Source organism: Bacillus sp. FSL R7-0646 (assembly GCF_037969865.1).
Taxonomy (GTDB): domain Bacteria; phylum Bacillota; class Bacilli; order Bacillales; family Bacillaceae; genus Bacillus; species Bacillus licheniformis.
In genome coordinates this window covers 617501-675171 of record NZ_CP150217.1, presented here as the reverse complement: position 1 = coordinate 675171, position 57671 = coordinate 617501, and the positions used below count along the sequence as shown (strand labels likewise).

The window sequence follows — 57671 nt, the reverse complement described above, 5'->3', positions numbered from 1 at the left end:
TGTTGATGATCCCGTTTGTTTTTTCCCAGGCTTTGCTCACTTTTTTCGTATCCATATCATACGAATAGATCGTTCTCACCCTTGCTTCGCTCCCCGTTTCATCTTCAAGCAGCTTCGCATCTTTTGCTTCAGCGAGAAAGTAAAGCTTTTTCCCGTCTTTCGAGAATTGCGGCTGTGCTGAATCGACCAATGAAAATGCCTGCTGATCTGAAATGATCGCTTTGTATTTTTTCGTTTCGGCATCCATCGCATAAATCGCCTTCTGATCATCAGCCGATTCTGTAAAGACAATCGTTTTTCCATCCGGCGAAATTGCCACGTCATTGATAAATTTTGCTATCGTTCTCACCTTTTGCCGATCTTTCACACCCGCCATGGAAATGTTCATATTCGTCGGTTCGGGCGGCACGCCTTTGTTGTTCGCATCATCTGTTTTTTGATAGTCTTCCTTCAATGAATAATGCAGCATAACGAATTGATTGTCAGCTTTGTTGTACTGATAGTAGCTGACAGTTTCGTCCTTGTTTTTCAACGATGGATAGATGACATGAAACGCCTTTTGTTTTAAATCAAAGGAAGCAAGGTGAAAATTCCTCTCCTCCGCAAGGTTGTATCTCATGAACAGCTTCGAACCGTCCGCCGATAAACTGAGCCCGTCGACATATTCATCTCCTGAATATAGGGTTGTTTTTTTGCCCGACTGTAAATCCAGCCTGATCAAATGCTTCACATTGCTGTTATCGGTGTTTGTATAGTAAAGAATTCGTTTTTTCCGGTCTAATGCCATAGCCGGATAATCCGTCATCTTTTCTTCATACAGCTTATTTTGATTTTCATAGTAAGCGGTCATCAGCTTCTGATCGGTTATCGATACAAGCAGGTCTGAACCGCCGCTCTTTGCCGGCTCCGCTTTTTCCGGGACGAAATAGCGGACGGCCGCAAATGCGCCTGCGGCTAAAATGACTGCCGCCAACAAAACAACTGAAACTTTTTTCATATTCGACCCCGCCAATTGAAAGAAGCAAGAAAACGATTTTTCTTGCTTCATTTCTCCTATTTTTTATATGTATAATGTCCGGCTACCTTTCCTTTGCTTGTCGGAAATCCCAAAGCTCTAAAAGCTTTCGGGCTTACATCCAAAACAGCGCCCGGCATTCTGCCGACATCATATTTATAGACTGTAATGACTTTGTGCGGTTTTGCTTTTGAATAGGCTCTTATTTTTGTGCCTTTTCTCGGAACATCGAAGCCCATCTTTGTGGCGCAGTCCCAATGGCCGAGCCTCTTGCCGTCAGCGCCGATTTTGCCCACTCCGTTGTACCAAGTGATATAGCCGCTGACTTTTTTCGTTTTAGCACTCGCTTCACCGGCAAAATTAAAAGCCAATAGCAAGCTGCCTGCCAAAACAAAAACAGAAAAAAGTATCTTCTTCATATAAAAATATCCTCCGTGAATGGGATTTTTTTCTGACATTCAAATTATACCTTTTTTCATAGAAATGGTATTTTACAGTTTGTTTACGTTTAAAATGCAATTGTTACGCCCTGTTTTCTGCCAATCTATTTTGAATAGATGACACCTTTGCCCGGATCGTTCGTATATAAAAGCGAAACCGAAATGAATAGGATGATCACAGTGAAAAAATCGAAACTGATCTCTTTATCCGCGGCTGCGATGCTTTTAGCCGTTCCCTTATCAGGATGTTCATCATCCGCTTCAGACCGTTCACAGGAGGTCGCAGATGACCAATCCATTCAAAAATACGATCTCGTATGGTTTGATTACGTGAATGACAGCGAATCCGACAAAGCACCATTACTGAAAGCAGCATACGTGAAAGATGGAAAAGAAAAGACGGAGACTTTCAAAAAATATGTGGAAAATGTAGAAAATGTCGAACAGCCTTATATTAAAATCCGCGATCAGGAAGCCTTCATCTTTCGTCCCCCATACATTAAATATGATCAGGAGCCGCTTGAGGGCGTCGTCAAAGACAAAGTTGAACAAAAAAGCAGTGATGAACAATGAAGAAAAAAAGCGCTCCTCTTATTTTGATCATGGCGCTGTCCCTCTTGCTGCCTTTTGCTCAAGCAGAGGCAGCAGGCAGCAAAGGAGCATCCGGGGTGAAGGCTTCGAGTTCCTCGGCTAATAACAGCGCTCTAAAAACACGTGCGGGTTCAGTCAACCAGAGTATGCGCAGTTATATGAAACAGTCTGCGAGCCGACGATACTTAAACAAGAACAGTCAGTTCAACACCATTCAGCGGACACTGCCTCCCGATGCCCTGTACAAAGGAAGCATCAAGCGGACACTCAATCAAAATCCTGCTGGATCAGCCTTTTTGAATTACTACTTTCCATATTGGATGATCTTCCACGTAGGCGGATATACAGCGGAACAAAAAAACATCCTCCGTACCGCAGGAATCAAAGAAAAAGCGCTCTCTGAACGAAAAGAAAAAAGATATTGGCTGTTGATTGAAGATCAAAACGGAAAGAAACATGCCGTCCTCGTCTCGAAAAAACAATATGACAGCATTCAAAAAGGGGACCGAATTGAAGTGCGCCGCAAACAGATCACCAAAAAATAGCTGAAACAAGCGCCGGTCATCATCATGATGCCGGCTTTTCTCATCATGTCAAACAAGGGCTTGCATTGATGGAGACCGTCTGTTAAAATTCATTTCATAGCTAATAATTCTGAAAATAAAAAGGCAGGCGTCACGATTGAATAGATCCCCCCATCTTCGACAGGAAGAACACGACACCCTCAGCAAGCTGAAGCGCATGCCGATCGAATCCTTGAATCTTGAAGCCATTTCGGTCGCCACCAACCTTTACCGGTCGGCGCAAAAGCTCCGCGTCAAAATGGAGACCGAGGTCCTTTCCTCATATCAATTGTCTTGGACGGCTTTTTCGATTCTTTACGATCTATGGGTATGGGGCAGGCTTGAAACGAGAAAACTCGCCGAACTGTCAGGAATTTCAACAGCCACTGCGAGCAATGTCATTAAAACGCTTGAGAAAAAGAACTTTTGCGTCAAAAGCGCGGATCCGAGAGACCGCAGACACGTTTACGCCGAGATCACACCGGAAGGAAAAGCCGCGATTGAAGAGCTTTATCCGGCGTTCCACAAAGGGGAAACAATGCTGATCAAGGGCATGACAAAAGAGGAGCAGAATACATTGATCGAGCTCCTTCGAAAAGTGAATGACAATCTTCATAAACCATAAGCAACGACGGGAACGAGTAGCGGACTGTCTCCCTGTTCCAGAGAGCCGGCGGCTGGTGCGAGCCGGTACAAAGGCAGACGTGAATTACCTCCCTGAGCTTTCTTTGTGAACCTTCAAGTAGCAAAGAACGGGAAGCCGTTACCGGAAATTGAGCGGAAGATGAAGGTCTTCAATCAGGGTGGTACCGCGTGCATTTGAGCCACGTCCCTTATCGGGATGAGGTTCTTTTTTTATACAAAAAAAGGAGGAGTTATCATGCAGCAACAACAATTTGATCAACTGACAACTGCCGAAAAGCGGGAAGTCGAAAGGCAGCTTCACTTATATATGGACGGAGCGGAGGAGGTCATTCCCCCGGAGGAACTGCGGGCAAAGCTGGCCAAATCGATTTTGACCGGCGAACCGCTGAAAATTAAGCTCGGCCTCGATCCGTCTGCGCCTGACGTACATTTGGGCCACACCGTCGTCTTGAATAAGCTTCGTCAGTTTCAGGAAAACGGACATATCGTCCAGCTCCTGATCGGCGATTTCACGGGGAAAATCGGTGATCCAACAGGAAAATCCGCCGCCAGGAAACAGCTGACGGACGAAGAGGTCCGCCGCAATGCCGAAACATACTTTCAACAGTTTGGAAAAGTGCTTGATCAGAACAAGGTCGAGCTTCACTACAACTCAAAATGGCTTAAACGATTAACCTTGGAAGACGTCATTGAGCTCGCGGGCAAAATTACCGTCGCCCGTTTAATGGAACGCGATGATTTTGAAGAAAGAATCGCCATGCAAAAGCCGATTTCGCTTCATGAGTTCTTTTACCCGTTGATGCAGGGGTATGATTCAGTCGTTCTGGACAGCGACATCGAACTGGGCGGAACGGATCAGCATTTTAACGTGCTCATGGGCAGACACTTTCAGGAAAAGTACGGAAAAGAAAAACAGGTCGTCATTCTCATGCCGCTGCTTGAAGGGCTTGACGGCATTGAAAAAATGTCTAAATCAAAGAACAATTACATCGGCATCGATGAAGACCCTCATGAAATGTTCGGGAAAACGATGTCTCTGCCGGACAGTTTGATGAAAAAGTATATCCATCTTGCGACCGACTTGGAGGCGGAAGAAAAAAAACGTCTTGTCAAGGATTTGGAAACGGGGGCCGTTCATCCGAGAGACGCGAAGATGCTTCTCGGGAAAACCATTGTCAACATGTATCATGGAAGCAAGGCGGCAGAAGCGGCCGAACAGCAGTTTAAGAAAGTTTTTCAGCAAAACAGCGCGCCGGACAATATAACAGCCGTACACTGGCAAGGTGGCGGAACGGTGCCGGTCACCGATTTATTGGTGACGCTCGAACTCCTTCCTTCCAAAAGTGAAGCCCGCCGCATGATCCAAAACGGCGGCGTTAAAATCAACGGCGCCAAAGCGGAATCGATTCATGCGGACATTGCACTCGAACACGGCATGATCATCCAAGTCGGCAAACGAAAATTTGTCAAATTGCAAATGCACCAATAAACAAACAGCCTAATCATCCTTTTAAAGGGATCGATTAGGCTGTTTTTCTTGAAAAACGCAGGCGATAGACTCTGCAACAGGACTGTATCCAACCGCCTGATAGATTCGAAGTCGGGTTGCTGAGATCGGTTGTATAACCAGCAAAACGCATATCTGAACGGTCTCCCTCTCCGGCCAGCCGAACGCCTTGATCTTGATCTTGTTCTTGGTTTTGCTTCCCTCTCCGATTGCAGATAAGGCCGCCAGCGGCGGCCTGTCATTTTATGATTCTCGGGTTGCTTTTCATTTTCCTTCTCTTATACAGCAATAGCGCTGCCATCCTTCATTCAGCAGCTCAAACGTCAGCTCGTTTGTGTTGTGCACGATCAAATCGGCTCCGCGCAGCGATGTCTCATCACCGACTCCCACCGCGAACATCCCTGCGGATTTGATCGCGGCGATCCCGGCTTCAGCATCTTCGATTGCTGCACATTCAGACGGAGGCACACCGAGCAGTGCAGCGGCCGTCAAAAAGATTTCGGGGTCGGGCTTTCCGTGAGCAAGTGCGGCCGGATCAACGACACCCTGAAATTCGTCCATGACACCGAGCCGCTGCAAAATAGCAGGCGCGTTTCGGCTTGACGAAGCTAACGCAATGCTTATATGTTCTCTTTTCAATTCGGCAAAAAGCACGGAGATTCCCGGCAGCAGGTCGTGCGGAGTCAAGTTTTGGATCAGCTGTTGGTAGTATTGATTTTTCCGGCGCATGATCTCTTGTTTCTCCGCCTCCTGAAACTTTCCGGCCGCGCCGCCGTGAATCAAAATCTTATCAAGCGACTGCTCTCTGTTGATGCCTTTCAGCCGTTCATTAAAGCTCCGGTCAATCTCAATGCCGATTTGTTCTGCAGTATGTTTCCATGCGAGATAATGATACTCGGCCGTATCCGTGATCACGCCGTCCAAGTCAAAAATGACCGCTTTCATGATGTGTAATCCTTTGCCCGGCTGATCATCATGAAAGCTTCATAAGGCTCCATGTCGATACTGCCGCTTATATTAAGCCGCTCTCGGGCGTAGTTTGACAACAGCACATCCCATCTGTCCTCAAGCAATTCCGGCGAAGCATGAAACAGCGCCTTTTCTTCTGATAAATTCACGGCGACTAACAGCTTTTCGCCCCGATATTCGCGGATATACGCAAAGATTCGCGGATCTTCCTCGAGCAGCAGCCGATAGTCTCCGTACACGATGACTTTATTTTGTTTGCGCAGCCCGATGAGCTTCTGATAATAATAGAAAATCGAATCTTCATCGGCAAGCGACTCTTTCACATTGATTTCTTGATAGCGGGGATTTACCGCCAGCCAAGGCTCTCCATCCGTAAAGCCCGCGTATTTCCCGTCATCCCATTGCATCGGCGTTCTCGCATGATCCCGCCCTTTTTTCGCCACGGCTTTTCGAAAGTCTTCCTCTGTCATCGTTTTGTTTTCAATGACAAGTTCGCGGTATGCGTTTTTGATTTCGAGATCATCATACATTTCGAGCGGCATCTCGCTGTTTGTCATGCCGATTTCTTCACCTTGATAAATGAACGGGGTTCCCTTCATGCCGTGCAGAACTGTTGCAAATGCTTTGGCGCATTGTTTGCGGAGCTCGCGGTCATTGCCCCAGCGGGATATGACCCTCGGCTGATCATGATTTTCGAAATAAAGCGTATTCCAGCCGACATTCATTAAAGCGGTCTGCCACCTCGTCATCGTCTTTTTTAAAGCGATCGGGTCAAACGGCTTCATCTGCCATTTCCCATTCGGAGAATGCTGTTTGGTATCAATATCCATATGTTCAAATGTAAAAATCATGTTCAGCTCATGTCTGCTTGGATCCGTGTATTTTTTCGCTTCTTCAACATCTGAGCCGTTTGCTTCGCCGACCGTCATACAGTCGTAACGGGACAGCACTTCCCGGTTCATCTCTTGTATAAATTCGTGCAGACGGGGGCCGTTCGAATGATAGCGGCCGACGACATATGGACGGCTGTCATCTGTTTCATAATCGGGAAAGTCGACGAATTTGGAGATGGAACCGATCACGTCCATCCGCCAGCCGTCCACGCCTCTGTCCATCCAAAATGTCATCAAATCGTATACTTCGCGGCGAACCGCTTCATTCTCCCAGTTTAAGTCAGGCTGCTTTTTCGAAAAGTAGTGAAGATAATACTGTCCTGTCCGCTCATCGAGCGTCCATGCCGGCCCTGAAAAGATCGATCCCCAATTGTTCGGCTCTGAACCGTCCGCCTTTGGATCCTTCCAAAAATAATAATCACGGTAAGGATTGTCCTTTGACTTGCGGCTTTCGGCAAACCAGGCATGTTCATCAGACGTGTGATTCACGACAAGATCCATAATGATTTTCATTCCGCGTTTATGCACTTCATCAATCAATTGAAACATATCATCGTTCGTCCCGAACTTTTCGTATATGCTTCTATAGTCGCTGATGTCGTAGCCGTTGTCATCCTGCGGGGAATCAAACACAGGACACAGCCATATGACATCGGCTCCAAGGCTTTTGATGTAATCGAGCTTTTGAATCACCCCCTGCAAATCACCGAAGCCGTCTCCGTTGGAATCATAAAAACTCCGCGGGTAAATTTGATACACGACTGCCTCTTTCCACCATTGGCTCATCGGGCCATCCTCCTTTCATACCGTCCGTTCAGTGCGATCTGTTCTCCATAAACTGTCATAGAAAGCGGTTCTCCTTTTAAAAGACTGAAAACGACGCTGTTTTCCTCTACCTGCACATTGATTAGCCGGTCTCGATAATTGATGTTGAACGAATAACCGTCCCATTCCTTCGGCAGAAACGGAGCAAAAGACAGCTTCTCATCCTGAGTGCGCATGCCGGCAAATCCTTGCACGATGGCGAGCCAGCTTCCGGTCATCGAAGTGATATGAAGCCCTTCCTCGGTGTCATGATTGTAATTATCCAGATCAAGCCTCGCTGTACGCTTATACAGTTCGAGCGCTTTCTTTTCCATTTTGAGCTCAGCCGCCAGCACCGCATGGACAGATGGCGAAAGGCTCGATTCATGAACTGTCATCGGTTCATAAAATTCAAAGTTGCGACGTTTTTCTTCCATTGTAAATCGGTGATTAAAGAAATAAATGCCTTGCAGAACATCAGCCTGCTTAATAAAACTGGAGCGGAGAATTTTATCCCATGACCAGTTCTGATAGAGCGGACGGTCACCCGGTTCAAGCTCATCCGCTGCCTGAAGCTCTTTATCCAGGAAAGTATCATGCTGAATAAAAACATTTAATTCCTCACTGTATGGATAGTACATTCGCTCGATGATATCCTTCCATTTCTCGATTTCGGCTTCCCGTACATCAAGCCGGCGGCGTTTTTCCTCCGGGAGGATAGCGAGGTTTTCGAGCGTGTACTCAAGCGTCCATGACGCAATCAAGTTCGTATACCAGTTGTTGTTGACATTGTTTTCATATTCATTCGGCCCTGTGACGCCGTGGATCATGTATTTATTGTTTCGTTTTGAGAAGTGGACGCGGTCCGCCCAAAATCTGCTGATTTCGACGAGAACGTCTATCCCGTATTCTTTCATGTAGTCCCGGTCGCCTGTATAATTGACATAATTGTAGATCGCATAACAGATCGCGCCGTTGCGGTGAATTTCTTCGAAGGTGATCTCCCATTCATTGTGGCATTCATCGCCTGTGAAGGTGACCATCGGATAAAGGGCTCCTTTCAGCCCCAGTTTGGCGGCATTCCGTTTTGCTGCCTCCAAATGATGATAGCGGTACAAAAGCAGATTCTTCGTCACCTCCGGCTCTGCCGTCGCCAAATACATCGGAACGGCGTACGCCTCAGTATCCCAATAGGCGGCTCCTCCGTATTTCTCGCCGGTAAATCCTTTCGGCCCGATGTTTAAGCGTGAATCGGCTCCGTAGTATGTCGAGAAGAGCTGAAAGAGGTTGTACCGGATGCCCTGCTGAAGCTCATCATCCCCTTTAATTTCAATGTCCGCTTTTGCCCACCTTTCCATCCAATGTTCGGTATGCCTCCGCTTCGCTTCTTCATATCCCTGCCGAAGAACATTCGCCAAAAGCGCCCTGCCCTGTACTAAAAGCTCTGCTTCTTCAAAATCCCGGGACGTTGTGACAATGATCAATTTCTTTAAAGAAGCCTTTGTTCCCGGTCCCACTTCGTAACAGTAGCGGTTTTCCGCGTACATTGCATCCGTTTGAAAATGCTCGCTGACATATCCTTCCGTCACATTGCACATAGAAGCAGCCACCGTAAAACGCGGGGTTCCAAACGGATTCTCAATCGTTTTCGTCACAAGATGGCCGCGATGAGATTCGGCGCCTTTCGCTTCTTCCTGCCAAAACCGCTCTTCGAAATTGGCATCCTCATTTGCGACATTTCCATCAAGATAAGGAACAAGCGTGATGACCGCTTCATCGTTCAGGCATTCCGCTTCATAATGGATCGCGCACAGTTGCGGGACATCGAGGCTAAGAAAGCGCTCGGACGAAATTTTGACAGCCTTTTGATTCACACGGACGACAGCGCTTCTCCGCAAGATGCCTTCTTTCATATTAAGCTCCAATTCAAACGATTCGATGTCGTTTTGGCTGAGGTCGACTTTTTCGTCGTCTACATATACATCAATTCCGATGAAATTCATCGCATTGATCACTTTCCCGAAATATTCGGGATAGCCGTTTTTCCACCAGCCGACACGCGTTTTGTCAGGGAACCAAACCCCTGCGATATATGTGCCTTTGAGACTTTCGCCTGAATAGCTTTCTTCAAAATTCCCCCTGATTCCCATATATCCGTTCGCCAAGGATGTCAGACTTTCCTGAAGCCGTTTATGTTCCTTTTCAAATTTGTTTGTTTTGATTTTCCACTGGTCGATCTCAAATAGCCGCTGATTTGCCATGATTTCCTCCTGACTGTAGATTTTCGTTGTGATGGCGGTTCTTGAAGATGTGCCTGAAAATGAAAGAGACCATCAAAGCACTACCGCACGAATGGATGAGCAGCATCGCGATGAAGTCAAAGCTGATCATACCGAAAGCCATTGCGGCTCCTGCCGGAAGCGCCGATCCGCACACCGCCGCTGCGGCCGCTTCCTTAAACGACCTTATCCCGGTCATGTTGGATTTTTTGGAGATCCAGATGCCTCCCGCCAGAACGGCCGTTAAAAAAAGCGAGATGATGAAAACCGCCGAACAGGCCAGCATGATGATAAGCGGCTTATATTGGGCAAACCACATTGCACCGATAAAATCCCCCAAATGACCGGCATCCAGATCATTCAGCCCAGCCTTTGCCGGATAGCGAACGGAAAACCCCGCTCCGCTTTGATCACTGATGATCAGATGATCTGACTGAAAGATGAGCGCATTTTGATAGCCTTCCGCTTTTATCCGCCCGTTCTCACCGCTTGTTTTTAATTCATCCTTCAAATCGACGGCCAGCAGGGTTCTCCCTTTCTCCACACGGTACAGCTCGTCTTCGCCCTTCAATCTTCCGTTTGTCAATTGGTAGCCTTTTAATTGTTTGATGAATGCCGCGTCAGCCTCTTGAGCGACGTTCGGGATCAGATACCCGGCATTGAAGCGGTCCATTTTCATAAACGCAAGGGTCATAGGCGCCATTAAACAAGCAGTCAAAAACATAAACAGAAAAGAAATTTCGAGCCAGCTGAATGCATGTTTGCAGCGCATGACGCCCGCCGGTGATGCCGCTGCTTTAAGAAATCGGACGATCAGCTTTTCGTTTCGCATGTCGTTCATCGATTTATCCCTTCGTTCCGCCGGATGTCAAACCGGACACAAAGTTCTTTTGGAGAAAGAAGAACAAGATGCAAATCGGCAGAGCTGCAAGAATCGCCCCAGCTGCAAACAGCGCGACTTTTTGCTGCTGCGGATTGGAGATGAATGTCTGCAAACCGACGGCGATGGTCAGGCTTTCCGGCGACCGAAGCAGAAATTTCGCCAGCAGATAGTCGCCGAACGGCCCCATAAACGCCCACAGCGCCTGGACTGCAAGCATCGGTTTCACAAGCGGGAGAACGACCGAAGCAAAGATCCGCAGGTGCCCCGCTCCATCAATTCGCGCCGCTTCATCGATTTCTCTCGGCACTGTATCAAAGTAGCCCTTCATCAGCCATGTGTTCATCGGAATTCCGCCGCCGATATAGATTGCAGTTAAAAACCAATATTGGTCCAAAGCTCCGATCAGCATGGCCAGGACGTAAAAAGCGGTCAGCGCCGCCATCGTCGGCACCATTTGAATGATCAAAAAGAAAATGAGGCTCTTTTTTCGGCCCGCAAACCGGTAGCGGCTGTACGTATAGCCGGCAAGCGTCACAATCGTCACCTGGAACACCATGACAGACAGAGCGATCACAAGTGTATTCCCGTACCAATTGAGGTAAAGCGTCTCTTCAAACAGCCGCTTAAAGTGGTCCAATGTCCATGCGCCCGAAAAATCGAGTGTAAAAGCCGCTACATTCCCGACCCGGAATGCGGATGATGCTGTGATCAAAAGCGGATAAATAATCACGATGCTTAAAAACGCCAAAAATATATAGGTCAAAACCTTGTTCAGCATCCCGGTGAACCGCGTATTTTTAAAAAGCCCTCTCATCTACATGACCTCCTCATTGCCAAAGGCATTCGATTTCTTAAAAGCAATCAGGGAAACCCCGATGACAATGAAAGAAATGAGCAGTGTGACAGCAGCCGCCACGGAATACTGCGGCGACGTCCCCGTCGTCAGCTTATAGATCCAGGATATTAAGATGTCGGTTGACCCGGCTCCGGCCCCCGCACTCCCCGGACCGCCTTCATTAAATAAATAGATGATCGAGAAGTTATTGAAATTAAATGTATACTGGGTAATCATCACCGGTGCGGTCGCAAATAAAATCATCGGCAGCGTAATGTGTTTAAAGCGCTGAATAAATGTCGCGCCGTCAATCTTTGCCGCTTCATAAAGCTCTCCGGGAATCGCCTGAAGCACCCCCGTCACCATGACATAAATGTAGGGAAAACCGAGCCACGTCTGGATCATAATCAAAGCCGTCTTCGTCCAGAACGGATCGGTCTTCCATGCGACAGCCGGGATGTCGACGAACGGAAGCTGGTTCAAAAGCGGGATCACCTGGACGTTCATCGCGCCCGCCGAGTCGTTGAAAATGTTGGCGAAGCTCATAATCGTAATAAATGCCGGAACGGCCCACGGAAGCAGGAAGATGATCCGGAACATCCGCTTGCCTTTAATAAAGTTCTGATTGACGATCAGCGCCGTCACGATGCCGAGAACAATTTGCAGCGTCGTCGCACAGATCGTCCAGATGATCGTCCAGCCCAGCACATCGGCGAATGTTTGCCGATACGAGCCAAGGAAAAAGATATTCATGAAATTTTTAAAGCCGACCCAGTCGATGAGACTGTTTGGCGGAATATGATAAAAATCGTAGTTTGTAAACGCGATAAACAGAGTCACCAGCACCGGAAAAATAATCACAAACACCATCATGAGATATGCCGGCAGCGTAAATAAATACGGAAACCCTTTGTCACCTGCATTTCTGATCATGTCCCCAGCCGTCTCGCTGATTTTCAAACCCGCCGCCTTCATCGCGGCGGTCTTCCGGGCATCATACAGATTAAAGATGTAAAACATCAAGAAAACGAGCGTCAAAATCAATTGCAGCGTGCCCTCTATCAAGAGAAACAGCGAGTGGTCTTCTCCGGGGACAGTCCCCAGCGTCACGAGACCGATCAGCGCCTGATAACCGAAAATCGCTAACTCACAAATAAACAAGCCTGTGATGACTAGAAAAAGGATCCCCTTTGAAAACTGCCGGTTTGCAATCTGGCCAGCACCGGGAATTATCGATAACAGCGCTGCCTTCCGGCTCCGGTTTGCTAGTGTTTGGTCTTTGTTCATTTTTTTCGCCCTCTATTCTTCCGGACGCTAAAACCGCCGTTTTATTTCACATACTTTTCTTTAATGTTTTCTTTGATCACGCGCACGGCATCATCCGCTGATTGCTGAGCCGATTTTTTCCCTGCTGCCGCGTCAAATATCAAGCTTTCTGCACCTGTCCACACTTCGGCCATTTCCGGAATATTCGGAGTTGGAGTCGCCGTTTCGTATTGTGTGATGACCGCCGACGTCAGCTCGCTTTTTTGCTCCCCTGCTTTCTTTCGAGCAGCGAGGTTGGCCGGAACTTCGTTCGTATCTTCATAAAAGCGGTAAGCGTTTTCGTCATTTGCGGCATATTGAAGCCATTTCTCAGCAAGCTCCGGCTCTTTCGTATATTTTGAGGCGACCCAGCCTTTTCCGCCTGCAAACGGGGCATACTCTTTTCCGTTCGGCAATGTCGGGATTTTCGCTGCGCCGTAGTTCAAACCGGCTTCTTTATAATTGGAAGCCGACCAAGGACCTCCGATAACAGCCGCTGCTTTTCCGTCCATAAAGGTCTGCTGGATAAAATCGTCTGCGCTCGTATTGTCCTGCATGCCTTTCGGCCAATATTCACTAAACCATTTTTCGGCGTATTCCACCGCCTCTACGGCTCCCTTGTTGTTCAGACCGATGTCTCCGGAATCCGTGCCGTCAGCTCCGAATACATATCCGCCGTATCCGGCCATTAAACCGTATGACATGTAAAAGTCCGTCCATTTTGCAAGAAAGGCGGTCGATTTTCCTTTTTCCGAAGAAAAAGCGAACCTCTTGTCTTTTGTTAAATCCTCGAGCACGTTAAAAGTTTTTGGCGGCGTTTTTAACAGGTCTTTGTTGTAATAGAGTACGAGAGTTTCAATAACAAGCGGGATTCCATAGACTTTTCCGCCAACCGTCACCTGCTGCATTTCTTTGTCTCCGAAGCTTTTTGTGTCAGACGGTTTGACTTCCAGCAAATGACCTTGCTGTCCTAAGCCGCCGATACGGTCGTATGCCGCAAGCATGACATCGGGCGCATTGCCTGCCGGACCGTCAAGCGGAAGCGCTTCAAGCTGGTCGAACATCGGCTTTTCAACGATTTTGACTGTCACATCATTCTCTTTTTCAAAACCTTCCTTTATGCTTTCGACGTAAGGTTTATAGACCTCTTCTACAGACACGGTCAGCACTTTTTTCCCGCCGCTGCCTCCCGTTTCCTTTGAACTTGAACAGGCGGCAAGACCGAACAGCAGAACTGACGCCAGCAGCACTAAAATTCCTTTTTTTAAATGTTGCATCTTTTTTCCCCCTTCTATCTTGGAATCTGAGACAATTGTAATCCTCGACAGAAAGCGGTTACAATAGTTTTAAACCTGTTACCGGTAACAGAATTTAGACCGCCCCCAAAATGAAAAATCCGCCTGGCTGAATGTCGACCACATCATCATGCTGAAGCGCTTCTTCCGTCCACGCATCGTATATTCTTTTATCGCTTGCAATCTTCAAATCCCGCAATCTGACACGGCGCACCTCTCTGCCCTGGTGGAAGAAGTAGATCAGCTCTTTTCCTTCATGCGTTCGAGAAAAACTGACAAAATCGTTTTGGTCATCAACCAGCTTCCACTCAAGCGCGCCATAAGTCAATACATCATTCTCTTGTTTTCGCAAAGCGATCAGCCGTTTCATAAATGCGAGCATCTCTTGATTCTGTTTTTCCTCTTCCCAAACCATGCACTTCCGGCACAATGGATCATCGCCGCCGTCAAGCCCGACTTCCGTTCCGTAATAAATGCACGGCGAGCCTGTCTGAGCAAACATGAATGCCAAAAGAGAGCGCACCTTTTTGTCATCTCCTCCGCATCTTGTCAAAATCCGCTTCGTGTCATGACTGTCCAGCAAATTAAACATCACCTCATTGACCTGCTTCATCCCGCTCATTAAATGCGAATTGATGCGGCTGGCCATTTGCGAAGCTGAAATCGATCCGTCTGCAAAATAGTCAATCATCGGTTCTGTGAACGGGTAGTTCATGACCGAATGAAATTCGTCTCCTCTAAGCCACGGATCAGCCTGATGCCAGATTTCGCCCAATATAAAAATGTCGGGCTTTTCTGCCGTGACGGCTTGCCGGAATTTCTTCCAAAACGCATGATCAACTTCATTTGCCACATCCAAACGCCAGCCGTCGATATCAAATTCGCGGATCCAGTACAGCGCAATATCAAGCAAATAAGCCTGAACTTCCGGGTTGGCCGTATTGAGCTTCGGCATCTCGGGAGTAAACGCAAATGTATCATAGCTGCCTTCTTTAACAGGGAAAGAATGAATATGGAACCAGTCTTTATAGCGGGACGTTTCACCGTTTTTGACAACATCCTGCCACTCTTGCGAAGCGCTGCCAATGTGGTTAAAAACAGCATCAAGCATGATTTTCATTCCCCGCTCGTGAATCCGGCTGACCAGCGTGCGAAAGAGCTCCTCATCGCCAAAATGCGGATCGATGGAGCAATAGTCCAATGTGTCGTATTTATGGTTGGAAGGCGCGGCAAAGATCGGCGTCAAATAGATTCCGCCTACCCCCAAGTCTTCCAAATAGTCCAGCTTGTCCATGATCCCCTGCAAATCCCCTCCGAAAAAATCGTGCGCCTCAGGATCTTTGCTTCCCCATGGCAAAGCGTTTTCCGGAGACAAATCTTCCCGCCCGCTGGCAAAGCGCTCCGGAAAAATTTGATACCAGACGGTTGATTTGACCCAGTCAGGTGCATCAAACGTGTCTGCCTCATGAACAAACGGAAATTTAAAACAGTGTTTGCCTATATCCGCCGCTTTCCCGGCAAACGGACATGCACCATTGCTTCCGTAAAAAGTGTCTCGATCATCAGCGCCTGTCAGGATAAATCCGTATTGCAGACGCCTGAATGGAGGCGCCACTTCGGCAAACCAGTAATCATGGGTGCTTGTTGCGGCAATTTTCGCCATCGCAAGCTCGTTCGCTTTCCATGTGCCGCCGGTGTATTCGTAAGGATCGCCCCAAACCAAGCGGACGTGTTCGGCATCATCCTTTTTTGTACGGATCTTGATGTGCAATGTCCGTCCATTGTAAGAATAGGCATCAGAGCTGAAAGGCTGATGATGTATCGCTGCATATTCCATCATGTTTCCCCCTTTTGGTTGTCCGGCTGTGATAAACCGGCTTTTATTCTGAAATTATCATGACGGCGGTAACAGGAACAATCATTTTCAGCTTGTTAACGGTAACAGAATGAGACACCCTACAAAGTCGATTCGCGGACAATAAGCTCCGGCTCAAAAAATTGATTGCCTTGCGGCGCTCCGTCTTCATTGATTTTTTTCAGCAGGATTCTCGCGCAAGCCTCTCCCATTTCAACAACAGGCTGTCTGACGGTTGTCAGGCGAGGCGAAGCGATCCGGTCGAGAAACACCCCGTCATAGCCGGTGACCGCGACATCTTCCGGAATTCTTTTACCAAGCGATTGCACCGCGCGGATAACCCCGAGCGCGATTCGGTCCGAAGCGCAAACAACCGCTGCAGGTGCGTCAAAGGATGCAAGCACTTCCCGCGCGCGTGCTTCACTTTTTTTTGAACTGTTTTCCATCCGGAAAATCGCTGCTTTTTTCAGACTGCCTTCCATCGCCTTAAGGTAGCCTTTTTCCCTTGACCGTTCAAAGGGCTCATCCAAATCGATCCCAAAAAAGACGACATTGCGGACGCCCAGACCAATGACGTGACGTGTTGCCATATAGGTTCCTTTTTCATTGTTAACATCAATAAAATCGTAGCCCATTTCATTTTGCCCGAATACAACGACAGGCTTTTCAAAAACCTTGATGAGCCCTTCAAAATCGGCTTTTCTCAACCCCGTCGCAATAATGCCGTCGCACTGGCCGATATTGAGAGATTTCCTTGTGACAAGCTGCAAAGCATAATGATGACGGTCCAGCTCGCGGCTGATTCCCGTTAACAGATTCATATAATAAGGTTCTGTTGTATCCATTTCTTCCAGTATGAGCAGCTTGACGACCTGTGTTCTGTTTTGAACGAGCGCTCTTGCTGCATAGTTCGGTATATAATTGAGCTCCTTCATTGCGGAATGAACAAGCTTTTTCAATTCATCCGTCACAGTCTCAGGATGATTGATCACCCGCGATACCGTCATTTTCGACACATTTGCTTTCTTTGCTACATCAGATAACGTTGCCATTTCATCCCCGCCTTACCTATGCGATTCAAACTGTCAGCAAGTCCTTCCTGAGGGCTGATGACACTTTGTTAAAATTAATTATAAAATGTAATCAAAGAAATTTATAAGACGGGCAAAATAAAAAAACGGATTTCCTTCAGGAAATCCGTCCTCTCTGCTCTTCTATCTTTGAACATAAATTGAAACCGACCCGCCGTTTACGTGAAACTCTCCCCAGCCTTCCGAATTGATGACAACCGGCTCCGAACGGTTTCCGGTAATGTCATGCCATGTCTCACCGGCGTTTTGCCGGCCGACATACATTCGCTTTGCCCCACCGGGTCCGTCTGTTATTAATGCCGCCAAACCTGAATTTGCAACCGAGCTGTCGCCTTCCCTTGTCCAGCCGACAATGTCATGGTGGTCGAAATAATCATGCTGTGCTCCGTACGCATACTGTTTTCTCGCTTTTAAGATCGGTTCAATTTTGTGTTTCAAGGCAGGAATTTCGCGCTGGGAGTCTCCTTTCGTCCCGTACATATCCCCGTAGAAAACCTGAGGGTATCCAGATTCCCTTGTGAGAATAAAAGCGTAAGCAAGCGGCTTAAACCATGTTTGGACAGTCGACTCAAGCGATTGCCCCGGCTGTGTATCATGGTTATCGACAAATGTAACCGCTTTCAACGGATGCTTGGAAACGACCGTACCGTTCAGCAATTTCCTCATATCATAGCCGCCTCCCTGTGTCGATGCAGCATGGAACTGATAATGAAGCGGCACGTCAAACACTGAATGATTAAAATTTGTTTTGTTCAAATAGTTTTCCAGCGCGCCCAAGTCATTCTGCCAATATTCAGCTACCGTAAACATTTCCTTCCCCGTTTTTTCCCTGACATGATTAACCCAATCCCGCAAAAAAGAAAATTTAATGTGTTTGACAGCATCAAGACGGAAACCGTCCAATTGCAGTTCATTGGCATACCAAGTGCCCCATCTCTTAATTTCTGCTGCGACATCAGGATGGTCATAATCGATGTCGGCATACATCAAATAATCATAGTTGCCGTTTTCATTGGAAACTTCCCAATCCCAAGCCTTTCCTTGAAACTTATAGATGCGGTTCAGCTTTCGGGACTCGTCCCAATCGGTTCCGTCAAAATGGTACCAATGCCATTTAAAATCGCTGTATGTGCTGCCGCGCCCCGGAAAATGAAAATGTGTCCAGGCTTTAATTCGGTGTTCTCCTGAAATTACGCGGTTGCGGTCAGCGGGATCGACTTCAACCGCGGTTACATCTTCGGTCGCATCAGCGCCGCCTTTGTGGTTGATGACCACATCCCCGTAAACGTTAATGTCGCGGGAATGAAGACTTTTGATCGCAGATTGCAGCTCTCCTTTTGTGCCGTACTTTGTCCGAACCGTCCCTTTTTGATGAAACTCCCCTAAATCATAAAGGTCGTAAGCACCGTAGCCCACATCCGCTTGGCTCGTTCCCTTATATGCCGGGGGAATCCAGACGGCAGTAATACCGTGTTCAGCCAAATATGCCGAGTCGTTTTGTAAGCGCTTCCAATGTTGGCCGTCATTGGGCATGTACCATTCAAAATACTGCATCAGCGTCCCATTAAGATTTGCCGCCGCTGCTGCAGAATGAGGCAGCAAGAAGATGAGCGCAAATAACAGCGTCAGCAATCGGGCGTAAAGCCGTTTTTGTTGTTTCATGATTCTCCTCCCCTTTCAATGTGAAACATATGATATTGTATAAATATTCCGAATTTTTAACAAATACCATTTTCCCTATATTTTCTTCCAAAAGAAAAGCGCCGATATGGCGCTTTCTACTCATTTATTCAATAGCCTCTCTGCTTCTTCACTTCTTCAAGCTGAGATACAGTTACCAATTGATAGCCTTTTGCTTTCAGCTTTTTAATAATCTCTTCAGCAGCATCTGCGGACGTTGCATAAATATCGTGCATTAAGACGATTTTTCCGTCTCCCGCATGGCTCATGACATGATTGACAATCTTTTGCTTATTTTTGTACTTCCAATCTTCCGGATCAACATCCCACAATGAAACCTTCAGATTGGAAAGCGAGCGGACGGAATCATTGATCCCGCCGTATGGAGGACGCAAGTGTACAGGCAGGTGTCCGCTGATTTTTTCGATCATTTCTTGCGTGTCGTTAATCTCCTGATACGCTTTTTCATTTGACAGCCTTGTCAATAACGGATGGTCCCAGGAATGGTTGCCGACTTCGTTTCCTTCCTTCAGCATCCGTTTTATCGTTTCGGGATAATATTGCGCTCTGCTTCCAAGCACAAAGAAGGTCGCATGCCCTTCATGCTTCTGTAAAGCGTTTAATATTTTATTCGTTGTAGCGGGATTCGGACCGTCATCAAATGTGAGGGCAATCACTTTTTCATCGGGATTAATTTTCGCTTGCTTCGGAAGCGGAACAGGCTCCTGATCAGGTTTGGCCTGAAGACGATTCTTTTTCATATCCTGATATCGGTCTTTTAAAATATCTTTTACCCATTCTTTTTTTATTTTTACAGACTGTTCAAGACCGGTTTGTTTTTTCTCAAAATAAAATTCCACCTCGTTTTCAAGAAGCGCGAAGCGGCTGAAATGTTCTTCCTGAGGGCTCGTCCCTTCTTTTAATAAAGCCATGTCAGCAGACGGATTCCGATTTTTCAATTCCTGATAGGCAATGCTTGAAATCCTGTTCAGAAAATCTGAATTCTCTTCAAACAGATCTTGAAGGGACAGCAGCTTTTTCTGCTTTAAATCAGCGTTAAACGTCTTGACAAATGTTGTACCCGATACGCCGCCGGCCTCTATGTATTGATTCAGCACAACACTGGCCGTATCCTTTGTATAATAGACAACCTTATATTTAATGTTCAGTTCAAAAGGCCCGTCTTCATCCTGAGCCTGGGCCTTTGCGTTATCCTCTTTAAAACCGGCCAATTCTTGATTCACATAATCTTTTATTTGTTCATCGATTTCTTTTATGTGAAACACCGGATAATGGATGGCATACCTCTCTTGTTTGCTGTCATTGACCATGGATTCGACGCCGAGGCCGGATTGTCCGCGGTCTTTTTTTGGCTGAGGGGGCTCTTGGCTGTTGCTTGACACTTTATTGTAAGAGTACCCTGCCAAACCTATTAATATCGTTAAAAAAATCAACATTTTAACCCATCGAAATGATGGTTTGCCAGACATCGCTGCTCACTCTCCTGTTTCATGACTTGCTCTCTCTGTTTCTATTACAAATATTAGATCTAATGCCGGGGCTAATATAAAAGCGTCGACGGAAGCTTTATTTCCTGGTTTCCGGCTGCATACGGGGCGATATCATACTGCTGAAATACAATTGAAATTCCGCTGCTTGTATAATAGAATGCCGTATGTTCATCCAAACGGATATCGCTCTTTTTAAGATCAGAATAAAACTGTTCCGGATGTTCGTTGATATAGCTGAAAATATAGTTTTTTGCCTTTTCGATTTTCGCCTGATTGTTTAATACGTCAGTCAGCACGACTTGTTTATGCTTGTCAAAGTCAAAGTTGTAGGATGTTACGGTGTACATGCCGTGCGCACCGCCGGAGAACTGATAGTCATAGATTAAAAAGCTCAGTTTGCCTTCCTCGTTGTATTTGACTTTGTAGGACGTTTCATAAACGTTTTCTTCATCCTTATCCTTCTTTTCGGCATCATTAACGATTTTTTGAAATTCTTTATAGGAATTTTTTAAATGAAGTTTTACCGCATCGTTGGCCAGCTTGGCATCCTCTTCCTTCAAATCGCTGAATACCGGAAAAGAAAGCGAACTGATGTCTTTGTAATACTCCGTGTGAACCGCGGCTTTTCTATTTTGTGAAGCGTTTATTTGAGATGTTCCTTTATTGATGATAAATAGCAGCGATGCTGTGAGTACAAGGAATCCTAAAATAGCCATCGCTTTTTTCATAAGCATGCTCCTTTGTCAATCTTCTTTTAAACTCGTAACATATCATTTTCTTTTGTAACAAAAATGTAATATTAATATCATATTTGTAATGATACTCACTTTTAAATCTGCCGTCAACTTTTTTGGGTAAAAATTTCTTCTGACGGCAAAAATAAGACACTCTCGATTCCTGAGAGTGTCTTTAACTGGAGGATGAAGAAGACATGCGTCTTCACGCGTTTTTTGCGGAACTTTAAATGCAGAAAATCGCAGGCTGCGGTATACCGGAGTCTTCATTTCAGCCGTATTGTTTCAGCATGTCGGATAATGTCCGTTTCATCCTTTCAATTAATTTGGAAGGCTTCTGAATAACCGCTTCCCGGCCGAACGAAATGAAATAATCCGCAAAAAAATCGATATCCTTCGGCGCGATTTCGCCTTTCAGCACGCCGGACCCATCTTCTCTTACATGCAGTTCAAGGTGCGGCCATTTGAGTGAACCGTGCCGCTCTACTCCCTTTTTTGTCAGCTCGGCGGATAATTCCAATGTCTCCCTTGGCCGGGACAAAGCCGAAAAACGGTTCTTTAAATTGAGGCCGGACAAATCAATCGGTGCCTTATGTTCATCAAGCTCGGCCCGCTTGATCCGGTCGCACCTGAATATGCGGTAATCCTTTCTTAAAAAACAGTAAGCCGGGCAATACCACTTCCCTTGATTGGCATAGATTCCGATCGGCTGAATGCTCCTCTTGCTTGATGCGCCATTTGCTTCATACTCGATGATCAACACCTTTTGCTGAACCGCTGCCTCAAGCAGCACCTTTAAAACCGGAATGTCGTCTGTTTGCTCATAAGGCGTATAAAAAGCAACGCGGTCCTTCATACTGTCAATCGCATCCCGGATATCTCCTGAAAGGTTTAAATAAAATTTCTTTTTGATGGATGCGTACTGGGCATCAAACGGCAGGGATATATAATGCTTCAGTGCATCGATCGCAAAGAAGATTGAGATCGCTTCGTTCTCGCTGAAGGCGATGGGAGGAAGAATCCTTTCATTTAACACCTGATATCCTCCGTGGGGGCCGGTTTCAGAATAGAGGGGCACCCCCATTTCGCTGAGCTCTTGCAAATCCCTTAAAACCGTTCTCTTTGAAACCCCGAATTCCCGCGCCAGCTCCCCGACCGTAAATCGTTTTTTCCGGTTTACCATCATGATCATTTCATTCAATCGTTTCGCTTTAGACATGAATACCTCCAATTATTTTTTAACCACGACATTAGTTGTCACCATTATAATATACAATCTCCTTAGATCAACAAAAAAAGGAGATGTTCCCCCTATGAAAACGCGATTCACACCTTATATCCTGATGAATGGAAGAGCAAAGGAAGCGATTGATTATTACCGTGATGTACTCGATGCCGAAGTAAAGTTCAGTCAGACGATTGGTGAAGGCCCCGCAGATGAGGCAGCGAACTTTAAGGAAGACGAATTGGATTTCATCGCACATGCCGTTTTGACAATCGGCGACGCTGTCCTGATGATCGCCGACATTATTCCTGAACTGCCTTTCCAAAGCGGAAACCAATTGTCCATTTGCGTAACGGCAGCCGATGTTTCTTCGGCCAAGCGGCTTTTCGGCAAGCTGAGCGAGCGGGGCGAGGTCAAGCTTGAGCTGAAGGAAACTTATTTCAGTTCCGCATACGGCATTGTCACTGATCCGTTCGGCGTTGCCTTCCAAATTTTTGCCGCGCGTCCCGCATAAATGAACAATATATTTCAAACAGGCCGGGTTTTAATGAACCGGCCTGTTTTGCACTAGATCAGCTGCTAAAGGAATGAGCAGGGTTCCGGCTAAGAAAAAACAGCATTTACTCAGTTTGACCGCAGAACGTTTTAAGAAAACTGCGGTTTTTCAAATTTGCATGTCAACGGACATTTATGGAAACAACTCTGCTTTTTGGTATAATAAGGGTTGGCAGCAGTTCGGTTCTATATAAGGGCGGTCGGCTCATCCTCCATCTCTTGAAGAGAAAGGGGGTGAGCATGTGACAGTATCAGAGGCCTTGCAACTCATGGTGTCTTTCGGCATTCTCGTAGTGGCCATTCTGTCATCAAACGACAAAAAAAAGTAAGATCGCCCTTGATTCCCACACCAAGACGATCTTACTTTTTAATTGGGATCTAAAAATAGAGCCGACTCCTTTTTATGGAGCCTCTCTGTTGCTTCCGGGAGATGTTGCCGCATCTTCCGGTCTTTTTTAGTTTATGCATTCATATAAAGAGATTATTCTGTTTCATACACCTTGAATATATCATGATTTCCTTTATTTATCAATATGAACGCATTTATATGTATAAACACGTCCCGGTCAAATTCTATATGAGAAGACAAGATCAACAATCGTAACTTTGAGATAAAATTCTCCACTTCAAAGTTAAGAAAAGACTCTCTACAAAAGAAAGGCCACATCTTTTTTAACTCCCCGCTTAACATGTGATGAGAGGTTGACCAATATCCCGGCTGTCGTCAGCATGAACAATAACGAAGAACCTCCGTAGCTGACAAACGGAAGAGGAATTCCGGTAATGGGAAGAAGGCCGAAAACAGCGCCCAGGTTAAATAACGCTTGAATCATGATCTGGAAAGTAAGGCCGACCGCCAGCAGCTTTCCAAACGGATCATCGATTTGCACAGCGATCCGAACCCCTCTGAACATGATCAACAGGTAAGCCCAGATGATCACCGCCAGCCCGATACCGCCGAGTTCTTCAGTGATGACCGCCATGATAAAGTCCGTATGGGCTTCGGGAAGAAATCCCAGCTTTTGAACGCTGTTCCCCAATCCATTCCCCCATAACCCGCCCGAATCAATGGCAAGGTAGGAATTGATCAACTGGTAGCCGTCTCCGTTTTCATTTTGAAAAGGATCGCTGAACGATGTCAGCCTTTTTAACCGGTACGGCGCTGTTATTGCAAAATATGCGATGCCAGCCCCTGCCATTGTTCCGAGAAGCAGCAAGTGCCGCATTCTGAGGCCGGCGCACAACAGAACCGCTCCGCAGCTTAACAGGATGGAAACGGCGGTGCCCAAGTCAGGCTGTTTTAAAATCAAAAAAAACACAGCCGCCAAAATCAGCAGCGGCGGCATGACGCCCTTTCCGAAATCGGCGATGTATTTCTGCTTTTTTGCATACACATAGGCGAAATAAATAACCATCACAAGCTTCACAGCCTCAGACGGCTGAATCATGAGCGAACCGAATTGAATCCACCTTTGGGAATTGTTTTTCTCCATCCCGATTCCCGGCAGCAAAACGAGAATCAGCATTAAAAAAGAAAGCTTCACCAAAAACCGAATGAGTTTGCTGTAAGCTTTGTATGGGAAAATGGCGGCAGCCGAAAAAAAGGCCAAACCGATGAGCAGCCATTGCAGCTGCTTCATAAAAAAATAGCTGCCATCATGATACTTCATATATCCGAGGGGGTAGCCGGCGCTGTATACCATCAGCAAGCCAAACGCAGATAAAAACAGAACCGCGGCAATCAATACATAATCAAGTTTCTTTAGATGGGAAAGAATCATTTTGAGCAACTTCATCCCCAATCATTCCCAAACATGTAATGTTTAGATCTGATATTCACACTGAAAACGAGACCTAAAGCGATCATGTTGGTCAACAGCGCGCTGCCGCCATAGCTGATAAACGGAAGAGCGAGCCCCGTGATCGGCATTAACCCGATCGTCATCCCGATATTTTGGAACACTTGGAATACAATCAACCCTGCAACCCCCGCACATATATAAAGACCGAACAGACTGTTGGACGAAAGCGCAATCCTGATGATTCTGTAGATCATCAGAAAATACAGACAGACTAATGTTACGGCACCCAAAAAACCGAATTCCTCACCAATCACGGCGAAAATAAAATCAGTATGAGCCTCCGGAATTTTCCCTCCCTGAACTTGGATTCCTTGAGTAAAGCCGCTCCCTGACAGCTGGCCTGATCCGATCCCCAATAACGCCTGCGTCAGCTGGTATCCATATGTAGAGGCATGTTCATGAGGACTGAGCCAGCCATATATCCGGTCAAGCTGGTGAGGCTTAATAATCTTTGAAAATATCTCAAAGTAATGATTGTGCAAATACGTCAAAAAGGCAACCAATGCCATGAATCCAAGTGACAGGGACACGATCATCCTGCCCGAAATCCCCGAGACCAGCATCAACGTGAATGCGATCGATAAAATCACCAATGCGGACCCTAAATCTGGCTGAACCAATATAAAGAAAAACGGAATCACCGTGTACATCATGATTTTTCCCGTCGGAATGATGCTCTCGGCGAAGGAGAACCTTTTATGCTGAAATTGATTGAGTATCGAAGCCAGCAGAAGAATCAAAATGATCTTCATAAATTCTGAAGGCTGGATTTCGATGACCCCGAAGCTGATCCACCTTTGCGAACCGTTTTTGTAAGTTCCAAAAAAATGAACGAGAATCAGAAGAAAAACGGCTCCCACAAATAAACGAAGCGCCAATCGTTCAAGCAGCTCATAGTCGATGTAGGCCGTTCCCGCCATGACGCCAAACCCGACAAGATACCAAAAGACCTGCCGTTTGGCAAAATAAAAAGGGTCCTGTGTTTCATACTGGCCCGACCCGCTGTAAACGGCCAGCAGGCTGATGATAAACAAACAAAATAGAATGAGCAGCAGACTGATGTCAATGTTGATATGCTTTCTTTTCATCTTGAACATGCTCCATCATGATTTATATGACAGCTGGTTGAAAACGAAATGAACCGCTGCCGCATCATCGATATAGCCGATCGGAAAAATATAATCCGGTATGACATCAACAGAAACGATGAAATACAGCAAAGCGCCGCCCATCAGCAGCAATTCACGCGGCGTCCCCCGCCCCGAGGTAAATCTGCTGTACATGTCGTGCAGACGGGTCAGAAAAGGACCAATGCCGGCAACTTTCTCGATTTTAGATTCAAACTCAGCCAGAATGGTACGCTTTCCTTCCTCCGTCTGAGAATATTGTTCGCACTCATTCAATTTGTTTTTCAGTTCTTCCATGGTAAATGGCCGATCATAGACATTTGAGGTTTGCAAAACATCTTCAATTTCGGCAACTGACGAGTGAATATCCGGACGTTCGCTTTCCTGCGTCTTCTCCATCGCATAGCCGGCCGCTGTCATCAGCTCATCAAAAGAAACGCCGAAGCTTTCTGAAAACCTTTGCAAATGGTTCAGGTTTGCTTTTCTTTTGCCATTGATGATTCTTGAGATGGTCGCTTTATCGATTTGAGTGCGTTCGCTCAATTCTCTTAAAGATAATGATCGTTTTCGCAACTGCTCTTTCAGCAGCACTCCCAGCTGATTTTTCTTTTGTTCATCCACGAGCTTTTCTCCTCCCACGCTAAAAATGTATCAATCTATCAGCCCAAAGACCAAGTCGGTATAAATATATAGAATCGTTGTCAAAATGTCAACGAATAACCATAGCACTCTTATTTCATCTAGTGTTTTCTATCAAATAATCGTTGACAAATAAACAAAAAAAGTGAGCCAAAGCGCTCACTCGTTCTCCAATATCAATCTAAACCCGTTTTAACGCCAAATCCGACAAGCACCAGACCCGCAGCTTTTTGAAAGATCTTCTGGAATTTCACGCTTCTCAGCCATTTCTTTGCGAAATCGATCAAATATACGAGGATGAGGAACCAAAACACAGCAAGAAAAGTAAGGATTAAAGCGAGGATGATCAACTGCTGGTTGACGCTTTCTCTTAAGTTAATAAATTGAGGCATAATCGTGATATAGACCAAAACAGTTTTCGGATTCAGAATGTTGCTGAACAATCCTTGCATAAAAGAATCCTTATAATGCCGGCTTGATGCGTTTTCGTTTTTGTTCTTCTCGGCTTGTATCTCTTCCAAAGAAAACATTTTTTTCGCGAAAAAGCTTTTAATGCCTAAATATATTAAATAGGCCGCCCCCAAGTATTTGATCGTATTGAACAGAATCACCGATTTCGCAATCACCACCGCTAAGCCGAGAACGGCAATCAGCGTCCAGAAAGAAAGCCCCGTCGCCAAGCCGAGAACATTGCAGCGCCCGGCGTTCGGACCGTATCGAAGCGTGTTTTTCACCACAAGCATCGTATCGGCTCCGGGTATCACCACCATCATGGCTGCAATCGATATGTATGACAGCAGGCTATCCATCAGATGTCTCCCCCCATACTGTTTTTATATAGTGACTACTCAAGTAACCACTTATAAAAAGTGTATCAGCGGACTTGAAATAAATCAATACATCCAGCAAAATATGAGTGACAAAGGTAGCGACTCTTGTTGAAGCTGGAGGGCTTATGAAGGAAAACATATTAGACGTACTGAAAAACCTGAATTTCACCGAGTATGAATCGAAAGCATACTTGGCGCTCTTGGAAGAATCGCCGCTGACAGGCTATGCGGTGGCAAAAAAATCGGGTGTTCCCCGGTCGAAAATATACGAAGTGCTGGAGAGCCTTGTAATCCGCGGCGATATATTTGTCAGCTACGGCAACACACCGCAGTACATTCCCGTTCCCGCCAAGGACCTGATTAAAAACCGGCGGATGAAAGCGGAAGAGACTTTTGAACAGGCAGAAAAATATTTCGAGAAGTTTGAGCGCACTGCAAATGACCGGGAAAATATTTGGAACATCACCGGGCGAAGCGAGATTCTCGATAAAGTAAAGGCGTGCATATCATCGGCCGGAAAAAGGATTCTCCTGGAAATTTGGAAAGAGGATTTTCCTGAATTGGAGCCTGAGCTCAAGCGGGCCGCAAAAAAAGGCGTCATTGTGACCATTATTGCATACGGCGACATTGAAGCGGATTTCGCCAATGTCTATCTACATGACAACAGCAGGCAAATTACAGAAGAGTATGACGGACGCTGGCTCGTATTCAGCGTCGACGATTCAGAAGTTGTGGCCGGCATTGTCTCGCATGGGAAAGACAGCCGCGCAGCCTGGACGATGCATGTAGGCTTGGTGATGCCGATTACCGAAGTGATGATTCATGATTTGTACCTGATGGAAATCATGGAGAAGCACAGAGAGGTATTGGAGGAAAGTTTCGGCGAAAACCTGATCCATTTGCGCCGCAAATTTTCGATACATCCGGATTTTAAAAAGCATTATATGAAATAAAAAGGCCTGCGCTAAAGCGCGGGCCTTTCATGTTATGACCTTTCGGATGCCTCCCAGCGGGATACTTCTTCCCTGACGAGCGGCGCCGTTTTTGTTCCAAAAAGTTCAATCGCCTTCATGACATCTTCGTGCGGCATCGAACCGACCGGAACGTGAAGCAAAAATCGGGTGATCCCGACATTCTTGCGCAGATGAATAATTTTTTCCGCCACCGTCTCAGGATCGCCTACATAGAGCGCCCCTTCAAAGCTTCTGGCTGCATCGAAGCTCGACCGGCTGTACGGCCCCCAGCCCCGCTCTCTTGCGAGCGTATTCATGGCCTGCTGGGTGGAAGGGAAAAAACGATCGGCGGCCGTCTCGGTATCCTCCGCGATAAAGCCGTGGGAATGGGAAGCGACAATCAGCTTTGAGGCGTCATGCCCTGCATGTTCCGCTGCTTTGTAATAAAGCTCAACAAGCGGGGCAAAGTGCTGCGGACTCCCGCCGATGATCGCGAGAACCAGCGGCAGGCCGAGCAGGCCGGCGCGAACGACGGATTCCTGGTTTCCGCCGCTTCCGATCCATACAGGCAGCGGCTTCTGCACGGGACGCGGGTAAACGCCTGTATTGTGAATAGCCGGGCGATGCTTGCCGCTCCATGTGACCCTTTCCGACTTTTGCAGTTCGAGCAGCAAATCAAGCTTTTCTTCAAAGAGCTCATCATAATCGTCTAAATCATATCCAAACAGCGGAAAGGATTCGATGAAAGACCCCCTGCCCGCCATGATTTCCGCCCTGCCGTTTGAAATCCCGTCGAGCGTCGCAAAATCCTGAAAAACACGGACGGGATCAGCCGACGACAGCACGGTGACCGCGCTCGTTAATCTGATGCGCTTCGTCTGTGAAGCTGCTGCGGCCAGGACGACGGCAGGAGAAGAAGCTGCGTAATCTTGACGATGATGCTCTCCAACTCCGAATACATCCAAGCCCACCTGATCGGCAAGGACGATCTCCTCCACTACTTCGCGCAGCCGCTCCGCATGGCTGATGACTTTTCCGGTTTTGATATCAGGGGTCGTTTCTACAAAGGTGCTGATGCCTAATTCCATGTCGCTTTTCCTCCAGATTGTTTCCTTTGATTATTCTGTACATCCTTGATTGATGTATGCCGCATTCTTTTCATCCGACATCATTGTTATATATAGAATACGGCGGGCGCTCTGATCACGCAATTAATCCGACTTGTGTATCAGGATCAGCTTCTGTTCCATCAGTTTCCGGCTTGGTATGCCGGCGATCGTGCCGGCAGCGAAAGCCCTCATTCACATAGAAGATACCAACTTTGCCGGCATCAACCGATCCCCCCGCTTACACTAGCTTCTGACCGCAGTTCGGACAGAAATTGGCTTCGCCCGTTTTCGTTCCGCAGTTTGGACAGAAGTTCGGTTTTGCCGCTGGCTGCGGCGCGCTTGGTGGCGTCTGTGTTTGCGCCTGCTGATTTTGGTTCATCTGATTCATCATTTGGTTCGCCACGTTCATCCCCATCATCATGCCGGCCATGTCAGATGCGGCACCGCCGCCTGTCATCTTTCCTGAAGCCATGCCGTCTGTCATTGAAATCTGCTGATATCTGTTCAGATCGCCGACCATGCCGTGGGAAGCGTTTTTCGTGATCATGTCCTGGACTTCTTTCGGATAATTGAAACTCATGATGTTAAAGCCTGTTATCGTCATGCCGTCGCCGACAATCTCCATATCAAGATCTTCCTTGATTCCCTTTGCGATATCAAAGGCGTTGGCTTGAAGGTTGAACATATCTTTTCCTTCTTTTGTGATCCACTTCATCAGAAGCTGATCGAGAATGGATGTGATCCGTATTTTGATATCTTCCACAACATACTGATCTTTCACACCGGCAATTTTATCGATTAATGCGACATAATCATTCACCTTAAAGTTAAATGTTCCGTTCGCCCTGATCGGCATGCCGCCCGGAAGTCCTGCAGCCGGGATATTGATGGCATTCTTCGTCCCCCACTTGACGGTAAATTCCTTCGTGTTGACAAACAGGACTTCGGCGCGCATCCCGCTGTTAAAGCCAAATTTAAAACCTTTTAAAGTGGATAAAAAAGGAATAATTTCGGATTCAATATCATAGTCGCCCTCATCCTGGAAAATGCCTTCAATTTTTCCGTTGTTTAAAAAGACGGCATCCTGACCGGGGCGAATGATCAGCCGGCTCCCCTTTTTGATTTCGCGGTTGTTCCATTTATAGAAAATCATATCATCGCGAAATTCATCCCACTCTACTACATTTGCAAATTGATTTCTAAAAAACACCATTTAAGCTCTTCCTTTCCCTTTCTAAAAGCTTCCCCGGCTGCCGCTGTGCGAATGGCCTCCGCTCGTCGTTCCGCCGCCTGAGCTTTTATTATTGGACGGTTTTCTCTGTTTTGTGACGGTCGTTCTGATGTATTCGTCATTATTTCTGATCACTCCGGACGTATCACCGTTCATATAAGTGCTTGCACTTACTGTCACTTTGCCGCCTGAATTGTATTTCATAATGGCGACGGCAATTCCCGCGATGACTGCCGAAACAAGCAATTGAAACCACGTCTTAAAAAAGATGCTGTCCGCCCACGGTTTCTTCTCCATATCATCATGCGCCGCCTTCATAAACATTTCGAATGCGGCCTCATAATGCTTGTCGGATATATCCGGCGTGATTTTTTCTCTAATTTTGTCCAGCCTGGCGTCATTCAAATATTCTTCAGCCTTTTTAAAGCCGGCAAGATAGACTTCTCTATGCTCCATATCTACCGTTAATACGGCTGCATTTCCGTGCTTCTTCTGGTAGCCGGGCGCTTTTTCGTCATAGAAGTCCTCCGCATATTTCTTTACATCGCGGCCGTTTGTATCATTGGTCGTCACAATGATAAAGTCGGTCTCCCGTTCGGCGCCCAATTTGGCTGCCAGCGTTTCCAGCTTCTCGATTTCCTGTTTGGTCAGAAGCCCGGCTTCATCATAAACAAACCGCTTCTGTTCAGAGGCTGCCGCACCGGAGGCTATAGGGATGAAGACAAGGAAAATCATACATAAGATCATCGCGCTTCTCAATAAACTTCTCATCACGCCCCGCCTCCCATTACAGCAGCAATGATTTTCCAGAGTGCAAATATGGAGACGGCCAGCCCGCTGAACCACATTTTTTCTTTAAATGAGCTGATCGGCGGCTTGCCGACGACTTTTCCCGTTTGTCCGTTCATGGCAAAGATGTAATCCTTTTGTTTGTAGTTGTAATTGACCATCCAGACGGGCAAAAGCACATACAAGCTTTTCACTTTTTGTGTATCGACGTGTTTCGTTTTCACATCGACTGAGCTGTACCCGGACAGGGTGGAATCGATATATGACTCGATGTAGCCGCTGATTTTGCTTTTCGCCCGCGGAAAAAGCTCTTCATCATCGTAATTATATTTTTCAGCGATGTAGCCTGCCAAATAGGCCGTTTTAAAATCTTTCAGCTGATCATATGGATATGGCTCCAATTTGTCCATCAATTGATCGTTCATCTTTTCTGAGGCATCCACCGGGACTTTGATGTAGTCGAGATTGATATCGCGAAACGCATCATAATGTTCGGTCTCCGTGTAGATATAGTCGCCCTGTATATACCTATGTACCTTTGTGCAGCGGGCGCTGACCTGCACTTTGCTGTTTAAATCGTACATCCAGAAAGGGACGTACATGCCTGTAATGCTTTTAATCCGGTCAGCCGACATAAAGCCCTTTGGTGTGAGCAGCCCTTTTCTGCACCACTTGCGAAACGCGTCCGCCGCCTCCTCTTTGCTGATCGTAAAAGGAATGACCTTTGCCGGAGCAAGGCTTCCGGACAGGCGGTCGGCGATCACTGCCGCTCCTCCGCAAAAGCTGCAGGATGTAGCCGTCGTTTCTTTCTCAGTGATCAAAATAGCGCCGCAGTTTTGGCAATGATATTCTGTTGCTTCATCTTCAGTAAATCTCGCAGTTTTCAATTCTTCCGGAATGTTTTCAATCTTGTCCTGTCTCCCGCAGCTGCGGCAGGCGAGCGTGCCCGATTCAGCGTCAAAGGCCATGTCATCCCCGCAGCCCGGACATTTATAAGAAATTACCATGTCTCTTAACCTCTCACTTTATTCATTTCAAATGCTATGACTTTTGACCCGCCATTTTCGCTTTCAATGCGGCAAGCGCATCATCCACATTAGAAGGGCTGTCATATTTAGCCTTCAGGTCTTCTATGTCATCTTGAGGAGCGGCGTTCAATTCAGCCATCGCATTCGCTTCATCAAGCGCCCGGTTTGCCTTTTCTTCCATTCTGCCGAAAGCGGACATTGAATGGTTGGCATTCGCTGCAGATGCACCGAGTTTATTCATTCTTTCCTGTGTTTTCGCCGCTGTCCATTTCGCTTTGATCGCGGCGCGGCGTGCTTCAAGCTCCCCGATATCGGAAACGAGCTTATCGTGCATTTTTTTCATTTGATTCGCATTGGATGACGCCGTTTGAAACGCAGTTTCTAACTCGGATGCCTTCGTTTCAAGCACCGCTTTCTTTTCTAAAAATGTTCGGGCATCCGCCTCGCTGCCGGCTTCCAAAGCCTTCATTGCATAGCGCTCAAGCTTGTCGATTTCCGCCCGGCAATCCGCCAGTTCTCTTTTTGCCCTTTGCTCGGCCGCCATGACGGACGCCGTTTCCGCCTTTACTTTGTTTAAGTCGCTGTTTAAGTTCCTGACATACTGATCCACCATTTTTTCCGTGTTCTCCGCTTTATCCAGCAAAGCGTTAATATTGCTGGCCATAATGTCTTTGAACCTGCTTAATATACTCATCTAAGAAATTCCTCCTTATAGTAAAATATACTTAGTTTAAATATACTATTTTCCAGAGGAAAAGTTTCGGTTTTTTAATAAAAAATTGATATAATGGCAGTTTTTCGAGAAAAAAATCCAAACAAAAACAAAAATATTCAGACGGAATATTCTGATTTTTATGTTGATTTATTTTTGTTTTCCGAATAAAGTAATACTATAAGCAAAACATTCGGAACAGCCTGAAGGCTGGAACGGATGCAGGGTCGGGATTACCACGAGATGATAACGCTTACAATTTTGCATGATTCGCTAGGGTAAAATCGAGCATTCAACGCATCAATCCGGCTTCTGTCAGAAAAGAATTCTGATTTGAAAGGGGAACGAATCATGCCAGGGAGAAAAAAAGGCAGTTTGAAGTCGACGATTACGGTCGCCATGTCCAACTATTTGGAGGCGGGATCCATCGTCGCGGGGGCCGGCGGGCTTTCGTTATGGGTTGAATATTTAGGATTGGACGACGCCCGGGTCGGACTTCTCGGCGCCTTAAGCGCAAATGGTTTCGGCGCGGCGATCGGCGCTTTTCTCGGCGGTTTTTTAGTCGACCGTTACGGGAGAAAATTCATATATAAATACGATCTATTAGTCTATATGCTTGGCGTTTTACTGATCGCCGCGTCGTTTAATTTTCCCATGCTTTTAACCGGATACATCGTGACGGGAATTGCGGTGGGCGCAGCAATTCCGGCTGCTTGGACTTACATTGCCGAGGAGGCCCCTGACCATGAACGGGCCGGACGCGTCGGCTGGGGGCAGCTGGCATGGTCGGTCGGACCGGCGCTTACGCTGCTGTTATCAGTTGCCTTGGCGCCGCTCGGTTTAATGGGAAGCCGGTTGATTTTTGCCCAATTATTCGTCGTCGCAGTCATCACCTGGATTTTGCAGCAGCAGATTCACGAATCGTCCATCTGGGAGGAGCAAAAGCGAAAAGAAGCCGAAGACAAAGCAAAAGGAGTTGAAGAAAAGGCGTCGATCAAAGAGCTGTTGACCAACAAAGCGAACCTTCGCGCGATGATTCTCCTCATCGGAATTTATGCGTTTTGGAACCTTGTTGCCGGGACGATGGGATATTTCATGCCGTATATCTATGAGACGGTCGGCGGCCTAACAGCGGCACAAGCCAACCTGCTGCAGGCATTTTTATGGATTTTGACTGTGGCGTCCACATACTTCGTCTTTATCCGTCTCGGCGATAAAGTCAATCGGAAGTTGCTTTTTGGCATAGGAGCAGCTATGGCAACCGCCGCATGGGTCATCCTCACCTTCGGCACGATGAACATCACGGAGCTTTTATTATTCGTATGCCTGTGGGGCATTTCTGCGGGTTTTGGAGCGCAGGCGTTTTACGGACTGTGGGCGGCAGAGCTGTTTCATACGAAATACAGGGCGCTCGCTCAAGGCTTCATGTTCTTCATCGTCCGCATCGGCGTCGGACTCATCTCATTGGTCGTTCCGGCGATGATTACGGGCTTGGGCTTCAAAACAGCCGGCGCCGTCATGATTGCATTTCTCGTCATTCATATGATCATCGGGCTCCGTATGGCGCCGGAAACGCGCGGCAAATCGCTTGAAGCCATTCAAAGCGAACGCTATCATCAAAGCGGCTGACCACACAGGTCAGGCCCGCTTGTTCTAAATCTGCGGGTTCGGGGCTGTCAACATCTTTCTCTTATCTGAATAAGGATCGCTTTCAACTGCGACCTCTTGATCAAAAATCAGCGTTTTCCGTGAATCTTCATCATAATCAGGCCAGCTGACATCATCGGTGCTCGGATTTCCGGATCGGGCAAAAGACACCCAGGCAGCCTGGATCTGTTCAGCAAGCAGCTGCGCTTCTTCACCGGCCTTCGTACCTGTCAGCTGTTCCAAAATGTCCATATTTCCAAATACAAACGGAATCTCTAAGCCGTGCGCAGCTTTGTTGAACGGCGGCTGCTCTGAATCCGCATGCCAGTCAAACCGGTACATAAAGACAGATGCATATCGTGATTGAGCCGAAGCGAACACAACAGACGGATGCCAAAAGATCAGATCTGTCATCATATCAACATGGCCTTCCAATGACCTCGGATACAGAGAGGAGGCGGCTTCGGCGGCCTCTTTACCCATGTATTCTTCTAAAATCTCGTTGATCTTGCTCTCAGGCAAAAGATCCGAATCAGAGGGAAAAAACAAGACGCCTTCATCACGGTTTGTTCCGATTAATAGATTGATCTCTTTTGCCGCGCCTTTTGCGACGGCGACCTCCGGCTTCAGCGGCAAGGTTTTTTCGTCAAGCGCAGGCAGAAAAATCAATTCAAAAATATTTTCTCCCATTAAAGTGCGCAGCTGATCGGCGGCTTCAAGAAGTTCTTGATCAGATACATCATGAAGGCGCTCCAGATGATGATGATCAATATCGAGAATCCTTAAGAATCTTTCTGCTGCAGCTTTCGCAAGCTTATCGGACATAGTTGCGGAAGCCCCGCTTTCCATAATGGCCTGTTGAAAAAGCCCCTTTGCTTTCGGCATCGCCAAAAGCGAAGCGATGCTCATCGATCCCGCCGACTCTCCAAAAACCGTAATGTGATGACGGTCTCCGCCAAAGAAAGCGATATTGTCTTTCACCCACTCGAGAGCCGCGATTTGATCCAGCAGGCCAAGATTGCTGCTGTAGGAATCATCAATTGAGGATAGATGCAAAAAACCGAACGGACCGAGGCGATAATTGATGGTGACCACGATCACCTTTCCCTGCTTTGCAAGCTGAGTCCCGTCATAGAGCGGTTCACTTCCGGCGCCGAGATAAAAAGCGCCCCCATGAATCCACACCATAACAGGCAGATCCCCGTCCGCCTCTTCGGGTGCGTACACATTTAAATAAAGGCAATCCTCAGACTTTTGAACCCCCGCTGACTCAGGCAATACCCCATCAGGCTGCGGACAAACCGGGCCAAATTGAAAAGCATCCAGCTCACCTTCCCAGGCCTCCATTCGCTGCGGTTCCCGAAACCTTAGGTCGCCGACGGGAGGTTTTGCGTATGGAACGCCTTTAAAGATACGGACTCCGTTTTCCGCTCTGCCTTTCAGCTTTCCGAAGCGTGTTTCGACAGTTGTATCATACATTTTATTCCACCCCTTTCACTTTTCAATGATAATGGAATCGGAACATACCGTCTAATCAGAATACTTGCATTTTGGAAAATAAAGGGGCATTATAGGGTCAGAAGAGATGCTCAACCTATTGTTTAAAATTTGACGGAAAAGAGGGATTCCAATGGAACTGTCGGGAAACACAGTGCTGATCACAGGCGGCGCATCGGGAATCGGCTTTGCTTTTGCCGAACGATTTATAAAAGCGGGAAATACCGTTATCGTCTGCGGGAGAAGGGAAAGCAAGCTTAAAGAAGCAAAGGAAAAACATCCGGAGCTGATCACGCGTGTATGCGATGTGGCCGTTGAAGCGGAACGACTGGCATTATTTGAATGGATCAAAGAACATCATCCGGGAGTAAACGTACTTGTGAATAATGCGGGCATACAGCAGCGCTACCACATTTTAAAAGCCGATGTTATAGACAATTGGGCTGACTACAATAAAGAAATCACCGTCAATATGGAGGCGCCTATCCATCTGGCCATGCTCTTTAGCCAATGCTTTGCCGAAAAAGCCGGGAAAACTGCGATCATCAATGTGTCGTCAGGGCTGGCGTTTACACCGATGGCGGTCGCACCAATCTACTCATCGACAAAAGCCGCTCTCCACTCCTTTACGATGAGTTTAAGACACCAGCTTTCCGAGGCCGGCGTTGAGGTCATAGAAGTCGCTCCTCCTGCGGTCAATACGGATCTGGGCGGTGTCGGACTGCATGATTCCGGAGCTCCTCTGGATGAATTTGCCGATGCGATCTTTAAAGGGCTGGAAGAAGGCCGGTTGGAAATCGGCTATGCCGTATCGGAAAAAGCCTTGCGGATGTCAAGAGATGAAATCGATGAAAGCGTCAGCCAATTGTACAGTTCTTTAAAACATTCCATCGAATAAACGGGATTTTGGCATTGTCTTTTTCAATAGGGTTGTTCCTTCCAGCCTGCCGTTTTATCATAAAATGAGAAGGAGTGATCCGCATGCCGTTTATTCTCCAGCGCATTTATCAAGAAAACCAGCAAGCAGAAGGACGCCGCATTTTAATCGATCGTGTGTGGCCGCGCGGCATATCAAAAGAAAAAGCGAACCTCGACTGCTGGATGAAAGAAATCGCTCCAAGCCCCGAATTAAGAAAATGGTTCGGTCATGATCCGAAAAAATTCGAATCGTTTAAAGAAGCCTATCAAAACGAAATTAAACAAAACGCTGAAAAACAGAAAAGCTTCAGGGAATTAAAAAAAATGGCGGCGGACGAAACCGTTATTCTGCTTTACGGGGCCAAAGATGAGCGCCATAACCATGCCGTCGTTCTTTATGAGATGCTGAACCGGCAAAGCCTTTGACCTTGAAACTTTTTTCAATCCTTTTCGTATGACAGATAAAGCAATATGAGAAAAGGATGGTAAACGTGGAGATGAACCTGTTTTGGATCGGACTTGGTTTAGCGGCTTTAGGCTATTTTATCGGTGACGGCTTGAAAAACTTTAAAAACCCAAAGGGAAGTTATTCAGGCTATCCCTATTTAATCAAAGAAGACGATTTACATTATTATTTAGGCTTGAGCAAAGTAGAAACGAAAGAAATGCTGCGTAAATATCCTGACATACCTAAAATTGAATTAAATGGCACGACCTATTATCCGTATCAGCAATTGATGGATTGGATGTTGTCCGCCGACCTTTATAAGAATTAAAGCGCAAGCTTCTAGCTGCGCTTTTTATCATTCGAGTATTTCAACATATCCTTCCGATCCGTTAATCCTGATCTTCTGTCCGTCTTTAATTTCTTTCGTCGCATGCTCAACCCCCACCACCGCCGGAAGCCCGTATTCCCGCGCAATAACAGCGCCGTGTGTCATGAGGCCGCCCACTTCAGTCACCAAACCTTTGATTGAGACAAATAACGGTGTCCAGCTCGGATCTGTAAAAGGCGTGACAAGGATATCCCCCTCTTCGATATCGGCTTCCTCCAATTTCAGAATCACTCTTGCCCTTCCTTCGATGATCCCCGATGAAACAGGAACGCCCGCCAACGCTCCTGCCGGAATGTGATCCCCCAAGGCTTCTCCGGTGATGACCTCGCCTTCTGAAGTCATGATTCGCGGAGGCGTCAATTTTTCATAATGCCGATATTCCGCTTTTCTTTCCTCGATCTTCTTCACATCGAGACGGTTTGTGCACACGGCTTCTTTCAATTCATCAAAGGACAAATAATAAATATCCTCCTTCGCTTGTATCAGCTTCTTTTGCTGTAAAACAGCGGCTTCTTTCATCAACGCTTCCTTATATATGAAATAGCGTTTGATCAGAGCATATTTGGGATATTCCCGATAGCCGATAAAATTCCGCAGCACGCTGATCATCTTCTTTGTCCTTTTTGCCTTTTGTCTGCCTCCCTTTAGTTGTTGCAGACGGCTTAACAAATCCCTCTCCTTTTTCTCCGCTTCCAATCGCCCCTGTTCAAACTTAGCCGTTCGCGCGCCGGGCTCAAAATTCTTGATGTTGCTCAAAATGATTGGAGCAAGAATGGAAGGACGTTCGCTCCAGCGGGTCTTGGTTATATCGATCTCACCGGTGCAGCGCATGCCGTACTTCTCAAGGAATGCCCGCAATGCGCCGATAAAGGCGGGACCGCCGTCAAGCTGTTTGAGATCTTCAAAAAAGGTTTCATTATTGGCATATGCTAAATACTTCTGAACCTCGGGGTATCCTCTGGCAGCATCTGATACATCCAAAAGCGCCAATCCCATTTCAGATGTGACATTGTACAATACCGATTGAGAAAGGGTATCGGCGACATTTTTTTCGCCAAGCCATTTCTCCATTTTTCGATTGAGCCAGTAAACGGCATATAAACCAACCATAATTACAGCCATGCTCTCTGAATCATAGAGAACTTTTTTCAAGCTTTTTTGATCCTCTTCTATCTGTGCAAATAACGTTTCACCCGATGCGTTTTTCAATCGCTGTTCAGCCTCTTGAATGGATGCTTCCGCTTTCGACATGAGCCGTTTGACTACATCTGTGTCGTTTTTCCGGTAATTCTTCAGCGCATCACCCGGCAGCGACCATGACAGCCCTTCAGCCCCTAATCTAAACATCCGCTTCCCTTTCGGCAGGGTTTTGACAAGCTCCTTTCTTTTCAAAAAATTCACAAGAGCGCTATGCATGAAAGGATCATTTTTCCCCGCCGTACTGAGGACGACTTTCCGCCCTGCAAAAGATGCCAAATCGTGTGATAAATCAATAAAAAGCCTTCCGCCGGCACAAGTCAGCTCATAATCCGAGATCAACCCGAAAAACGATATTCCAAGCGGCTTTATCGGTTCTGTCATCATTTGCTGATGCCCGACAGACATATAGACGCGAAGCTTGTCATCGCTCTGTTTCGGAAGAGGAAACAATGTCGTTATAGGCCGGCTCTGGACAAAGAAAAATTCGCCATCAGCCAGACACCATTCAATATCCTGCGGAAAACTGAAATGGGCTTCGATTCTCCTTCCCAGTTTTTCAAGCCGGATGATCTGTTCATCTGTTAATGTTTGCTCTTTCCGGCAGCCCGCTTCGACTTCGCGCGCCTCAGTGCCGCCGCTTTCCAAAGAATAGACTGCCGTCTTTTTCTCGGAAATCGTTTTTTGAATGATCGCGCCTTCACGAACCTTGTAGTTGTCTGCTGAAACTGTACCAGATACAAGCGCCTCTCCCAAAGCAAAGCTTGCATCAATCGAGGTGACCTTCCGGTTGGATGTAATAGGATCTGCCGTAAACAAAATGCCGGACGCATCCGGGAACACCATCTGCTGGACGACGACCGATAATTGAACTTTGCGGTGGTCAAAACCGTTTTGAATCCGGTAGATCACGGCCCGCTCTGTAAACAGTGAAGCCCAGCATTTGCTGATATGCTTCAAGATCGCCTCTATTCCTTTTATATTTAAATACGTATCTTGCTGCCCGGCGAAAGAGGCATGAGGCAAATCTTCTGCCGTAGCGCTTGATCGGACCGCATATGCATCGCCGCCAGCATTTGAGTGAGCGCTTTTAACCGCTTCTTTGATCTCTTCGGCGATTTCGGCCCTTTCAATACCATTGCGGATCTGAAGGGCAAGATCGTTAATCTGTTCTCTGTCCTTCACTTTTAAAAGAGACAGCTGATCAATCAGTTCACTGACCTTATCGTTTTCACCGATCATCTTTTCATATGCTTTTGTTGTTATACAAAAACCGGGAGGCACTTGGATGCCGTCCATTTTTGACAATTCGCCCAAGTTCAGCCCTTTTCCTCCGACAAGCGGCAAATCGGTTCGATCGATCTCATGAAAGCCCAATACATAGTGTCCCATCAGGAATCCCCCTTTTTATTCGCCTTCAATGCCGAAACGAATCATATCCAAAAACCGTTTTCGTTCTTCAAGAAGACGTCTGCTCCAGGCTGGATCAAAATCGTCCTCAGCCGTTACTTCCGCTAGAAACTTTTGTTCAAAATGCCCCATCATGACCATGATAAGTTCGAACGCCTCTTCACGATCCACTCCTTCCCTCAACGGAACTTTCGCAAAAAGCTGTTTTAGAATACGATTTCTAACGGCAAATTGCTCCCCATACTTTGCAGCGATTTCTTTTTTTAATTCGGAAGGCGGTGAATAAAAGGCATCTTTTGTGAGCTTGTATACATTTGGATAATCCGCGAAAAACTCAAGCTTAGCCATGCTTATTTTTTCTTTCGCTTCAAAGAAATCATCATAAGACGCCAGGTCATCAAGGGAAAGGCGCGACTTTACCTTCTCAATACAATAATCGAGCACAGTTAAGTACAGATCTTTTTTGCTTTTAAAATGATGAAAAATCAGCGCCTTTGAAATGCCGGCCGCTTCCGCCAGCATTCCGGTCGAAGTCTTTGCAAAGCCATGCCGGGCAAAAACCTCCAAACAGGCATCGAGTATTTGCTCTTTTTCATAAAGCTGTAAAGGCATTGACCATCATTCCTTTTCGTTATTGACCAATCGGTTAGTATAAATTGCAACGATTGCTGACCATTCGGTCAATATAATAAAACAAGAAAGAGGTTTTAACAGATGAATTTATTGGTAAAATGAAGGTGGAGCTTACAAAATATGCCGGGGTGAAAAGGCAATGCTGGTGTTGATGGTAAAGTTTATTTTGCTCTTTATTTTATGTTCCATTTCGTTTTCTTTATTTAAAGCATGTGTTTACACAGCGGGTAAAAAACTGATTGACCGGACCGCGGAAGGATCGGCACTCAACTGGACCTGCAGTGTATTCATCAAAAACGGCGTGGCCATGACGGGCGATGACTGCTTTATCATGGCTGTTTCAGCGGCCTTGTTGGCCATTTATATATAAAAGCCTCAAACTTTCAATAAACAAAAAAAGGTGACCTAAGATGTGCGGCAGGTTTACGCTCTTTTCTGAATTTGATGAGATTATTGACCGTTTCGAGATTGATCAAATGGCGATTGAAGATTACAGCCCCAGTTATAACATCGCGCCTTCCCAGTATATTCTCGCCGTCATCAACGACGGTTCGCATAACCGGCTAGGGCGGCTGCGGTGGGGATTGATTCCGCCGTGGTCAAAGGATGAGAAAATCGGTTATAAAATGATCAATGCGCGCGCTGAGACTTTGGCGGAGAAGCCGAGCTTTCGAAAGCCGCTGATCAGACAAAGGTGCCTCATTCCGGCAGACAGTTTTTATGAGTGGAAGCGGACCGATGCAAGGACAAAGCGGCCGATGAGGATCAAGCTCAAAACAAATCGACTGTTTTCATTTGCTGGGCTTTGGGAGAAGTGGCAGCCTGCAGGCGGCAAGCCCGTCTATACATGCACAATCATTACGACAACGCCCAACGATTTAATGAAAGACATTCATGACCGCATGCCCGTCATTCTTGATCGCCAGGCTGAAAAAGAATGGCTGAATCCGAAGAATCAAAACCTTGCATACTTAGAAAGCCTTTTAAAACCATATGCGTCAAAAGAGATGGAAGCGTATGAAGTCGCGCCTCTCGTCAATTCACCGCATCATAATTCTCCTGAGCTCATCAAAAAAGCCCCTTAAAAGGGGCTTTTTAGCTAGGCGGCCGGGCATGACAACGAAGGCCGCTCCCACTTGATTCAAAAAACTAATTTGTCAGAAGATAAAAATCACTGCTGAAGCCGATGCCTTCCCAAAAATGCAGCGCCGATTGATTATCGATATCGACCGATACTTGAACGTGAGAGACTTGATGTTGTTCAAACCAATCCATCATACGGTCTGCAACAAGCTTCCCCAGCTTATTTCTTCGATAGTCCGGGGCTATGTACACTTCATCGATTTGCCCGCTCAGACAATCGCTGACCAAATCTTTCTTAATAGAGGCCAGCCCGTATCCGACCGCTTCTTGCTTCTCATTCACGACGGCAAAAACCGCTCCGTATGCGGATTGAACATATTGTTCCAGCTGCTGGTGTATCATTTCTCTATCTTGATCATCTAATGCACAATCAGCCGTTTCCAACGTATTATCATTCCACAAATTGATCAGTTCATCAACAAACTCACGATTCAGAGGGGCTTCAAGCTGTTGAATATGTATGGTCATGGCGTTTCTCCCTGTGCAAGACTTTTTATCAACCTCATTTTAATTTAGAATAATATGCAATACAAGGATTTTATTGCTAATAAAATGAAGAAAGGCGATGGTGAAATGGACAGCCGTACAGCACGTCAAAAAGAAAGAATCGCTGCCTGGTTATTTTTGATCGGTTACGGCGCTGTCAGGCTCTATTTCATATCATAATAAAAAAGCAGGTTTTTCCTGCTTTTTAAATCAAATCCGCCGTTTTCATCCCCCCGCATGTTTGCAGACTGTCAGAACGCAGACAATAAGCGGCCGTCTTTTTCTTATATTGTTTAACGACGTCTATATGATCATCGTATCTGTATACAAACAGCTTCACAGCGTTTTTTCCTTTAGTTGTTTCGATCACAAACGGTGTCCCGGCGTTTTTCGGATTGACATACAGCGGCTCATCTCCCGGGTATATGTAGTACCGCTCCATAAATACCGCTTCATTAAAGTTTTGAATAAATCGACTCTTGTCAGATCCCTCTAAACGTTTTCCGCCGAATGTCACTTGAACATTCGATTCCTCAAGCTTCACATGAACTTGAAATTTGCCGGTCAGCCACTCTACGACACCGCTCGGAAGGCAAGTGACCAATATTTTAAAAAGACTGAAGATCACCAAAAAGGTTACAAAAAGCCATGTCACTCGATCATCTCCTCTTGTCTGAAATTTAAAGATGTCCTTGATTCATCCTATCATACAGGCAAAAGGATTTTATTGTACATTGTGTGAACAAGTGCAGCGCCAGATGAACATTCGCCTTTAGTGATCCCCGCTTTGATGCTCTTCTTTTGGAATTTGGGCCGGAGCCTTCGGGACTTTTCGCAGCTGATGATTGACCACATCAGAAGAATAAAGCGTCACAACCATCGTTCCCCCGTGCCGTTTCGCCCGGATCAAGACCGGCTGGTTATATTTGTTTTGAAAGCGCAAATCAGGTCCGCCCCAGCTGACCGTCGCGTCGCGCCCCGGCGGAACATAAGGGACACGCCGGCTGTGGGAATAGCGCTGGACGATTTCGAGTCCTGCCCGGTCAACAGCATTAAACAATGTCGACGAAACCTGGCAAATGCCTCCGCCCACTCCTTCAGACAATTCGCCTCTCACAATCACGGGAGCCTTCATATATCCCTTGTCCGGCGTCCTCATTCCGACAACTTTGTTAAATGAAAACGTCTCATTAGGAAAAACAACATGATTGTCGATTGCCTTTGCCGCGAGAGAAATATTGTGCGTCCTGCTTTTATTCCCGGAATTAAAGTACGTCACATACTGGCCGATCCGCTGTGTCCGGATATGGGAAAGCAGTTCGCTGTCAACTTTCGGGTAAACATTCAATTCAGGCACTTCTATTGTGGACGGGCCATCCCCATAAAAATACGCGTAAAACTGCTCCTTAAACCCCTTCCGGGAAAGGCTGTAGCCAACCTTGCCGGGAACGATCCTTCCCTGATCGTTGATCACGGCGTTGACAGGATCCTTGTGTACTTTCCGTTCAAGCCTGTCAACGAATTCGTTGTATTTTTTATCATCAATCATCGGTGTTCCGGGAAGCGGCATTGTAAAATCTTCGCGGTTCACAACGGCCACTTTCTTCCCTTGCTGAGTGATCGTTAAGCTGTCAGAATGCCCCGCGGGCTGCGCTAATAGTAAAAGTCCAGTCATCCAAATTTTCAACATAAGTCGATGTACCTCCCGATATTAGTATGAACAGGAGATTACATTTGATGTACTGGACATGTGATGCTTTTAAGAGATCTATATTATGGATTGGAAAAGGTTACACTAGCGGAGAGAAGCTAAAATAAGTATAAAGCATGCATTAAGCCTGTTTATCTTTATTGATTCCTTTTCTTTTTAGCCTGATTAACATTACGGTGGTTGCGATCAGAGCTGTCAAAAAAATAATACCTAAGTACAGGAACCCGACCAGCTCCACGCCATTAAATTTGTACGTAAAATAACTGCCGATAAAAAAGATTGTCCCCAGTAGTGAAAATGAATTGAATCCATTTACAATTTTTTTGACCATCTTTTTAAAATCCCCCATTTTTCACAAAGAATCAAATTTAGGTCTTGCGGTTTTAATGCCATTTGCTGACGCACTGGCCGTTGAAAGAGATTACGGGCAATAGCAAGCTCCGATATTCAGATGCAGAATTAGAGTGACGTTTATTAAGGCTACTCTTACCGATGTTCATAATATAAAATATATGCCCTTCTCTTTGAGAAGGGCATGCCGCTACTTGTTCTGTTGATTTTCTTTTATAGTGAGATTTAAAAATAGAAGAACCAATAAAATGAATGCAATGTTCACCAGCCAAGGCTTCCAGCTAGCCGCAGGGTCCACTATTGTACCATGCAGGTGAATAATAGATGAAAATGATAAAGCAAAAACATTAGTTTGTTGTGCGACATCAATTGTTTAACCTTTCTGTTAAAAATTCAGATGCTAATTATACCATAATCCCCCAAAAGGAAATTATTCCATGGATAAAAGGGTATTTATATGTCATCGCAAGTTAAATAAAAAGATGCTCTTTTCCTTGATATATCAGCCGTTTTTGACGCTGGGCTTACATCATGCCGCATACACCTTCAAATTCCGAAACCGTGACCGATTTTGTAACCAAAATAGCTAAAACACTGTTTCCATTAATTCACGATTGAAACTCAAGGAGATAAACACCATGAAAGATGACAACTTGAAAGATCGGGGATCAATCAAATGAACAGCTATGATGCTGTCGGAACACCTCAGCCTGCTCCGCGAATTAGAAAGCAATCGGAACAAGGTTAAAAGGCCGGTTCTTGACATGGTTCAAATAGAAGACATGGATAAGATAATATGTGAAGCAATGGAATTTAATTTAACAGTTCTGTTCTCTGTATTTAAACCGCTGCCCTTTTTAAATAGAGCAGAATCAGGAGAGACTATTAACATAGAAGGAAAAATTCATTACATAAATCATATCCGTAAGGTTATTCATATTGTGGAAGGAGACACCAATTTCATTAAATTTGAGGATGCTGTTTTTAGAGAAATAAAGTAAGACCTATAATCCAAAGATCAACATAGTTACATCATAACATCCTTCATCTTAATCGTTTTTTTCCTTCTTAAATTAGCCCTCCATATTCTAATTAATCACACCTAGTATAATTTCATTACGCACAAGATTTTAGATGGTTCTTTTTTACTGTTATACACATCATGCCGCAAATTACCTTGTTTTTCAAGTAAAATGAGGTTGATCTATAATAAGAAGGGTGGCATTATCGTGAAAGAAAAGAAGCACAATGGTTTTAAGACATTTGTTATGGTACTGACATTAATATTGGTTTCACCTGTATTTTCAATATAGTATCAGCGTCAGAACTAACTGACAACGAAAAACTACATACTGAAACTACTGGAGCATATAAAGGAAATTCTGCACCCGATCAAAAACTGAACAGCGAAGAATTTAAGAATGTAAAGGTGAGTATGAATGATGTAAAGAAATTAGAAGCTTATCTTAAATTAAACGCAGATGGAACTCTTACCTTAGATCCATCTTATACTAAACTAGATATTTCACGTTCTGTCACCAACGAAGTTCAAGACTGGATTAAATACTTGAACGATTTAGTGAAACAAAAAGAAGCTGTCATTAACTCCGATTTTAGTGTGAAAATTTTAGACAAAGACGGTAGTGTATTGACACTGGAGAATGGAAACAATCATAAAATGAAAGTAGCGAAAAAAGGCTGCGGTCGATCTGGTCATGATCTCTACTGGTGGGGATATAATCTTTATTTTGACTGTAATGAAACAAGAACACTATATCAATCATTTAAAGCAGGCGGTGGAGCAACCTCTGGTCTTGCTTTAATATCAAGGGTTATACCCGTACCTCCTACACAATTAGCAAGCGTAATTTCCGGAGTAATCGGAGGCGGACTAGTTGGTTTTGGTCAAATGATTCAAGACGAACATGAAGGTCATGGTGTTAGAATACGTTTTACTGGACTCGGATATGCAGCTGTTCCAACTGGGGTTTTTCCACAATAAAAATGAAAGAGGGAAAATATGACTTTCTTAGTTTTAATGGCAGGGTTATTTCTTTTCATTTACATGAAAGAACCATTCAGCAAAAAAGTGTATGCTTATGTTTACGTGGCTTTTTATTTAATGGTTTTAGCCCTATATATTATTAACACTACATTTGTAAATTTAATATCTAGCAGACTATTATTAATTGTAACAGTAATTGTCATTTCACCATTGTTCATCAGTTACCTTAAATCCTCAAATGAATCTCGTTAGTTTCAAGATAGAGGAGCAGGCATTATGCCTGCTCCTTTTCGTTACTTCAATAACGCTTCAAGTTTTGAAAAAATAAACTTTTAAACCCGTTTAATCGGGTTTTCAAATCACCAAAAAGAGAGCATCAGTTTTCATTATACAGGGGGATTTTAATGTACTACCTTTCAAAATTAGAAGAAGAAGTTCAATACATATATATATAAATAAACATAGCAGAACCTTCCCAAGTCGATATGAAAGTTATTGCTGATAGATTAGACATTCAAATTAGGTACATGCCTAACAAGTGTGGGATCTTTAAGTTTTGTTTAAGTAATGTGGTTTTTTTCGATAGTCTCTTAAAAACAAGGAGCAGCACTGGAAAGACTTCTGCCATGAGTTAGGTCAAATAATGAAACACTCTGGGGGAGATTATGAAGAGAGTTGGCCATACTGATATGAGAGCCACAATTGAAATTTATACTCACATAACAAACAAGATGAAGAAAGAAACATTTAATAAAATGAAATGTTTCCTACAAGGTATCACAAGTTTTAAAACCGAAAAAATGTGATTTTTATGTGATTTTTTAAAAAAAGAGGCTCTAAAAAGAGCCTCTTTTCCTTGATATATCAACGTTTGGACGCTGGGCTTACATCATGCCGCCCATTCCGCCCATGCCGCCCATGTCAGGCATTCCTGCGCCGCCTTTGTTTTCTTCCGGTTTGTCGGCAACAACTGCTTCAGTTGTCAGGAACATAGCCGCTACAGATGCTGCGTTTTGCAGAGCTGAGCGTGTTACTTTTGTAGGGTCAACGATACCTTTGTCGATCATGTTCACCCATTCGCCTGTTGCAGCGTTGTAGCCGACGCCGATTTCTTCATTTTTCAGGCGCTCAACGATGACAGATCCTTCAAGACCCGCGTTGTGCGCGATTTGACGGATTGGTTCTTCAAGAGCGCGAAGAACGATGTTGATACCAGTCAGTTCGTCGCCTTCAGCTTCAAGGGCAGCTACTTTATTGTAAACATTGACAAGAGCTGTACCACCGCCGGATACGATTCCTTCTTCTACCGCAGCGCGAGTAGAGTTCAGGGCGTCTTCGATGCGAAGCTTGCGTTCTTTCAATTCTGTTTCAGTCGCAGCTCCGACTTTGATGACAGCTACGCCGCCTGCAAGCTTAGCAAGGCGTTCTTGTAATTTTTCTTTATCGAACTCAGAAGTTGTTTCTTCAACTTGAGCGCGGATTTGGTTGACGCGTGCCGCGATTTGCTCTGTATCTCCCGCACCTTCAACAATTGTTGTGTTTTCTTTTGTAACAACAACTTTAGAAGCGCGTCCCAATTGATTGATTTGAGTTGATTTAAGGTCAAGACCTAAATCTTCTGTGATCACTTCGGCGCCTGTCAGGATAGAGATGTCTTCGAGCATCGCTTTGCGGCGGTCGCCGAATCCAGGCGCTTTAACAGCCACTGCGTTGAATGTTCCGCGAAGCTTGTTGACAACCAATGTTGCAAGAGCTTCACCTTCAACGTCTTCAGCAATCAGAAGCAACGGTTTGCCTTGTTGCACGACTTGCTCAAGCACCGGCAGGATTTCTTGAATGTTTGTGATTTTTTTGTCTGTTACTAAGATGTACGGATTCTCAAGAACCGCTTCCATCTTATCGGAATCCGTCACCATGTAAGGAGACGCATATCCGCGGTCGAACTGCATACCTTCAACCACTTCAAGCTCTGTTGTGAATCCTTTGGATTCTTCGATCGTGATAACACCGTCGTTGCCGACGCGCTCCATTGCTTCAGCGATCAGGCTTCCGACTTCTTCGTCTGCAGCGGAGATTGAAGCAACTTGTGCGATTGATTCTTTGCCTTCGATTGGTTTAGAGATTTCTTTCAGGCTTTCAACAGCTACAGCCACAGCCTGCTCGATACCTTTGCGCACGCCTACAGGGTTAGCGCCGGCAGTTACGTTTTTAAGACCTTCGCGAATCATCGCCTGAGCTAGAACTGTCGCTGTTGTTGTACCGTCACCGGCAACATCGTTTGTTTTGCTCGCAACTTCAGCAACAAGCTTTGCGCCCATGTTTTCGAACGCGTCTTCAAGCTCGATTTCTTTCGCGATGGTTACACCGTCGTTTGTGATTAATGGAGAACCGAATTTTTTCTCAAGAACGACGTTGCGTCCTTTAGGTCCCAAAGTTACCTTTACAGCATCCGCCAATGCATCTACACCGCGCAGCATTGAACGGCGGGCTTCTTCGCTAAACTTAATATCTTTTGCCATGTTATTCGAACCTCCTATATAATTGTCTCGTTTTTATTTATGACTTAGCCGATAACAGCTAAAATGTCGCTTTCACGCAAGATTAAGTAGTCAGTACCTTCATATTTCACTTCGGTACCTGCATATTTTGAGAAGATGATGCGGTCGCCTGTTTTAACTTCTAATGCAACGCGCTCTCCGCTCTCTAACACACGGCCTGAACCGGCTGCAACCACTTTACCCTCTTGTGGTTTTTCTTTTGCGGAGTCAGGAAGTACGATTCCGCTAGCAGTTTTTTCTTCAGACTCAACGAGCTCAATGACAACGCGATCACCTAATGGCTTTAACAATGAAACAACCTCCTCAATATTTTCATATGTAATTTTAGCACTCGCACTCGGTGAGTGCTAACACAATTCTTATAATAAAGAATCTCCCAGGCAATTTCAAGTGAAAAGGTCAAATTTTTTTGCGCTTACATTTCTCCGCATATCCTTATCATCCTATAATTTAAAAAGAGTGTGTTACAATAAACATAGTCTGATTTAGATTTTTAGAAAAGGAGTACATAAAGCTTGAGAAAACAATACTGGTTTATTATATTGGCATACGTTCTCATGCAATTGTCGGCGGTTGTCGGCTTGCCTCTTCTCTACTTTTTGGGAGTGGGCAGAGGACAGCCCAAGGCTGAAGCTCAGCTTACATTGACGGGCGTCTGGTCTGTCATCGCGTTTACCCTCTGTCTCGTCATCGTGCTGCTGATTTTGCGGACGGTGCCGAAGACGACGCTTCGCAATCGTCCAAAAGCATCGGTTGCAGCGTCAATCGGATGGGCGGTAGCCGGCGTTTTTCTCGCTTTGTTTGCGCAGTCAATTGCCGCTTCGATCGAAATGAACTTGTTCGGGGTCAACCCGGAATCCGAAAATACGCAGCGGATTATGAAAATCATCACCGCATTGCCGCTGATGGTGTTTGTCTCTTCTGTATTCGGTCCGATTCTTGAAGAAATCATTTTCAGAAAGATCATTTTCGGTGCGATCTATGAGAAAACGAATTTTTTCGTTGCCGCTCTGTTCAGTTCGGTGCTCTTCTCGGTCGTCCATTTGGATTTCAGCCATCTGCTCATTTATACGGCAATGGGATTCACATTCGCCTTTTTATATGTCAGGACCAACCGGATTATCGTCCCGATTTTCGCCCATGTCGCCATGAATACGCTCGTCGTCTTGCTGCAGACATTCCGGGAGCCTATTGAAGAATATTTGAAAAACGTCGAGAAAATGCAAATGATTATTGGAGGATTTCTATGATGAGAAGCCCTAAATTCTGGGGAGTGATTTATTTATTAACGGGTGTGCTGTTTACGTATCTCGCGGCAACCTCGCCCGGAAGCATGTGGTCTTTTTATACGATCCTGCTGATGCTTTTCGCAGCCTATAATATCAGCATCTCCTTTAAAATGTTCGCCCTGGCCGGCAGGATGAAGCGAAAAGATCAATAGCCTTTTATTTGAAAGAAAAGAGCCATTCTGAAAAAAGAATGGCTCTTATTTTGTATGGTCGTTCAAAAACGATTGATTTTCCTCTTGAATCATTGTTTTTTGCGCCTGCCTGTAGGATATTCTTGAAATCACGATACTGATTTCATAAAGAATGAGCAATGGCACGGAGACCATTAAATGCGACAATAACTCAGGCGGTGTAATGAGCGCCGCAATGACGAACAACACAAAATATGCATATTTTCGGATTTTCGCCAAAAACATCGGCGTCACGAGACCGAGCCTTGTGATAAACATGATGACCACAGGCATCTGAAACAACAATCCAAAAGGAAGCGTCAACTGAAGCAGAAACTGAAAATATTCGTGTATTCCGATGACCTGGTTGACATTCAGATCATCTGAGACTCTCGTCATAAAGTCCACGACAAACGGAAATAAAATAAAGTAAGAAAAGGCAATGCCGCCTAAAAAAAGAATGATCGATATTGGAATATAGCTGAGCGTCACTTTTCGTTCTTTTTCATACAGCCCCGGGCTGATGAAAGCCCACAGCTGGTATAGAACAAGCGGCGAAGTCAAGACAGCGCCGATGATGAACGCGAACTGCACGTACACAAATAAAGGATCGGTCAGCTTGAACGCATTGAGAGTCAGCAGCTTCGCTTCATCCGTCTGCTGCAGGTAGATTATGAGCGGCTTCGCCAAAAAAAAGCCTGCCGCAACAAACAAAACAAAAAAGAAAAAAGTGATCACAAGCCGTCTGCGCAGTTCTGTGATATGTTCTAACAGCGACATTTCTTTTCCCTTCATAAATGTCATCCTATCCTACTGATCTTCTTTCTTTTTATTATCGGAATCGTCGTCAGCCAAACCTTTTGTCGCATTTTTAAACTCCCGCAGCGTGTTTCCCGCCGCTCTTCCCAGCTCGGGAAGTTTTTTCGGGCCGAATATCAAAAGCGCCACCACGACAATTAAAATAAAGCTTCCAGGACCGATTGTTGGCATAAAGCCTGCCCCCTTTCCTTTATTTATTTTTCGTTTTCCGTTTTACTTTTCCTGCATTGAATAATGTTTCAGAAAATACACCAGCGACTGAAGTTCCACTGCCAAATCTATATGATGAATGCGAATGTGTTCCGGCACATTCAAGCGAGCCGGCGTGAAATTAAGAATGCCTTTAATGCCAAGCGCCACCAGCCTGTCTGTAATCGACTGTGCGGCTTGAGCTGGAACCGTCAAAATGGCGACCGGGATATCATCATCCGTCATATGCTCTTCAAGCTTATTCAGGTCATAGACGGGAACGCCGCCGACCTCGGTTCCGATTTTTTCTTCATTGATGTCAAACGCCATGGCGATTTTTGTATTATTGTTTTTGATAAAATTGTAATGGAGAAAGGCTGTCCCCAAATTCCCCACGCCAATAAGCGTTACGTTCGTCGTTTCATCCTGATCAAGCGTCTTTCTGAAAAAGGACAGCAAATAATTGACATTGTAGCCGTATCCTTTTTTCCCGAGCGCGCCGAAGTACGAGAAATCCCTTCGGATGGTCGCGGAATCGACTTTGACGGCATCGCTCAGCTCAGCGGAAGATACACGCTGTTTCCCGGATGCATGAAGGTTTTTTAAAAAACGATAATATAATGGCAGCCGTTTCGCTGTCGCTTGCGGAATTTTTGAATGATCCATGTTCATAAACTAATCCTCCATGTCTACATCAGCTTTTTCCCTTTTATAGTCACCGTTTTTCCCGCCTGTCTTTTCGAGAAGAAAGGTCGGTCCTATCACCATTCCCTTATCCGCCGCTTTGCACATGTCATAAACGGTCAGCGCACATACGGAGGCCGACGTTAACGCTTCCATTTCCACACCTGTGCTCCCTTTGGTCTTGACGTTAGATTGTATATGCAGGATGCTCTTCTGCTCTTTCTTCTCCCAGCAAAAGGCGATGTCGACTCCTTTCAGAGCGATCGGATGACACATCGGGATGATGGCGGATGTCTGTTTTGCAGCCATGATTCCGGCCACTTGCGCCACCGCCAAAACATCGCCTTTTCCGATTTCGCGGTTTTTGATTTTTTCATGTACTTCTCGATTCATGGACACGCTTGAAACAGCCGCAGCTGTGCGCACTGAAGCTTCCTTTTCGCTTATATCAACCATCTTGGCTCTGCCTTGTTCATTAAAATGTGTAAACTCATTCATGTTCTTAACTCTCCTTATAATGATCATACACTATTTTTTTCAATCTGTCTTTTTCTTTGGCTAAAATCTTCCAGACTTCACTTAATTGTTTGCTGACTGCGCGGTGATAGGCTACACTTAAAATAGCAGACAAGAGGTGAAAGATCATGATGATTTTACAAGTAAATCAGCTTTCAAAATCGTTTGGAGCCGATACGATTTTAACGAATATAAAACTCGAAGTCAGGTCTCGGGACCGGATTGCGGTCGTCGGACGCAACGGCGCCGGAAAATCGACTCTTCTAAAGATTATCGCAGGAAAGCTCTCATACGAAAAGGGGGACATCATCAAACCTAAAGATTTGACGATGGGCTACCTTGACCAGCATTCCGGCCTCGATTCCAAGCTGACGCTTAAAGAGGAATTGCTGTCGGTATTTGATTTTCTTAAAAAAATGGAAAAAGAAATGCGCGCGATCGAGGAAAAGATGGCGCAAGCCGGACCGGACAAGCTTGAATCATTAATGAAGACATATGACAGGCTTCAGCAGGAGTTCAAGGACAAAGGCGGCTACCAATATGAGGCAGAGGTCAGATCCGTCATGCACGGGCTCGGCTTTGCGGGATTTGACGACTCCGTCCGCGTTCAGGATTTAAGCGGAGGCCAAAAAACAAGACTTGCCCTCGGAAAAATGCTTTTGACAAAACCCGACCTCCTCATTTTGGACGAACCGACAAACCACTTGGATATCGACACCCTGACATGGCTCGAACAATATTTGCAAAGCTACAGCGGAGCGATTTTAATCGTTTCCCATGACAGGTACTTTCTTGACAAAGTGGTTACCCAAGTTTACGAGATTACCAGGTCCCAAAGCAAAAAATATATCGGGAACTACAGCTCTTATCTCCAATTAAAAGCCGAGCAGCTGGAAAGGGAAACAAAGCTTTACGAAAAGCAGCAGGACGAAATCGCCAAGCTGCAGGATTTCGTCGATCGGAACTTGGCAAGGGCTTCGACGACGAAACGGGCGCAGAGCAGACGAAAGCAGCTTGAACGGATGGAGATCATGGACAAACCGCTTGGAGATGAAAAGTCGGCGTCATTCCGCTTTGAAATTACAAGGCAAAGCGGAAACGATGTACTGCGAGTGGAAGACCTGACGGTAAGCTATCAGGACCAGCCCCCGCTTCTCCGTTCACTGGATTTTCGCATTACCCGCGGGGAAAGCGTTGCACTAGTCGGGCCGAACGGAATCGGCAAGTCGACCCTTTTGAAAGCATTGATCCAAAAGCTGCAGCCGGTGTCGGGAACAATCGCGACGGGCTCTCACGTCTCAATCGGATACTACGACCAGGAACAGGCTGAATTGACGTCGTCAAAACGCGTGCTTGACGAGCTTTGGGACGATTATCCGGAGATGAATGAAAAGGATATCAGGACCTGCCTCGGCAACTTCTTGTTCTCGGGAGAAGATGTATTAAAGCCTGTACATGCATTAAGCGGTGGCGAAAAAGCCAGGCTTGCCCTCGCCAAGCTGATGTTGCAAAAAGCGAACTTCCTTATTCTTGATGAGCCGACAAACCATCTCGACCTGGACAGCAAGGAAGTCTTGGAGAACGCTTTAATCGATTACCCGGGAACGATATTATTTGTGTCCCATGACCGCTATTTTATCAACCGGATTGCGACAAAAGTACTGGAGCTTTCTCGCGACAAAGCCGAAGAATATTTAGGCGACTACGATTATTACACGGAAAAAAAAGCGCAGCAGCTTGAACTGAAAGAACTAGAAAAACAGACGGAAGAGCGTCAGAAAGCCGCTTCCGAAAAACCGGGCGCAAAAAAGAGCTATGAAGAAGAAAAAGAGCTGAAAAGAAAAGAACGCCAGCGGCAGCGCAGGATTGAAGACATCGAAACAAGAATTACGGCCATTGAAGAACAAATTGAAAAGAATGAAGAGCTCCTATGCAATCCCGACGTCTTCCAAGACCACGAGAAGGTTCAGGAAATCCACTCTGAAAATGAACAGCTGAATGAGGAGCTTGAACAGCTGTTATCAGAATGGGAAACACTATCTACAAATGAATAAAGGATGAGCCGCTCCAAGCCGGAGCGGTTTTTTTGTCCACAATTGAAATCCTTTATTTAAAAGAAAGAAAGCGATTTACCCACAATATCCACAAATAACATAATATTTATACACATTACTAACAGGTAAAAAAGGTCTGTAAATTAAGGTTTTTAACATTATACACAAGACTGTGGATATGTGTTGATAACTTGTTAATAACTTTTTCCGGGTAAAAAAACCTCACAAAGCGTGAGGTTTCAATAAGACGTCAGATCTAAGCCAGGCTGACCATTCATATCATATTTTCCTCTGATTCCTTTTTCAAAAGCAACCGTACCTGCGGCGGCAATCATGGCGGCATTGTCCGTACACAGCGAGAGCGGCGGGATCAAAAGCTCGATCTCCGGACGGCTGCTGAACGTTTTTTCGAGCGCGGCTCTCAGCCCTTTGTTTGCAGCAACTCCTCCGGCAAGCAGCACCTGTTTGACGCCATAAGCTTCCGCAGCGCGTTCCGTTTTTGTCACGAGGACATCTATGACGCTTTCCTGAAAGCTGGCTGACAAATCTTCCGGAGCTATCGTTTCGCCTTTTTGTGAAGCGTTGTGAAGCGTGTTGATGACTGCAGACTTCAATCCGCTGAAGCTGAAATGATAAGACCCTTCTTCAAGCCATGCGCGCGGCAGCGGCACATTTGCCTCGCCTTTTTGCGCAAGTTTGTCAATGTGAGGTCCACCCGGATAAGGAAGCCCCATCGTTCTCGCCACTTTGTCATAGGCTTCGCCTGCAGCATCGTCGAGCGTCTCTCCGATTACTTCAAATGAGCCGTGCTCTTTCATATATACGAGTTCGGTGTGGCCGCCTGAGACGACAAGGGCAATCGCCGGAAATTGAATGTCCTGAACAAGCCTGTTGGCATAGATGTGACCGGCAATATGATGCACGCCTACGAGCGGTATGCCCCGGGCAAAACTGAGCGCTTTCGCAGCATTCACGCCGATCAATAGAGCGCCTACAAGCCCCGGTCCTTCCGTTACTGCAATGGCATCAATGTCATCAAACGTCATGTCCGCTTGTGCAAAGGCTTCCTCAAGCACGATCGTGATCTGTTCCACGTGATGCCTTGATGCGATCTCGGGAACGACGCCCCCAAACCGTTTATGACTCTCGATTTGCGACGCTACGACATTTGAGATGATGTCCGTCCCGTTTTTGACAATCGCAGCGGCAGTCTCATCACAGCTTGTTTCGATTCCTAATACATACAGATCTTTTTTATGATTCATTTAGTCTCACCCACATTAATAATGCATCTTCCCCATTATCGGTATAATAATTTTTGCGAATTCCTCCCGGCTCAAAGCCGAGCTTTTTGTATAAGCTCTGTGCAATATGATTCGATACCCTCACCTCTAAAGAAAGCTGAACCGCCCTTTTCATCCGGCAAAGCTTCATGGCCGCCTTCAAAAGAGCTTCACCGAAGCGGCGGCCCCGGTATGCAGGTGAAACGGCAATATTGGTGATCTGGGCGTCATCCATTACGATCCAAATCCCGCAGTAGCCGACGACTTGCTCCTCAACTTCGAGAACGAGATAATGAGCATACATATTGTGAAAAAGCTCATGATGAAAAGATTCTTTTTTCCACGGAGAAGAAAAAGAGCTTTTTTCAATTTCAAAAACCTGGTCCAAATCCTTTGGATTCATATCGCGTATGACCATTTGCGTGTTCATGGCTTCACCCGTTTACTTTTGTTTTTCAAGCCAGACGGCCTCGGCTTCGGCCAGACGAATATAGTTTGGAACAATGCTGTGCACTGGCTCGTCCTCTTTAAGTTCTCCGATTAAAGCCAATTCTGAAGGTCTTGGAAGCTGCAGGGCAGGGTCTGCAATAACCGCTTGTTCATCGAGAATCCGTTCGATCATTTCCCTGTGAATCCCGGTGTCGCTTCCTATGAAAAGGACTTGCTGATCCATGGCTTTCAGCTTTTTTAGCCAATCTTCAAGCAGAATGTTCTGGTCCTCTTCCAATCCATGGAGTTTGCCGTCCCTATACTGGTACAGTCCCGTATAAACCTGACCGCGCCTAGCATCAAACAACGGACAAATCAAGCCTTGGAAAAAACGGCCGTTTGCCGCAAGCACTTCAAGGCTTGAAACGGTTTTAACCGGAATATTTAATGACCATGCAAGCGTTTTGGCAATCGTCACGCCGATCCGCACGCCTGTATATGAACCCGGGCCTTTGGCAACTGCAATTTGGGTCAGGTCACTAGGCTTTAAACCGCACTCTTTAAGGAGTTCGTCGATTGCCGGCATGGCTCTGACCGAATGGTTTTTCTTTAAGTGGGATATATGCTCGGCTATCACTTTTCCGTCTTTGATTAATGCCACTCCGAGCGTTAAATTGGATGTATCAATCGCAAGTATCGTCATGTTTGCTGATCTCCTCGCAAAGATTTTCGTAGCGCCTGCCTTTAGGTGTAAAGGTCAGCTTTCGCTTGTCATCACCAAGCCGCTTAATGACCACCTCAAGGCGTTCTTTTGGAAGCTGCTCTTCAATCAAATGCGCCCATTCCACAAGGCAGACGCCGTCTCCCTCAAAATATTCATCTAATCCGAGA

At 45.9% G+C, this 57671-nt stretch carries 57 protein-coding genes and 1 other annotated feature (2 of these 58 running past the window's edge); of the genes, 17 read left to right on the top strand and 40 right to left on the bottom strand.

Annotated features, from left to right (window positions below):
* Both MKY62_RS03370 and MKY62_RS03365 read right to left on the bottom strand, forming a co-directional pair.
* A protein-coding gene (locus MKY62_RS03370) for a PD40 domain-containing protein (RefSeq protein ID WP_003179477.1) crosses the window boundary here: on the bottom strand, positions 1-997 show its 5' portion. Its footprint begins 23 nt before the window's first position; 997 of the gene's 1020 nt are visible here — the first part of the coding sequence; it begins with the start codon at positions 995-997; its stop codon lies off the left edge, out of view.
* Positions 998-1053: 56 nt separating this feature from the next.
* Positions 1054-1434: an RlpA-like double-psi beta-barrel domain-containing protein gene (locus MKY62_RS03365; protein WP_009329156.1), complete on the bottom strand. Its 381-nt coding sequence runs from the start codon at positions 1432-1434 to the stop codon at positions 1054-1056.
* Between the two features lie 201 nt (positions 1435-1635).
* On the opposite strand from MKY62_RS03365, the gene MKY62_RS03360 reads away from it, so the two are divergent.
* From MKY62_RS03360 to tyrS, 4 genes are all read left to right on the top strand, one after another.
* Positions 1636-2028: a hypothetical protein gene (locus MKY62_RS03360; protein ID WP_003179473.1), complete on the top strand. Its 393-nt coding sequence runs from the start codon at positions 1636-1638 to the stop codon at positions 2026-2028.
* A complete protein-coding gene (locus MKY62_RS03355) occupies positions 2025-2591 on the top strand; it encodes a hypothetical protein (protein ID WP_003179472.1) in 567 nt (188 codons plus the stop codon). The genes MKY62_RS03360 and MKY62_RS03355 overlap by 4 nt, the downstream gene beginning before the upstream one ends.
* A 196-nt stretch (positions 2592-2787) precedes the next feature.
* A complete protein-coding gene (locus tag MKY62_RS03350; protein WP_223307103.1) occupies positions 2788-3234 on the top strand; it encodes a MarR family transcriptional regulator in 447 nt (148 codons plus the stop codon).
* Positions 3229-3446: a binding site (T-box leader), on the top strand. Its footprint overlaps the gene before it by 6 nt.
* Positions 3447-3489: 43 nt before the next feature.
* Positions 3490-4743, top strand: a complete 1254-nt coding sequence (gene tyrS / locus MKY62_RS03345) for a tyrosine--tRNA ligase (RefSeq protein WP_003179468.1) — start codon at positions 3490-3492, stop codon at positions 4741-4743.
* A gap of 282 nt (positions 4744-5025) precedes the next feature.
* Here tyrS and pgmB read toward each other — a convergent pair whose 3' ends face one another.
* The 13 genes from pgmB to MKY62_RS03280 all read right to left on the bottom strand — a co-directional run bounded on the left by pgmB (position 5026) and on the right by MKY62_RS03280 (position 22114).
* The gene (gene pgmB / locus MKY62_RS03340; RefSeq protein ID WP_003179466.1) at positions 5026-5706 is read right to left on the bottom strand and encodes a beta-phosphoglucomutase; all 681 of its coding nucleotides are present in this window, start codon (positions 5704-5706) and stop codon (positions 5026-5028) included.
* Positions 5703-7409: an alpha-glucosidase gene (locus MKY62_RS03335; RefSeq protein WP_003179464.1), complete on the bottom strand. Its 1707-nt coding sequence runs from the start codon at positions 7407-7409 to the stop codon at positions 5703-5705. Before MKY62_RS03335 ends, pgmB begins: the two co-directional genes overlap by 4 nt.
* Complete coding sequence (locus MKY62_RS03330; protein ID WP_003179462.1) at positions 7406-9688, bottom strand: glycoside hydrolase family 65 protein; 2283 nt, start codon at positions 9686-9688, stop codon at positions 7406-7408. The genes MKY62_RS03335 and MKY62_RS03330 overlap by 4 nt, the downstream gene beginning before the upstream one ends.
* Entirely contained in the window at positions 9666-10547 is an 882-nt protein-coding gene (locus MKY62_RS03325) for a DUF1189 family protein (protein ID WP_003179460.1), read from the bottom strand. Before MKY62_RS03325 ends, MKY62_RS03330 begins: the two co-directional genes overlap by 23 nt.
* A 4-nt stretch (positions 10548-10551) precedes the next feature.
* The gene (locus tag MKY62_RS03320; RefSeq protein ID WP_003179457.1) at positions 10552-11403 is read right to left on the bottom strand and encodes a sugar ABC transporter permease; all 852 of its coding nucleotides are present in this window, start codon (positions 11401-11403) and stop codon (positions 10552-10554) included.
* The gene (locus MKY62_RS03315; RefSeq protein ID WP_003179455.1) at positions 11404-12711 is read right to left on the bottom strand and encodes a sugar ABC transporter permease; all 1308 of its coding nucleotides are present in this window, start codon (positions 12709-12711) and stop codon (positions 11404-11406) included.
* A gap of 41 nt (positions 12712-12752) precedes the next feature.
* The gene (locus MKY62_RS03310) at positions 12753-14006 is read right to left on the bottom strand and encodes an extracellular solute-binding protein (protein WP_003179453.1); all 1254 of its coding nucleotides are present in this window, start codon (positions 14004-14006) and stop codon (positions 12753-12755) included.
* A 94-nt stretch (positions 14007-14100) separates the two neighbouring features.
* The gene (locus MKY62_RS03305; protein WP_003179451.1) at positions 14101-15864 is read right to left on the bottom strand and encodes a glycoside hydrolase family 13 protein; all 1764 of its coding nucleotides are present in this window, start codon (positions 15862-15864) and stop codon (positions 14101-14103) included.
* 116 nt (positions 15865-15980) lie between these two features.
* Positions 15981-16931, bottom strand: a complete 951-nt coding sequence (locus MKY62_RS03300) for a LacI family DNA-binding transcriptional regulator (protein WP_003179449.1) — start codon at positions 16929-16931, stop codon at positions 15981-15983.
* A gap of 162 nt (positions 16932-17093) precedes the next feature.
* Positions 17094-18632, bottom strand: coding sequence for an alpha-amylase (gene amyS / locus MKY62_RS03295; RefSeq protein ID WP_003179447.1), 1539 nt, complete (start codon positions 18630-18632; stop codon positions 17094-17096).
* Between the two features lie 128 nt (positions 18633-18760).
* Positions 18761-20140: a polysaccharide deacetylase family protein gene (locus tag MKY62_RS03290; protein WP_003179428.1), complete on the bottom strand. Its 1380-nt coding sequence runs from the start codon at positions 20138-20140 to the stop codon at positions 18761-18763.
* 71 nt (positions 20141-20211) lie between these two features.
* The gene (locus tag MKY62_RS03285) at positions 20212-20889 is read right to left on the bottom strand and encodes a DUF3298 and DUF4163 domain-containing protein (protein ID WP_003179425.1); all 678 of its coding nucleotides are present in this window, start codon (positions 20887-20889) and stop codon (positions 20212-20214) included.
* Positions 20890-21166: 277 nt separating this feature from the next.
* Positions 21167-22114 (bottom strand): YafY family protein, encoded by a 948-nt coding sequence (locus MKY62_RS03280; RefSeq protein WP_003179423.1) that lies wholly within the window; start codon positions 22112-22114, stop codon positions 21167-21169.
* Between the two features lie 94 nt (positions 22115-22208).
* On the opposite strand from MKY62_RS03280, the gene MKY62_RS03275 reads away from it, so the two are divergent.
* Positions 22209-22634, top strand: a complete 426-nt coding sequence (locus MKY62_RS03275; RefSeq protein ID WP_339613926.1) for a VOC family protein — start codon at positions 22209-22211, stop codon at positions 22632-22634.
* A gap of 688 nt (positions 22635-23322) precedes the next feature.
* On the opposite strand, the gene ftsW is transcribed toward MKY62_RS03275, so the two are convergent.
* The 4 genes from ftsW to MKY62_RS03255 all read right to left on the bottom strand — a co-directional run bounded on the left by ftsW (position 23323) and on the right by MKY62_RS03255 (position 27112).
* Positions 23323-24471 carry a putative lipid II flippase FtsW gene (gene ftsW / locus MKY62_RS03270; protein ID WP_003179415.1) on the bottom strand — a complete coding sequence of 383 codons (1149 nt, stop codon included), beginning with the start codon at positions 24469-24471 and terminating at the stop codon, positions 23323-23325.
* Positions 24468-25625: a rod shape-determining protein RodA gene (gene rodA, locus MKY62_RS03265; RefSeq protein WP_003179414.1), complete on the bottom strand. Its 1158-nt coding sequence runs from the start codon at positions 25623-25625 to the stop codon at positions 24468-24470. The genes ftsW and rodA overlap by 4 nt, the downstream gene beginning before the upstream one ends.
* 15 nt (positions 25626-25640) lie before the next feature.
* Positions 25641-26285 (bottom strand): helix-turn-helix domain-containing protein, encoded by a 645-nt coding sequence (locus MKY62_RS03260; RefSeq protein WP_003179411.1) that lies wholly within the window; start codon positions 26283-26285, stop codon positions 25641-25643.
* A gap of 194 nt (positions 26286-26479) precedes the next feature.
* Complete coding sequence (locus MKY62_RS03255; RefSeq protein ID WP_003179409.1) at positions 26480-27112, bottom strand: homoserine/threonine efflux transporter; 633 nt, start codon at positions 27110-27112, stop codon at positions 26480-26482.
* 146 nt (positions 27113-27258) lie between these two features.
* On the opposite strand from MKY62_RS03255, the gene MKY62_RS03250 reads away from it, so the two are divergent.
* The gene (locus MKY62_RS03250; protein WP_011197600.1) at positions 27259-28086 is read left to right on the top strand and encodes a TrmB family transcriptional regulator; all 828 of its coding nucleotides are present in this window, start codon (positions 27259-27261) and stop codon (positions 28084-28086) included.
* 32 nt (positions 28087-28118) lie between these two features.
* On the opposite strand, the gene MKY62_RS03245 is transcribed toward MKY62_RS03250, so the two are convergent.
* From MKY62_RS03245 to MKY62_RS03225, 5 genes are all read right to left on the bottom strand, one after another.
* On the bottom strand, positions 28119-29174 hold the full coding sequence (locus tag MKY62_RS03245) for an LLM class flavin-dependent oxidoreductase (protein WP_003179406.1): 1056 nt from the start codon (positions 29172-29174) through the stop codon (positions 28119-28121).
* A gap of 259 nt (positions 29175-29433) precedes the next feature.
* Positions 29434-30408: an SPFH domain-containing protein gene (locus MKY62_RS03240; RefSeq protein WP_003179404.1), complete on the bottom strand. Its 975-nt coding sequence runs from the start codon at positions 30406-30408 to the stop codon at positions 29434-29436.
* Between the two features lie 21 nt (positions 30409-30429).
* Positions 30430-31197: a TPM domain-containing protein gene (locus tag MKY62_RS03235; protein ID WP_003179401.1), complete on the bottom strand. Its 768-nt coding sequence runs from the start codon at positions 31195-31197 to the stop codon at positions 30430-30432.
* Positions 31197-32222, bottom strand: coding sequence for a TFIIB-type zinc ribbon-containing protein (locus tag MKY62_RS03230; protein ID WP_003179399.1), 1026 nt, complete (start codon positions 32220-32222; stop codon positions 31197-31199). The genes MKY62_RS03235 and MKY62_RS03230 overlap by 1 nt, the downstream gene beginning before the upstream one ends.
* Positions 32223-32256: 34 nt before the next feature.
* Complete coding sequence (locus tag MKY62_RS03225; protein WP_003179397.1) at positions 32257-32937, bottom strand: PspA/IM30 family protein; 681 nt, start codon at positions 32935-32937, stop codon at positions 32257-32259.
* A gap of 369 nt (positions 32938-33306) precedes the next feature.
* Here MKY62_RS03225 and MKY62_RS03220 point away from each other — a divergent pair, with 369 nt between their 5' ends.
* Positions 33307-34584, top strand: a complete 1278-nt coding sequence (locus MKY62_RS03220; RefSeq protein ID WP_003179395.1) for an MFS transporter — start codon at positions 33307-33309, stop codon at positions 34582-34584.
* A 24-nt stretch (positions 34585-34608) separates the two neighbouring features.
* Here MKY62_RS03220 and MKY62_RS03215 read toward each other — a convergent pair whose 3' ends face one another.
* Positions 34609-36081, bottom strand: coding sequence for a carboxylesterase/lipase family protein (locus MKY62_RS03215; protein ID WP_003179394.1), 1473 nt, complete (start codon positions 36079-36081; stop codon positions 34609-34611).
* 151 nt (positions 36082-36232) lie between these two features.
* On the opposite strand from MKY62_RS03215, the gene MKY62_RS03210 reads away from it, so the two are divergent.
* From MKY62_RS03210 to MKY62_RS03200, 3 genes are all read left to right on the top strand, one after another.
* The gene (locus MKY62_RS03210) at positions 36233-36997 is read left to right on the top strand and encodes an SDR family NAD(P)-dependent oxidoreductase (protein WP_003179393.1); all 765 of its coding nucleotides are present in this window, start codon (positions 36233-36235) and stop codon (positions 36995-36997) included.
* 83 nt (positions 36998-37080) lie between these two features.
* Positions 37081-37443, top strand: coding sequence for a DUF488 domain-containing protein (locus tag MKY62_RS03205; RefSeq protein ID WP_003179392.1), 363 nt, complete (start codon positions 37081-37083; stop codon positions 37441-37443).
* Between the two features lie 65 nt (positions 37444-37508).
* Positions 37509-37793: a hypothetical protein gene (locus MKY62_RS03200; RefSeq protein WP_003179391.1), complete on the top strand. Its 285-nt coding sequence runs from the start codon at positions 37509-37511 to the stop codon at positions 37791-37793.
* Positions 37794-37820: 27 nt separating this feature from the next.
* Here the strand turns inward: MKY62_RS03200 and ppsA are convergent, their stop codons facing one another.
* Together ppsA and MKY62_RS03190 are read right to left on the bottom strand one after the other, a co-directional pair.
* Positions 37821-40442, bottom strand: a complete 2622-nt coding sequence (gene ppsA / locus MKY62_RS03195; protein ID WP_003179390.1) for a phosphoenolpyruvate synthase — start codon at positions 40440-40442, stop codon at positions 37821-37823.
* Between the two features lie 15 nt (positions 40443-40457).
* Positions 40458-41072, bottom strand: a complete 615-nt coding sequence (locus MKY62_RS03190; RefSeq protein ID WP_003179388.1) for a TetR/AcrR family transcriptional regulator — start codon at positions 41070-41072, stop codon at positions 40458-40460.
* A 160-nt stretch (positions 41073-41232) separates the two neighbouring features.
* Here MKY62_RS03190 and MKY62_RS03185 point away from each other — a divergent pair, with 160 nt between their 5' ends.
* Positions 41233-41463: a hypothetical protein gene (locus MKY62_RS03185; protein WP_003179386.1), complete on the top strand. Its 231-nt coding sequence runs from the start codon at positions 41233-41235 to the stop codon at positions 41461-41463.
* 40 nt (positions 41464-41503) lie between these two features.
* Positions 41504-42178, top strand: coding sequence for an SOS response-associated peptidase (locus tag MKY62_RS03180; protein WP_003179385.1), 675 nt, complete (start codon positions 41504-41506; stop codon positions 42176-42178).
* Between the two features lie 64 nt (positions 42179-42242).
* On the opposite strand, the gene MKY62_RS03175 is transcribed toward MKY62_RS03180, so the two are convergent.
* The 3 genes from MKY62_RS03175 to MKY62_RS03165 all read right to left on the bottom strand — a co-directional run bounded on the left by MKY62_RS03175 (position 42243) and on the right by MKY62_RS03165 (position 44412).
* Complete coding sequence (locus tag MKY62_RS03175; RefSeq protein ID WP_003179383.1) at positions 42243-42704, bottom strand: GNAT family N-acetyltransferase; 462 nt, start codon at positions 42702-42704, stop codon at positions 42243-42245.
* 223 nt (positions 42705-42927) lie between these two features.
* Complete coding sequence (locus tag MKY62_RS03170; RefSeq protein ID WP_003179380.1) at positions 42928-43377, bottom strand: YfmQ family protein; 450 nt, start codon at positions 43375-43377, stop codon at positions 42928-42930.
* Positions 43378-43494: 117 nt separating this feature from the next.
* Positions 43495-44412, bottom strand: a complete 918-nt coding sequence (locus MKY62_RS03165) for a VanW family protein (RefSeq protein WP_003179378.1) — start codon at positions 44410-44412, stop codon at positions 43495-43497.
* Positions 44413-45470: 1058 nt separating this feature from the next.
* Between MKY62_RS03165 and MKY62_RS03160 the strand changes: the two genes are divergently transcribed.
* Entirely contained in the window at positions 45471-45785 is a 315-nt protein-coding gene (locus tag MKY62_RS03160; RefSeq protein WP_016886469.1) for a YolD-like family protein, read from the top strand.
* Positions 45786-46219: 434 nt separating this feature from the next.
* Positions 46220-46786 (top strand): hypothetical protein, encoded by a 567-nt coding sequence (locus MKY62_RS03155; RefSeq protein WP_016886468.1) that lies wholly within the window; start codon positions 46220-46222, stop codon positions 46784-46786.
* A gap of 887 nt (positions 46787-47673) precedes the next feature.
* Here the strand turns inward: MKY62_RS03155 and groL are convergent.
* A complete protein-coding gene (gene groL / locus MKY62_RS03150) occupies positions 47674-49308 on the bottom strand; it encodes a chaperonin GroEL (RefSeq protein WP_003179250.1) in 1635 nt (544 codons plus the stop codon).
* A gap of 44 nt (positions 49309-49352) precedes the next feature.
* Complete coding sequence (gene groES, locus MKY62_RS03145; RefSeq protein ID WP_003179248.1) at positions 49353-49637, bottom strand: co-chaperone GroES; 285 nt, start codon at positions 49635-49637, stop codon at positions 49353-49355.
* A 225-nt stretch (positions 49638-49862) separates the two neighbouring features.
* On the opposite strand from groES, the gene MKY62_RS03140 reads away from it, so the two are divergent.
* Entirely contained in the window at positions 49863-50597 is a 735-nt protein-coding gene (locus MKY62_RS03140) for a CPBP family intramembrane glutamic endopeptidase (protein WP_003179245.1), read from the top strand.
* A complete protein-coding gene (locus tag MKY62_RS03135) occupies positions 50597-50788 on the top strand; it encodes a YdiK family protein (protein WP_011197587.1) in 192 nt (63 codons plus the stop codon). Before MKY62_RS03140 ends, MKY62_RS03135 begins: the two co-directional genes overlap by 1 nt.
* Positions 50789-50833: 45 nt before the next feature.
* On the opposite strand, the gene tatC is transcribed toward MKY62_RS03135, so the two are convergent.
* From tatC to moaC, 4 genes are read right to left on the bottom strand one after another with little or no spacing between them, the layout of a single operon-like run.
* The gene (gene tatC / locus MKY62_RS03130) at positions 50834-51610 is read right to left on the bottom strand and encodes a twin-arginine translocase subunit TatC (RefSeq protein ID WP_011201569.1); all 777 of its coding nucleotides are present in this window, start codon (positions 51608-51610) and stop codon (positions 50834-50836) included.
* 6 nt (positions 51611-51616) lie between these two features.
* On the bottom strand, positions 51617-51796 hold the full coding sequence (locus MKY62_RS03125; protein WP_003179239.1) for a twin-arginine translocase TatA/TatE family subunit: 180 nt from the start codon (positions 51794-51796) through the stop codon (positions 51617-51619).
* 42 nt (positions 51797-51838) lie between these two features.
* Complete coding sequence (locus tag MKY62_RS03120; RefSeq protein WP_003179237.1) at positions 51839-52486, bottom strand: redox-sensing transcriptional repressor Rex; 648 nt, start codon at positions 52484-52486, stop codon at positions 51839-51841.
* A 3-nt stretch (positions 52487-52489) separates the two neighbouring features.
* Complete coding sequence (moaC, locus tag MKY62_RS03115) at positions 52490-52996, bottom strand: cyclic pyranopterin monophosphate synthase MoaC (protein ID WP_003179234.1); 507 nt, start codon at positions 52994-52996, stop codon at positions 52490-52492.
* Positions 52997-53142: 146 nt separating this feature from the next.
* On the opposite strand from moaC, the gene MKY62_RS03110 reads away from it, so the two are divergent.
* The gene (locus MKY62_RS03110) at positions 53143-55068 is read left to right on the top strand and encodes an ABC-F family ATP-binding cassette domain-containing protein (RefSeq protein WP_003179233.1); all 1926 of its coding nucleotides are present in this window, start codon (positions 53143-53145) and stop codon (positions 55066-55068) included.
* Positions 55069-55307: 239 nt separating this feature from the next.
* Here the strand turns inward: MKY62_RS03110 and tsaD are convergent, their stop codons facing one another.
* The 4 genes in view from tsaD to tsaE are tightly spaced (at most 12 nt apart) and all read right to left on the bottom strand, a layout consistent with a single transcriptional unit that may run on beyond the window.
* Positions 55308-56333 (bottom strand): tRNA (adenosine(37)-N6)-threonylcarbamoyltransferase complex transferase subunit TsaD, encoded by a 1026-nt coding sequence (gene tsaD / locus MKY62_RS03105; protein WP_003179232.1) that lies wholly within the window; start codon positions 56331-56333, stop codon positions 55308-55310.
* Entirely contained in the window at positions 56323-56781 is a 459-nt protein-coding gene (rimI, locus tag MKY62_RS03100; protein WP_003179229.1) for a ribosomal protein S18-alanine N-acetyltransferase, read from the bottom strand. Before rimI ends, tsaD begins: the two co-directional genes overlap by 11 nt.
* A 12-nt stretch (positions 56782-56793) precedes the next feature.
* Positions 56794-57483 carry a tRNA (adenosine(37)-N6)-threonylcarbamoyltransferase complex dimerization subunit type 1 TsaB gene (tsaB, locus tag MKY62_RS03095; RefSeq protein ID WP_003179227.1) on the bottom strand — a complete coding sequence of 230 codons (690 nt, stop codon included), beginning with the start codon at positions 57481-57483 and terminating at the stop codon, positions 56794-56796.
* Positions 57464-57671, bottom strand: partial view of a tRNA (adenosine(37)-N6)-threonylcarbamoyltransferase complex ATPase subunit type 1 TsaE gene (gene tsaE / locus MKY62_RS03090; RefSeq protein ID WP_003179225.1) — the 3' end only. 269 nt of this gene lie beyond the right edge of the window; 208 of the gene's 477 nt are visible here — the last part of the coding sequence; its start codon lies beyond the right edge, outside the window; the stop codon is at positions 57464-57466. The genes tsaB and tsaE overlap by 20 nt, the downstream gene beginning before the upstream one ends.

What these genes read in the sequence shown, in the direction of transcription:
- MKY62_RS03190 (WP_003179388.1), bottom strand. Translation starts at nt 41,072, where the DNA reads ATGCCTTTACAGCTTTATGAAAAAGAGCAAATACTCGATGCCTGTTTG.
- ftsW (WP_003179415.1), bottom strand. Translation starts at nt 24,471, where the DNA reads ATGAAGTTGCTCAAAATGATTCTTTCCCATCTAAAGAAACTTGATTAT.
- MKY62_RS03300 (WP_003179449.1), bottom strand. Translation starts at nt 16,931, where the DNA reads ATGGCAACGTTATCTGATGTAGCAAAGAAAGCAAATGTGTCGAAAATG.
- MKY62_RS03180 (WP_003179385.1), top strand. Translation starts at nt 41,504, where the DNA reads ATGTGCGGCAGGTTTACGCTCTTTTCTGAATTTGATGAGATTATTGAC.
- MKY62_RS03245 (WP_003179406.1), bottom strand. Translation starts at nt 29,174, where the DNA reads ATGGAATTAGGCATCAGCACCTTTGTAGAAACGACCCCTGATATCAAA.
- MKY62_RS03355 (WP_003179472.1), top strand. Translation starts at nt 2,025, where the DNA reads ATGAAGAAAAAAAGCGCTCCTCTTATTTTGATCATGGCGCTGTCCCTC.
- MKY62_RS03110 (WP_003179233.1), top strand. Translation starts at nt 53,143, where the DNA reads ATGATGATTTTACAAGTAAATCAGCTTTCAAAATCGTTTGGAGCCGAT.
- MKY62_RS03240 (WP_003179404.1), bottom strand. Translation starts at nt 30,408, where the DNA reads ATGGTGTTTTTTAGAAATCAATTTGCAAATGTAGTAGAGTGGGATGAA.
- MKY62_RS03165 (WP_003179378.1), bottom strand. Translation starts at nt 44,412, where the DNA reads ATGTTGAAAATTTGGATGACTGGACTTTTACTATTAGCGCAGCCCGCG.
- MKY62_RS03175 (WP_003179383.1), bottom strand. Translation starts at nt 42,704, where the DNA reads ATGACCATACATATTCAACAGCTTGAAGCCCCTCTGAATCGTGAGTTT.
- MKY62_RS03225 (WP_003179397.1), bottom strand. Translation starts at nt 32,937, where the DNA reads ATGAGTATATTAAGCAGGTTCAAAGACATTATGGCCAGCAATATTAAC.
- MKY62_RS03235 (WP_003179401.1), bottom strand. Translation starts at nt 31,197, where the DNA reads ATGAGAAGTTTATTGAGAAGCGCGATGATCTTATGTATGATTTTCCTT.
- MKY62_RS03155 (WP_016886468.1), top strand. Translation starts at nt 46,220, where the DNA reads ATGAATGATGTAAAGAAATTAGAAGCTTATCTTAAATTAAACGCAGAT.
- MKY62_RS03325 (WP_003179460.1), bottom strand. Translation starts at nt 10,547, where the DNA reads ATGAACGACATGCGAAACGAAAAGCTGATCGTCCGATTTCTTAAAGCA.
- MKY62_RS03215 (WP_003179394.1), bottom strand. Translation starts at nt 36,081, where the DNA reads ATGTATGATACAACTGTCGAAACACGCTTCGGAAAGCTGAAAGGCAGA.
- MKY62_RS03315 (WP_003179455.1), bottom strand. Translation starts at nt 12,711, where the DNA reads ATGAACAAAGACCAAACACTAGCAAACCGGAGCCGGAAGGCAGCGCTG.
- ppsA (WP_003179390.1), bottom strand. Translation starts at nt 40,442, where the DNA reads ATGGGACACTATGTATTGGGCTTTCATGAGATCGATCGAACCGATTTG.
- MKY62_RS03210 (WP_003179393.1), top strand. Translation starts at nt 36,233, where the DNA reads ATGGAACTGTCGGGAAACACAGTGCTGATCACAGGCGGCGCATCGGGA.
- MKY62_RS03320 (WP_003179457.1), bottom strand. Translation starts at nt 11,403, where the DNA reads ATGAGAGGGCTTTTTAAAAATACGCGGTTCACCGGGATGCTGAACAAG.
- MKY62_RS03230 (WP_003179399.1), bottom strand. Translation starts at nt 32,222, where the DNA reads ATGGTAATTTCTTATAAATGTCCGGGCTGCGGGGATGACATGGCCTTT.
- amyS (WP_003179447.1), bottom strand. Translation starts at nt 18,632, where the DNA reads ATGAAACAACAAAAACGGCTTTACGCCCGATTGCTGACGCTGTTATTT.
- MKY62_RS03275 (WP_339613926.1), top strand. Translation starts at nt 22,209, where the DNA reads ATGAAAACGCGATTCACACCTTATATCCTGATGAATGGAAGAGCAAAG.
- MKY62_RS03290 (WP_003179428.1), bottom strand. Translation starts at nt 20,140, where the DNA reads ATGTCTGGCAAACCATCATTTCGATGGGTTAAAATGTTGATTTTTTTA.
- MKY62_RS03125 (WP_003179239.1), bottom strand. Translation starts at nt 51,796, where the DNA reads ATGCCAACAATCGGTCCTGGAAGCTTTATTTTAATTGTCGTGGTGGCG.
- tyrS (WP_003179468.1), top strand. Translation starts at nt 3,490, where the DNA reads ATGCAGCAACAACAATTTGATCAACTGACAACTGCCGAAAAGCGGGAA.
- MKY62_RS03120 (WP_003179237.1), bottom strand. Translation starts at nt 52,486, where the DNA reads ATGAACATGGATCATTCAAAAATTCCGCAAGCGACAGCGAAACGGCTG.
- MKY62_RS03365 (WP_009329156.1), bottom strand. Translation starts at nt 1,434, where the DNA reads ATGAAGAAGATACTTTTTTCTGTTTTTGTTTTGGCAGGCAGCTTGCTA.
- MKY62_RS03305 (WP_003179451.1), bottom strand. Translation starts at nt 15,864, where the DNA reads ATGATGGAATATGCAGCGATACATCATCAGCCTTTCAGCTCTGATGCC.
- MKY62_RS03220 (WP_003179395.1), top strand. Translation starts at nt 33,307, where the DNA reads ATGCCAGGGAGAAAAAAAGGCAGTTTGAAGTCGACGATTACGGTCGCC.
- MKY62_RS03335 (WP_003179464.1), bottom strand. Translation starts at nt 7,409, where the DNA reads ATGAGCCAATGGTGGAAAGAGGCAGTCGTGTATCAAATTTACCCGCGG.
- MKY62_RS03255 (WP_003179409.1), bottom strand. Translation starts at nt 27,112, where the DNA reads ATGGATAGCCTGCTGTCATACATATCGATTGCAGCCATGATGGTGGTG.
- groL (WP_003179250.1), bottom strand. Translation starts at nt 49,308, where the DNA reads ATGGCAAAAGATATTAAGTTTAGCGAAGAAGCCCGCCGTTCAATGCTG.
- tatC (WP_011201569.1), bottom strand. Translation starts at nt 51,610, where the DNA reads ATGACATTTATGAAGGGAAAAGAAATGTCGCTGTTAGAACATATCACA.
- MKY62_RS03350 (WP_223307103.1), top strand. Translation starts at nt 2,788, where the DNA reads ATGCCGATCGAATCCTTGAATCTTGAAGCCATTTCGGTCGCCACCAAC.
- tsaB (WP_003179227.1), bottom strand. Translation starts at nt 57,483, where the DNA reads ATGACGATACTTGCGATTGATACATCCAATTTAACGCTCGGAGTGGCA.
- moaC (WP_003179234.1), bottom strand. Translation starts at nt 52,996, where the DNA reads ATGAATGAGTTTACACATTTTAATGAACAAGGCAGAGCCAAGATGGTT.
- tsaD (WP_003179232.1), bottom strand. Translation starts at nt 56,333, where the DNA reads ATGAATCATAAAAAAGATCTGTATGTATTAGGAATCGAAACAAGCTGT.
- rodA (WP_003179414.1), bottom strand. Translation starts at nt 25,625, where the DNA reads ATGAAAAGAAAGCATATCAACATTGACATCAGTCTGCTGCTCATTCTA.
- MKY62_RS03250 (WP_011197600.1), top strand. Translation starts at nt 27,259, where the DNA reads ATGAAGGAAAACATATTAGACGTACTGAAAAACCTGAATTTCACCGAG.
- MKY62_RS03185 (WP_003179386.1), top strand. Translation starts at nt 41,233, where the DNA reads ATGCTGGTGTTGATGGTAAAGTTTATTTTGCTCTTTATTTTATGTTCC.
- MKY62_RS03160 (WP_016886469.1), top strand. Translation starts at nt 45,471, where the DNA reads ATGATGCTGTCGGAACACCTCAGCCTGCTCCGCGAATTAGAAAGCAAT.
- rimI (WP_003179229.1), bottom strand. Translation starts at nt 56,781, where the DNA reads ATGAACACGCAAATGGTCATACGCGATATGAATCCAAAGGATTTGGAC.
- MKY62_RS03135 (WP_011197587.1), top strand. Translation starts at nt 50,597, where the DNA reads ATGAGAAGCCCTAAATTCTGGGGAGTGATTTATTTATTAACGGGTGTG.
- pgmB (WP_003179466.1), bottom strand. Translation starts at nt 5,706, where the DNA reads ATGAAAGCGGTCATTTTTGACTTGGACGGCGTGATCACGGATACGGCC.
- MKY62_RS03285 (WP_003179425.1), bottom strand. Translation starts at nt 20,889, where the DNA reads ATGAAAAAAGCGATGGCTATTTTAGGATTCCTTGTACTCACAGCATCG.
- MKY62_RS03330 (WP_003179462.1), bottom strand. Translation starts at nt 9,688, where the DNA reads ATGGCAAATCAGCGGCTATTTGAGATCGACCAGTGGAAAATCAAAACA.
- MKY62_RS03310 (WP_003179453.1), bottom strand. Translation starts at nt 14,006, where the DNA reads ATGCAACATTTAAAAAAAGGAATTTTAGTGCTGCTGGCGTCAGTTCTG.
- MKY62_RS03205 (WP_003179392.1), top strand. Translation starts at nt 37,081, where the DNA reads ATGCCGTTTATTCTCCAGCGCATTTATCAAGAAAACCAGCAAGCAGAA.
- MKY62_RS03280 (WP_003179423.1), bottom strand. Translation starts at nt 22,114, where the DNA reads ATGTCTAAAGCGAAACGATTGAATGAAATGATCATGATGGTAAACCGG.